We start from the raw sequence: 57,671 nt of genomic DNA on the forward strand, positions 1-57,671 counted from the left end.
GCTACGAGGAGTACGGCACCGGCGATCCTGTCGTCATGGTGACCGGCACCGGCGCGTCGGGACGGATGTGGCGCACCCACCAGGTGCCCGCCCTCACGGCGGCGGGCCACCGGGTGATCACCCTCGACAACCGGGGGATCCCGCCCAGCGACCCCTGCCCCGACGACTTCACCCTCGTCGACATGGCGGCGGACGTGGCCAGGCTCATCGAGCACGTGGGCGCGGGGCCCTGCCGGGTGGTCGGCTACTCGCTGGGGGCGCTGGCCGTCCAGGAACTCCTGGTGGCCCGCCCCGGTCTCGTACGCCAGGCCGTCCTGATGGCGACCAGCGGCCGTACCGACGCGCTGACCGCCGCGATGACGGCCGCCGACCTCGAACTCGGCCACGAGGGCGGCAAGTTGCCGCCGCGCTTCGCCGCCTATGTGAAGGCGCTGCAGAACCTCTCGCCGCGCACGCTGAACGACGAGGAGCGGCTGCGGGACTGGCTCGCCGTCTTCGAGATGTCCGCCGTGGACCTGGCGGGCATCCGCGGCCAGCTCGGCCTCCAGCTCATTCCCGACCGCCGCCCGGCCTACCGGCGCATCAGCACGCCGTGCCTCGTCATCGGATTCCAGGACGACCTGGTGGTGCGCCCGCACCTGTCCCGCGAGGTCGCCCGCGCCATTCCCGGCAGTTCCTATACCGAGATCCCGGGCTGCGGCCACTACGGATATCTGGAGAACCCGGCCGCGGTGAATGCCGCGATCGTCGAATTCTTCGGTGCCGCTGGACGGCCTTGTCGCCCTTGATGGGCCCCGGCTAGCGTGAAACACGCCCGGCCGAAGGGCAATTGAGCCGACGGAAATTGATCGGAGTTGTTATGCCGAACCCGTTCGACGACGAAAACGGCACCTTCCTGGTTCTCGTCAACGACGAGAACCAGCACTCGCTCTGGCCCTCCTTCGCCGAGGTGCCCGCCGGCTGGAAGGCCGTCTTCGGAGAGGACACCAGGAAGGCCTGCCTCGACTACATCGAGGAGAACTGGACGGACATGCGTCCCAAGAGCCTCATCGAGGAAATGGACAAGTACGAAGCCGCCAGCTAGGCGAACCCCCGACCTGAACGACAACGAAAACAGGAGGTTTTCGTGGCCATGATCGGCGGCCCGGGGCCGATGGTGATACGGGGGATGGGTCCGGACGAGTCGGTGACCAGGCAGAAGATCAAAGCCGGCACGGCGAAACGAATCCTCCCGTACGCAAAGCCGTACCGCGTCAACATAGTTCTACTCGTGATCGTCACCGCGCTGAACGCAGCCAACGTGGTGGCCATGCCCATTCTCTTCAAGTACCTCATCGACGACGGCATCTCCAAGGGCAACACCTCCCTCGTCGTATGGATCTCCGTGGCGGTCGCGGGCCTCGCACTCATCAGTGCGGCCGTGGGCTTCGCGGAGGCCTGGTACTCGGGCCGGATCAGCGAAGGACTCATCTACGACCTGCGCACCAAGATCTTCGACCATGTGCAGCGCCAGCCACTGGCGTTCTTCACCCGCGCCCAGACCGGGTCCCTCGTCAGCAGGCTCAACACCGACGTGGTCGGCGCCCAGCAGGCCGTCACCACCCTGCTGTCCACGGTGGTCTCGGCGGGACTGACCCTGATCCTCGTACTCGGCGCGATGTTCTACCTCTCCTGGGTCGTCACCCTGATCTCCCTGGTGGTCATCCCGCTGTTCATCCTGCCCGGCCGGATCGTCGGCCAGCGGCTCCAGCGCATCATGCGCGAGCACATGCAGGTCAACGCCGAGGTCGGCTCGTTCATGAACGAGCGGTTCAACGTCACGGGCGCGCTGCTCGCCAAGCTCTACGGACGGCCCTCCTCCGAGACGGGCCTGTTCTCCCGCCTCGCCGCCAAGGGACGCGACCTGGGCATCCTGACCTCCGTCTACGGCAGGATGCTCTTCCTGACGATGACGCTGGTCGGCTCGCTCGCCACCGCTCTCGTGTACGGCCTGGGCGGCAGCCTCGTCATCGACGGCACCTTCCAGATCGGCACGCTCGTGGCGCTCGCCGTGCTCCTCACCCGGCTGATGGCGCCGATCAACCAGCTCTCCGGCGCCCACACCAGCCTGGTGACCGCGCTCGTCAGCTTCGACCGGCTCTTCGAGGTCCTCGACCTCAAGCCGCTGATCTCCGAGAAGCCCGACGCGGTGCCGCTCCCCTCGTCCGCCGAGGGCGGCAGGACCGCGCCCGAGATCCAGTTCGACGGGGTCTCCTTCCGCTACCCGAAGGCGTCCGACGTCTCCCTCGCCTCACTGGAGTCGATCGCGCTGCCCTCGCAGGAACGCACCACGAACGCCTGGACCCTGCGCGACCTGAGCTTCACCGCACCGGCCGGCAAACTGACCGCGCTGGTGGGTCCGTCGGGCGCGGGCAAGACGACCATCACCCACCTGGTGCCGCGCCTGTACGACCCGGTCGAGGGCGTCATCCGCATCGGCGGGCACGACATCCGCGACGTCACCCTGAAGTCGCTCAACGACACCGTCGGCATGGTCACCCAGGACGCCCACCTCTTCCACGCGACCATCCGCGACAACCTCACCTACGCACGCCCCGACGCGACCGAGCAGGACCTGATCGACGCGTGCAGGGCCGCCCAGATCTGGCACCTGATCGAGGCGCTGCCCGACGGCTTCGACACGGTCGTCGGCGACCGCGGCTACCGCCTCTCGGGCGGCGAGAAGCAGCGCATCGCGATGGCCAGGCTGCTCCTGAAGGCGCCGCCCATCGTCGTCCTCGACGAGGCCACCGCCCACCTCGACTCGGAGTCCGAGGCCGCCCTCCAGCGCGCCCTGAAGACCGCGCTGCGCGGCCGGACCTCCCTGGTCATCGCCCACCGGCTCTCCACCATCAGGGACGCCGACCAGATCCTGGTCGTCGACAAGGGCCGGGTCCAGGAACGCGGCACCCACGAGGAACTGCTCGCGCTCGACGGGCTCTACGCGGAGCTGTACCGCACGCAGTTCGCCCGTCAGGGCTCGGCCAACGGCGTCGAACCGCGCCCGGAGCCGGTGCCCGAGCCGGTCGGCGGACCCATGCTGCACGGCGGCCCCGACGGGCCCATGCCGGGCGGCCCCGGCGGACCGGGACTCTTCCTGCTCCCGCTGGGCGAGGGCCCGGGACCCGACGGAGGGCCGGGCCCCGGTCCCGGCGGTCCAGGACCGCGGATCATCGGCGGGCCGCCCCCGCCACGGCAGGACTGACCTGTACGTATACGGAATCGCGGCATCCGCACCGTCCTCGGCGACGGCGCGGATGCCGCGCCGCCGTGCGGGGTACCTTGCTGCTGTATGTGCTCCGCACACGGCCGCGGCGGGCTGTGACCGGTACGTGACCCGGGCCCCGGCATCCTGGTCGCCAAGATCCGTGCCGTCGCCCGCTCAGCCCGGTCGCAACGCGCGCTTAGGTGGGGGTGAGCGGTGAGAGTGCTGGTGGTCGAGGACCATGCCGAACTGGCCGAGTCGGTGGCGCGGGTGCTGCGCAGGGAGGGCATGGCGGTCGACGTCGTGTACGACGGCGAGAGCGCCCTGGAACGCACCTCGGTGGTGGACTACGACGTGGTCGTGCTCGACCGCGACCTGCCCGGCATCCACGGCGACGAGGTCTGCGGGGTGCTGGTCGAGGAACCCGCCCGTACACGCGTGCTGATGCTGACGGCGTCGGGGACCATCGCGGACCGCGTGGAGGGCCTCACTCTCGGCGCGGACGACTACCTGCCCAAACCCTTCGCGTACGCCGAACTCGTCGCCCGCATCCGGGCGGTGGCCCGGCGCTCGGCGACGGCGGTCCCGCCGGTCCTGGTCCACGGCGACCTGCGGCTCGACCCCGCGCAGCGCATCGCGACGCGCTCCGAGGAGCGGCTCGCGCTCACCCCCAAGGAATTCGCGGTCCTGGAGTATCTGCTCACCGCCCAGGGGCGCGTGGTGTCGGCCGAGGAACTCCTGGAGCGGGTGTGGGACGAGGCGGCCGACCCGTTCACCACCACGGTCAAGGCCACGATCAACCGTCTGCGGTCGAAACTGGGCGCACCGCCCCTGGTCGAGACCGTGCCGCGCGGCGGGTACCGGATCTGAAGATGTGAGGTGAGATGCCGATGCGTCTGCCCAGCTCGCCCCGGGCCGCCCGGGTCCGCGCCGTGCTCGTCTCCCGGCTGCTGCCGCGCAGGGTCCGGATGCGGCTCACCCTGCTCTACGGGCTGATGTTCGTCCTCTCGGGCGCGGTCCTGCTCACCATCACCTATCTGCTGGCCAACAGGCCCAACGGCTTCTTCCTGTTCAGCCGCGCCAGCGTCCCCGGCGGGAGCACCGGATTCCCCGCGGACGGCGGGATCCACCTCTACCCGGACGGCATGGCGCCCAGCACGGTCGACGCCTTCGCCGAGGCACAGCGGCAGCAGGCGGTGCGCCAGCACGCGGCCGAGATGCACGACCTGCTCATCGAGTCCGGCATCGCGCTGGCCATCATGTCGGTGATCGCCATCGGCCTCGGCTGGCTGGTCGCGGGCCGGGTGCTGCGGCCGCTGCGCACCATGACCTCCAGCATCCAGCGGATCTCCGCGCGCAACGTCCACGAACGCCTCGCCGTCGAGGGCCCCGGCGACGAACTCAAGGACCTCGCGGACACCGTCGACGGGCTGCTCGGGCGCCTGGAGACCGCCCTCGACTCACACAAACGGTTCGTGGCCAACGCGGCACACGAACTACGCACACCACTGACGGTGGAACACGCGCTCCTGGAGGAGTCGCTGATCGACCGCGACGCCACCGTGGACTCGTTCCGGTCCAACTTCGAACGCCTGCTGGTCCTCAGCGAGCAGCAGGCCAGACTCCTGGAGTCCCTGCTGACCCTCTCCAGCAGCGAACGCGGCCCGGACCGCAGGGAAGCGCTCGACCTCGGCGAGGTCACGGACCAGGTGGTGCTCGGCTGGCGCGCGGAGGCGCAGCGACGGGGGCTGCGGGTGGAGGCGGTGACGGGGCGGGCCGACATCTGGGGCGACGGCGCGCTGGTCGAACGGCTGGTGGCCAACCTCGTGGACAACGCCCTCGGCTACAACGTGCCGGGCGGCTGGGTGCGCGTCTTCGCCGGCGTCGAGGGCGGCAACGCCGTCGTACGCGTCTCCAACACGGGCCCCACGATCCCGCGGGACCGGGTGGGCCGGCTCCTCGAACCCTTCCAGCGACTCGACCGCAGCTCCGGCGACGGCCACCACGGCCTGGGGCTTTCGATCGTGCGCTCCATCGCCGTCGCGCACGGCGCAGCGCTGCGCGCGGAGGCCAGGCCCGGGGGCGGCCTCGTCGTCGAGGCGGCCTTCCCGCCACGGGTGGCGGACCAGCCCGCCAGGCACCTCGGCCTGCACAGGCCGCCACCTCCGCCGGTCCCGCCGGCCGCGGTGACCCAGGGGCCGGGGGCGCGTCCGGGCGACCGTCCCGGCGAGCGCGAATTCGGCGCGACCGAAAGCCGATAACGGCGCGATCCGAGAGGCGTCCGTGCGGGTAATCCCGGACGCTCGCGTGGAATACACACCCGCCCTAACCTGGAATGCGCGCAGGCCCGTCCAGGTCTTCGTCCAGGTGTCCAAGTGCGCGGAATGAGCGGTTGGACAGAGCCGGACGTCGCTTGGACATCGCTTGGACGGGCTCGGACGGCCGGGTAATGGGCGGGGCTCCCGGCAATTCATCGCCTTCACGGCGGCCGATGAGTATCGTCCCCCTGCGTGTTCGTCCGAATGGAGTCGAGGAAACAGCCGACGCGGATAGCGCGGCTAGGGGGATATATGAACGGCACGGCTGGTCGCGCTCTGCCCCTGTTCGACTCCCAGGAAGGAATCTGGCTCGCGCAACGCGTGGCGGGCTCACGCCGCCTCTACAGCGTCGGCCAGTACGTCGAAATCCTCGGCCCTGTCGATGCGAAGACATTTCAGCGCGCACTGCGGCAGGTCGTCGCCGAGACGGAAATCCTGCATGTACGGGGCGTGGAATACGGCGACCAGGGGCAAGTGGCCCAGATCCTGGCCCCTTTCCGGGATTCCGGCGCGGTCGATCTCGGTGCCATCGGCCCCGGTGCCATCGACACCGAATCCGTTGACCTCGGCTTCACCGATCTCAGCGTCATCGACCTCAGCGCCGAGGACGAGCCGAAGGCGGCCGCCGAGGCGTGGATGCGGGCGGAACTCCGCATGGAGAAGGGCGCCGACGCCGACCGGCTCTTCTCCTACACCCTTTTCCGTCTCGCCCACGACCACTACCTCTGGTTCCAGCGCTACGACCACCTCCTGATGGACGCGTTCGGCTGCTCCCTGGTGGCCCGCCGCGTCGCGCACCTCTACACGGCACTGCTGACCGGGACCGACCCTGAGCCCGCGCAACAGGCCTCCCTGAGCGCCTTGTTGGGGCAGGAGGCCGCCTATCGCGACTCGGAGCGGGCCGAACGTGACCGCCGCTACTGGCTCGACCGCTTCGCGGACCGCCCCGAGTCGGCGGGGGTACCGGGACACGTCGCACCGGTCAGCGGCGCGGCGAGCCGGAGCGGTGCGAGCGGCGGGAGCGGCAGTGACACACCCGGTGGCGTCACGCTCGAAGTCCTGTGTCAGGCAGGAGAGTTACCGCTCTCCGCCGTGGCGGCCCTGCGTGCGGCGGCGGCCCGCGCCGGAGTCAGCTGGCCGAGGCTCGTCGTCGGGGCCTTCGCGGCCTTCACGGGCCGGATGGCCGGAGCGGACGAGACGGTCCTGAGCCTCCCGGTCGCCGGACGCACCACGCACGAGGCGCGGCGCACGCCCTGCACGATGGCGAACATCCTGCCCCTGCGCCTGCCCACGCCCCCCGCCCTGAGCCTGCTCGACCTGGCGCGGACGGCGGGCCGCGAGGTCGGCGACCTCCTGGACCACCAGGCGTTCCGCGGCGAGCGCCTGCGCCGCGAACTCACCTGGCCCACCGGCGACCGCTGGCACTTCGGCCCGTACGTGAACGTGATGCCGATGGCCGGCGAAACCCTCCGCTTCGGCGCGCACCGGGGCGTCGTACGCGATGTGTCGAGCCGCCGCGTCGAGGACTTCGGCGTACTGGTGAGCGGCTGGTCGGAGAACGAGGGCATGCGCGTCACCTTCGAGGCCAACCCCACGCTCCACGACGGCGACTGGCTCGGCGCGGCCCACCGCTCGTTCCTCGCGTTCCTCGAACACGCCGTGTCCGAACCGGCGTCGCCGGTGGGCCGCCTGGACACGGTGAACGGCGCGGAGCGGCTGCGCGTGGTGCGCGGCTGGAACGACACGGCCCGGCCGGTGGCGGCCGTCTCGGTGCTCGGGGCATTCGAGGGCTGGGCGGACCGGTCACCGGACGCGACCGCGGTGACGGCCGGTGAACACCGGCTCTCCTACGCCGAGTTGGAATCACGCTCGAACCGCCTTGCCCGGTATCTGCGGGGTCTGGGTGTGGGGTGTGAGTCGCGGGTGGGTCTGTGTCTGCCGCGTGGGGTGGACGTGGTGGTGGCGGAGTTGGCGGTGTGGAAGGCGGGCGGTGCGTTCGTCCCGTTGGATCCGGAGTACCCGACGGACCGCCTCGGGTTCATGGTGGCCGACAGTGGTGCGGAGGTCGTGGTCGGCCTTGCCGGGTCGCTGACCGGGGTGCCCGTTGGTTCGGCGCGGACAGTCCTCCTCGACGAGGCGCGGACCGCGCGGACGGTCGCTGCCGAGTCCGACGCTCGGCTGGGCATGGCCCCTCTGCCCGACCAACTCGCGTACGTCATCTACACGTCGGGGTCGACGGGTCGCCCGAAGGGCGTCGCGGTGGCGCATGGCGGTGTGGTGAACCTGGCCGAGGTGATGCGGCCGGTGCTCGGGGTTGCCGAGGGTGTGGTGGTGTTGCAGTTCGCGTCGTTCAGCTTCGACGCGGCGGTGCTCGATGTCGCGGTGACGCTGGCGGGTGGGGGGACGCTGGCGGTCGCGTCGGCGCAGGAGCGGGCGGAGCCGTCGGCGCTGGCGGCGATGTTGCGGCGCACGGGTGTGAGCACGGCGAGTGTGGTGCCCTCTCTCCTTGGCGTGCTGGATCCGGCGACGGTGGAGGGTGTCGGGAACTGGGTCCTGGGTGCGGAGTTGCTGACGGCTGATCTGGCGGGCCGGTGGACCGGCCAGGCCCGGGTGTGGAACACGTACGGCCCCACCGAGGCGACCGTGATCACCACGGCGGGACCGGTGGCGGGAGACATCCGCCCGCAGGACGCTCCGCCGCCGATCGGGCGCCCGCTGGGCAATGTCAAGACGTACGTCCTGGACGCGCACCTGCGGCCCGTGCCCGCGGGGGTGACCGGCGAGCTGTATGTGGCGGGTCCGGGTGTGGCGCGGGGATACGTGGGTCGGCCCGGTCTGACGTCGGAGCGCTTCGTGGCCTGCCCCTTCAGTGGTGACGGTGGCCGGATGTACCGGACGGGTGACCTGGCCCGGTGGACGGCGGACGGCGAGTTGGTGTTCGCGGGGCGGGCCGACGAGCAGGTCAAGATACGTGGCTTCCGCGTGGAGCCGGGTGAGGTGGAGGCCGTCCTCGCCGCGCATCCGGCCGTGCGGCAGGCCGCCGTGGTCGTACGCGAGGACCGGCCCGGCGACAAACGCCTGATCGGCTACGTGGTCTCCGAAGGCGCGGTCACCGCGACCCCGCACGAGCTGCGCGCGCACCTGGCCGGGGCCCTGCCGGAGTACATGGTGCCCGCCGCGGTCCTCGACCTGGACGCGCTCCCGCTCACCGCCAACGGAAAACTGGACCGCGTTGCCCTTCCCGCACCGGATTTCGCCGGTACGGGAAGCGGCCGAGGCCCCGCGACGTCCGTGGAAGAGGTGCTGTGCGGGCTGTTCGGCGAGGTGCTCGGGCTGGGGCGGGTCGGTGCGGACGTGTCGTTCTTCGACCTGGGCGGGGATTCGCTGTCGGGGATGCGGCTGGTCGGCCGCGTACGTGCGGTGCTCGATGTCGACCTGGGGATAGGGGAGTTGTTCGGCGCGCCGACGGTGGAGGGCCTGGCGCGGCTCGTCGGCGAGGGCATGAGCCCGGGGCGGGTGGCGTTGCGGCCGTATGTGCGTCCCGATGTGCTGCCGTTGTCGTTCGCGCAGCAGCGGATGTGGTTCCTGAACCGGCTTGAGGAGACGGTGCCGGGGGCGGCGGCCGCGTACAACTTGCCGCTCGTGCTGCGGATTTCGGGTGACCTTGACGTGGCGGCCCTGGAGGCGGCGCTCGGGGATGTCGCCGACCGGCACGAGAGCCTGCGCACGGTTTTCCCCGACCTCAACGGTGTACCCCGTCAGCGGGTGCTCGACGGCGAGGCGGGCCGGCCGCGCCTCGCGCTGGCGGAGCCCGGTGCGGACCAGGCGGACGAAATGCTGGCGGAACACGAGGCCAGGGGCTTCGACCTGCGAGTAGAACTGCCCTGGCGTGCAGCTCTGTTGAAACTCGGCGCCACGGATTCCGTGCTGTCGCTGGTGGCGCACCACGTGGCTGTGGACGGCTGGTCCATGGGGGTCATCGCGCGCGACCTCGAAACGGCGTACGCGGCGCGGTGCGACGAGGGCCGGGCGCCGGAGTGGACACCCTTGCCCGTGCAGTACGCCGACTACGCGCTCTGGCAGCGGGAGCTCCTGGGGGAACTGGACGACCCGGGCAGCGTGCTGAGCGGCCAACTGTCCTACTGGCGACAGACCTTGGCAGGTGTGCCGCAGGAGATCGCGCTCCCGGTGGACCGGGCGCGGCCCGCCGTGCCGTCCTTCCAAGGGCGCCGGGTGCCGGTCGACGCCGACGCGGAGACACATGCGCGGCTCGTGGACCTGGCGGGGGAGGGCCGGGCGACGATGTTCATGGTCGTGCACGCGGCGATGAGCGTGCTCCTGTCGCGCCTGGGTGCGGGCGACGACATCGTGCTCGGCACGCCGACCGCAGGACGCGGGGACGCCGCCCTTGAGGAGCTGGCCGGGTTCTTCGTCAACACCCTCGTACTGCGTACGGACTTGGGCGGCGACCCCACCTTCGTGGAAATCCTGGAGCGGGTGCGGGCCGCGGACCTGGCGGCGTACGCGCATCAGGACGTCCCCTTCGAGCGCCTGGTCGACGAGGTCAATCCCGCGCGTTCGGTGTCCCGAAATCCGCTGTTCCAGGTGATGCTGGCCCTGGAGAACGTGCCCGATCCCGAGTGGCGGCTGCGGGGTGCGCGGGTCACATCGGCGTCGATGGCGGCGCCCGCCGCACGGTTCGACCTGGCGGTGACGTTCACGGAGCGGCGTGACGTTGACGGCGAGCCCGGCGGTCTCGACGGCGACATCCTCTACGCCACGGACCTCTTCGACGAGGGCACGGCCCACACCTTGGCGGAGCGCCTCACACGCGTCCTCGAACAGGTCGCCGCCCACCCGGACATCCGCCTCAGCGAGGTGGACGTCCTGACCGAGGCCGAGCGGTCCCGGGTCGTGGAGCAGTGGAACGACACGGACCGGCCCGTGGTGTCGGGTTCCGTGCCGGCGGCGTTCGAGGCGCGGGCGGCTTCCTCGCCCCACGTGACGGCCGTCGTATCCGGTGAACGCACCCTCACCTACGGCCAGTTGAACACCGAGGCGAATCGTTTGGCTCGGCGCCTGGTGGGTCTGGGTGTGGGGTGTGAGTCGCGGGTGGGTCTGTGTCTGCCGCGTGGGGTGGACATGGTGGTGGCGGAGTTGGCGGTGTGGAAGGCGGGCGGTGCGTTCGTGCCGTTGGATCCGGAGTATCCGGTGGACCGGCTCGGGTTCATGGTCGCGGACAGTGGTGCGGAGGTCGTGGTCGGCCTTGCCGGGTCTCTGACCGGGGTACCGGTCGGGGCGGCGCGGGTGGTGCTCCTCGATGAGGAAGAGGAGGAACGCGAGGAACACGAGGCGGCAGACACGGCATACGTCGCAGCCGGGCCTCTGGCGACACGCACCACACCGGATCAACTCGCCTATGTCATCTACACGTCGGGGTCGACGGGTCGCCCGAAGGGCGTCGCGGTGGCGCACGGCGGCCTGGCGAACCTGGCCGAGGCGATGCGGCCGGTACTCGGGGTCGCCGAGGGTGTGGTCGTCCTGCAGTTCGCGTCGTTCAGCTTCGACGCGGCGGTGCTCGATGTCGCGGTGACGCTGGCGGGCGGCGGGACGCTGGCGGTCGCGTCGGCCGAGGAACGGGCGGAGCCGTCGGCGCTGGCGGCGATGTTGCGGCGTACGCGTGTGAGTACGGCGAGTGTGGTGCCTTCCCTCCTTGGCGTGCTGGATCCGGCGACGGTCGACGGGGTCGGGAACTGGGTCCTGGGCGCGGAGTTGCTGACCGCCGACCTGGCGGCTCGATGGTCCGGGCAGGCCCGGGTGTGGAACACGTATGGGCCCACGGAGGCGACCGTCATGGCGACGGCGGGTCCAGTGGATGCGGGGATCGGCCCGGGGGACGCCTCGCCGCCCATCGGGCGTCCGCTGGGCAACGTACGCACGTATGTCCTGGACGATTTCCTGAAGCCGGTTCCGGTCGGTGCGACGGGGGAGCTGTATGTCGCGGGTCCGGGTGTGGCGCGCGGATACGTGGGACGCCCTGGCCTGACCTCCGAGCGCTTCGTGGCCTGCCCCTTCGGCGGTGACGGTGGCCGGATGTACCGGACGGGTGACCTGGCCCGATGGGCCCCGGACGGGCAGTTGCTGTTCGCGGGGCGGGCCGACGGGCAGGTCAAGATACGTGGCTTCCGCGTGGAGCCGGGTGAGGTGGAGGCCGTCCTCGCCGCGCATCCGGCCGTGCGGCAGGCCGCCGTGGTCGTACGCGAGGACCGGCCCGGCGACAAACGCCTGATCGGCTACGTCGTGTCCGAAGACGCGGCCCCTGAGGACGTGCGGCGTCATGTGGCCGCCCATCTCCCGGAGTTCATGGTGCCCGCGGCGGTCCTCGTCCTGGACGCGCTGCCGCTCACGGTGAACGGGAAGCTCGACCGTGCCGCCCTGCCCGCGCCGGACTTCGCCGCCCGGGTTAGCGGCCGCGAGCCGCGTACGCAGTCCGAGGAGATCCTGTGCGGGCTCTTCGCCGAGGTGCTCGGGCTCGAATGGGTGGGGATCGACGACGGGTTCTTCGACCTCGGAGGTGACTCGCTCCTCGGGATGCGGCTGGTCGCCCGCGTACGTGCGGTGCTCGATGTCGACCTGGGGATAGGGGAGTTGTTCGGCGCGCCGACGGTGGAGGGCCTGGCGCGGCTCGTCGGCGAGGGCATGAGCCCGGGGCGGGTGGCGTTGCGGCCGTACGTGCGTCCCGATGTGCTGCCGTTGTCGTTCGCGCAGCAGCGGATGTGGTTCCTGAACCGGCTTGAGGAGACGGTGCCGGGGGCCGCTGCCGCGTACAACTTGCCGCTCGTGCTGCGGATTTCGGGTGACCTTGACGTGGCGGCGCTTGAGGCGGCGTTCGGGGATGTCGCCGACCGGCACGAGAGTCTGCGCACGGTCTTCCCCGACGTGGAGGGCGTGCCCCACCAGCGGGTGCTCGACGGCGACGCGGGACGGCCGCCGCTGACCCTCGTGCGTGCCGACGAGGACCAGGTCGCGGGGCTGCTCGCCGACCAGCTGGCCGGCGGCTTCGACCTGGGCGCGGACCTGCCGTGGCGGGCCTGGCTGCTCACCGTGGGGCCGGGGGAATTCGTGCTGTCGGTGGTGGCGCACCACGTGGCCGCCGACGGCTGGTCGATGGGGGTCCTCGCGCGCGATCTGGAAGCGGCGTACACGGCGCGGCGCACCGGTGGCCGGTCGTCGTCCCTGGCGCCCCTGGCGGTCCAGTACGCCGACTACGCCCTGTGGGAGCGGGAAGTCCTGGGAGACCCCGGCGACCCGGACAGCGTGATCAGTAGCCAACTCGCCTACTGGCGGGCCGCGTTGGCGGACGCACCGCAGGAGCTCGCCCTCCCCGTCGACCGGGCGCGGCCCGCCCTGCCCTCGTTCCTCGGACGGCTGGTGCCGGTCGGCGCCGACGCGGAGACCCACGCGCGGCTCGTGGACCTGGCGGGACAGGGCCGGGCGACGATGTTCATGGTCGTGCACGCGGCGATGAGCGTGCTCCTGTCGCGCCTGGGTGCGGGCGACGACATCGTGCTCGGCACGCCGACCGCGGGACGCGGGGACGCCGCGCTTGAGGAGCTGGCCGGGTTCTTCGTCAACACCCTCGTACTGCGTACGGACTTGGGCGGCGACCCCACCTTCGTGGAACTCCTGGAGCGGGTGCGGTCCGCCGACCTGGCGGCGTACGCGCACCAGGACGTCCCCTTCGAACGGCTCGTCGACGAGCTGAGCTCGTCGCGCTCGCTCTCCCGCAACCCGCTGTTCCAGGTGATGCTCGCCCTCCAGAACGTGCCGGAGTTCGAGTGGGGGCTGCCGGGCGTCGAGGTGCGGCCCGCGCCCCTGCCGCCCGAGCTCGCCGCCCGGTTCGACCTGGCGCTCTCGGTCGTCGAGCGGCGTGACGAGCGCGGGGCGCCTGCCGGGCTCGACGGCGAGATCCTGTACGCCACGGACCTCTTCGACGACGGCACGGCCCGCGCCCTCGCCGAGCGCCTCGCGCATGTGCTCCAGCAGGTGGCCGCCGACCCCGAGTTGCGGATCGGCGAGATCGACGTCCTGACGTCGGCCGAGCGCGCCCGGCTCCTGGGGCACTGGAACGACACGACGACCGCGGAGCCGGATGCCCTCGCGCCCGAGCTGTTCGGCCGCCAGGCGGAACGGACGCCGGGCGCCGCGGCGCTCATTTCCGGCGCGGACGGAGTGGGAACACGGCCCGAACAGGCGCTGTCGTACGCCGAGTTGGCTTCCGACGCGGGCCGCCTCGCGCGTCACCTCATCCGGGTCGGCGTCGGCCCCGAGTGCCGGGTGGCCGTGCTCGGCGAGCGGTCCGTGGAGCTGGTGGTGTCGCTCCTCGCGGTGTCGATGGCGGGCGGCGTGTACGTCCCGGTCGACGCGGGCTACCCGCCGGAGCGGATCGCCTACGTGCTGGGCGACGCCGCGCCCGACGTGGTGCTGTGCACCGGGGCGACCCGGGGCGTGGTGCCGACCGGGTTCACCGGACGTGTCGTCGTCATGGACGATCCGGAGGTGGCGGACGCGGTGGCGCGGTGCGCGGGAGGCCCCGTCGGCGACGCGGAGCGGCTGGCTCCGCTGCGGGCCGACCACGCGGCGTACGTCATCTACACCTCGGGCTCGACCGGGGCGCCCAAGGGCGTGGCGGTGTCGCACGGCGGGCTGCGCAACCTCGTCGCGGAGAACGTGCGACGGTACGAGGTCGGCGCGGACAGCAGCGTCCTGCAACTCGTGTCACCCAGCTTCGACGTCTCCATGGCGGACATCTGGCCGACGTTGTGCGCGGGCGGCCGCCTCGTCCTCGCCCCCGCGCGTCTCGACGTCACCGGGGCGGAGCTCGGCGGCCTGATCCGCGACCGCCGGGTCACGCACGCGGCGATCCCCCCGGCTTTCCTGTCGCAGATGCTCGCGGAGGAACTGCCGGAGCTGCGGGTGCTCATCACCGGAGGCGAGGCCATGCCCGCCGAGGTGCGCAGGCGCTGGTCGTCGGGGCGGTCCATGTTCAACCAGTACGGCGTCACGGAGTCGACGGTCATCTCCACGGTCAACCTCGTGGACGACGTCGAGGCCGTCCCGTCGATCGGCCGCCCCATCGCCAACACCCAGGTGTACGTCCTGGACGCGGCCCTGCGGCCGGTGCCGGTGGGCGTCGCGGGCGAGCTGTACGTCGCGGGGGCCGGGCTCGCCCGCGGGTACCTGCGGCGCGCGGGCCTGTCCGCCCAGCGGTTCGTGGCCTGCCCGTTCGGCCCCGGCGAGCGGATGTACCGGACCGGTGACGTGGTGCGGTGGACCGGGCGCGGGGAACTCGTCTTCGCCGGGCGGGCGGACGAACAGCTCAAGATCCACGGTCACCGGGTCGAACCCGGCGAGATCGAGGCGGCGCTCGCGGGCTGCCCCGGAGTGCGCCAGGCGGCCGTCGTCGTCAGGGAGGACAGGCCGGGCGAGCGGCGGCTCGTCGGCTACGCGGCCGCCGACGCGGGGGCGGTGGACGGCCGGACGGTGCGCGCCCACGCGGCCGGGGTGCTGCCCGAGTACATGGTGCCCGCGGCGGTCGTCGTCCTCGACGCACTGCCCCGTACGGCGAACGGCAAGGTGGACCGGGCCGCGCTGCCCGCGCCCGACTTCGCCGAACGCGTCGCGGGACGGGCGCCGCGCACACCGGCAGAGGAGATCCTGTGCACCCTCTTCGCCGAGATGCTCGGCCTGGAACGGGTCGGCGCCGACGACAGCTTCTTCGAACTGGGCGGCGACTCCATCAGCTCCATGCAACTGGTGTCGCGGGCCCGGCGGGCCGGCCTGGTCGTGACGCCCCGACAGGTGTTCGAGGAGAAGACCTCCGAACGGCTCGCCGAGGTGGCGGAGGTCGCCGCGGACACGGGCGTCATGTCGGGCGGCGGCGTCGGCGAGGTGCCGTGGACGCCGGTCATGCGGTCCTTCGGCGAACGGGTCGCCGACCCCGCATTCACCCAGTGGATGACGGTGGGAGCCCCGGCGGGGCTCGGCCTCGACGTGCTGAGCGCGGGCCTGGCGGCCGTGCTGGACGCGCACGACATGCTGCGGGCGCGGACCGTGCCGGGGGAGCCGAAGCTGATCGTCGGCGAGCGGGGGGTGGTGGATGCGGCGGGGCTCCTGTCGGCAGGGCTCGTGTCGCGGGTGGACGCGGCTGCGGCCGCCGATTCCACCGTGGCCGCCGATTCCGTAGCCGTCGCCGATTCCACCATGGCCGCCGGTTCCGCAGCCGTCGCCGGTTCCGCCGCGGTCGCCGCTTCCGCAGCGGAGCCCTTGACCGATGACGCACTCGACGAGATCGCCGGACGCGCCGCGCGCGAGGCGGCGGCAGGACTCGACCCCGCGGCCGGTGTGATGATGCGCGCCGTGTGGGTCGACGCGGGCCCCGGCCGCACCGGCCGTATCGTGCTGGTGGTCCACCACCTGGTGGTCGACGGAGTGTCCTGGCGGATCCTCGTACCCGATCTGCGCGCCGCCTGCGAGGCGGTGGCCGAAGGACGCACACCCGGCCTCGACCCGATCGGGACATCCTTCAGGCGCTGGGCGGAACTGCTCGCCGCGGAAGCCGCCGACGAGAGCCGCGTCGCGGAGCTCACGGAGTGGCTCGCCCTGCTCGGACAGCCCCAACGCCCGCTGGGGCGCCATCCGTTGGACCGGGACGTCGACACGGCGGACACGCTGCGCCGCCGCTCCTGGGTGGTGCCGCCGCACCAGGCGGCCACCCTGGTGGGCCGGACCCCGGCCGCGTTCCACTGCGGCGTGGACGACGTGCTGCTCGCCACCCTCGCGGGCGCCGTCGCGCACTGGCGGCCAGGGACCGGCACCGGACTCCTGGTCACCGTCGAGGGACACGGCCGCGAGCAGCTCGGGGACGTGGACCTGTCGCGCACGGTCGGCTGGTTCACCGGCGCGCACCCCGTACGCCTGGAGGTGACCGGCGCCGACCTGGACGCCGCTATGGTCGGGGGAGGGGCGGCCGGTACGTTGGTGAAGGCCGTCAAGGAGCAGGCCAGGGCGGTGCCCGGTGACGGACTCGGCTACGAACTCCTGCGCCACCTCAACCCCGGGACCGGCACCGTCCTGGACGCCGCACCGGCCGCGCAGATCGGCTTCAACTACCTGGGCCGGTTCGCCTCGGGAGCGGGAGCGGGAGCGGGAGCGGGTGCGGGCGCTGGATCCGGTGCCGGTATGGGTACCGGTACCGGTACTCGTGTCGGCAGCGCGAACCACGCCGACCGCACCGGCCCCTGGCAGCTCGCCGGCGCGGCGGGCACCGGCGGCTCGGCCGGCCGTGACCTGCCCGCGATGCACGTCCTGGAAGGCATCGCGGTCGTCCGGGACACCCCGGAGGGCCCCGAGCTCACCGTCACGCTCAGCTGGCCCGAACGCCTCCTGTCGCCCGACGACGTGGAGCACCTCGGCCACACGTGGGTGCGGCTGCTCGGCGGGCTCGCCGCGCACACCGACGAACCGGACGCGGGCGGTCACACCCCCTCCGACTTCCGTCTGCTCGACCTCGAACAGGACGAGATCGACCAATTCCAAGCCATCGCCGCGAAACTAGAGGGAGGCCTGTCCCGGTGAAGTCCTCAACCGCCGCCCACGGCTCGGCCCTGACCGAAGTGTGGCCGCTGTCGCCGTTGCAGGAAGGACTCCTGTTCCACTCCGACTTCGACGACCGGGGCCCCGACGTCTACGCCGTCCAGTTCATGCTGGCCGTCGAAGGACCCCTGGACGCGGCCCGGTTGCGGACCTCCTGGGAGCGGCTCCTCGACCGGCACGCGGCGCTGCGGGCGAGCTTCCACCGCCGTAGGACCGGCGAGGCCGTGCAGCTCATCACGCGGAACGTGACCCTGCCCTGGCGCGAGGTCGACCTGTCCGGACTCGCCGAACCCGACATCTCCGACCAGGCGGCGAAGCTGGCCGCGCAGGAACGGGACGAACGCCTCGACCTCGCGGTCCCGCCGCTGCTGCGCCTGCTGCTCGTCCGCCTCGGCACACACCGGCACCGCCTCGTCGTGACGTCCCATCACCTCCTGATGGACGGCTGGTCGATGCCGGTGCTCCTCGACGAACTCGCGGCCGTGTACGAGGCGGGCGGCGACGCCTCCGTGCTGCGCCGCGCGGCCTCGTACGGCGAGTACCTCGCGTGGCTGGGCCGGCAGGACAAGGAGGCGGCACGGGCCGCCTGGCGCACGGAACTCGCGGGCGCCGACCAGCCCACGCTCGTGGCACCGGCGGACCGCGGCACGGCCCCCGTGCTGCCCGACGAGAGCGTCGTGCAGCTCCCCGAGGAATCGACCCGCGCCCTGGTCGAACTGGCCCGCGCGCACGGACTGACGGTGAACACGCTGGTCCAGGGCGCGTGGGCGCTCGTGCTCGCGCGGCTCGCCGGTCGTACGGACGTGGTGTTCGGCGCCACCGTCGCGGGCAGGCCCACGGATCTGCCCGGCGCGGAGTCGATGGTCGGGCTGCTCATCAACACCCTGCCCGTACGGGTGCCGCTCGACGGCGCGCAGCCGGTCACCGAGATGCTCACGCGCCTCCAGGAACGCCAGTCCGCTCTCTTCGCCCACCAGCACCTGGGCCTCGCCGAGATCCAGCGGCTCGCGGGCCCCGGCGCCGTCTTCGACACGCTCATGGTGTTCGAGAACTACCCCCAGCCCCCGGCGGCACCGACCACCCCCGACCGCCCCACGTTCACCGCTTCGGCGGGCCACCAGGCCACCAACTACCCGCTCACTCTCGGCATCCTCGTGACCGACCGCGTCATGGTCCGCGTCACCTCCCGCCCCGACCTCATCGGCCGCAGGGAGTCGGCGGAGGCGGGGCAACGGCTGCTCCGCGTCCTGGAACAGTTCGTCGCCGACCCGACGGCGCCGGTCGCCCAGGTCGACGTGCTGACCGAGTCCGAGCGCCTGCGGGTCGTGGAGCGCTGGAACGACACGGGCCGGCCGGTGGCGGCGGGTTCGGTGGTGGAGGCGTTCGAGGAGCGGGTGGGGTTGTCGCCGGGTGCGGTGGCGGTGGTCTCGGGTGAACGGGCTTTGTCGTACGGGGAGGTGGAGGTTCGTGCGAATCGGCTTGCCCGGTATCTGCGGGGTCTGGGTGTGGGGTGTGAGTCGCGGGTGGGTCTGTGTCTGCCGCGTGGGGTGGACATGGTGGTGGCGGAGCTGGCGGTGTGGAAGGCGGGTGGCGCGTTCGTCCCGCTGGACCCGGAGTATCCGGCGGACCGCCTCGCGTTCGTGATCGCCGACAGCGGGGCCGAGGTGGTGCTCGGCTCGGACGGGACGCTGAGCGGGGTGCCTGTCGGCGTCGCGCGGAGCGTGCTGCTCGACGACGTGGCGACCGCGCGGGCCGTGTCGGCGGAATCCGCCGTAGCCCTGGGCACGCGGCCCGCCGGGGACCAACTCGCCTATGTCATCTACACGTCCGGTTCGACCGGGCGCCCCAAGGGTGTGGCGGTGGCGCATGGCGGCCTGGTGAATCTGGCGGAGGCGATGCGGCCGGTCCTGGGGATCGAGGAGGACGTCGTCGCGCTGCAATTCGCGTCGTTCAGCTTCGACGCGGCGGTGCTGGACGTGGCCGTGACACTCGCGGGCGGCGGCACCCTGGCGATCGCGACATCTGAACAGCGCGCCGACGGAGCTGAGTTGGCCTCCATGATTCGTGGAGCCGGAGTGCGTACGGCGAGTGTGGTGCCGTCGTTGCTGGGCGTGCTGGATCCGACGGCGGTGGAGGGTGTCGGGAACTGGGTCCTGGGCGCGGAGTTGCTGACCGCCGACCTGGCGGCTCGGTGGTCCGGGCAGGCCCGGGTGTGGAACACGTACGGGCCGACCGAGGCGACCGTCATGGCGACGGCGGGCCCCGTGGATGCGGGTCTCCGGTCGGGTGACGCTTCGCCGCCGATCGGGCGTCCGCTGGGCAACGTACGCACCTATGTCCTGGACGATTTCCTGAAACCGGTTCCGGTCGGCGCGACGGGTGAGCTGTACGTCGCGGGTCCGGGTGTGGCGCGCGGGTATGTCGGCCGCTCCGGTCTGACGTCCGAACGTTTCGTAGCTTGCCCCTTCGGTGGCCGGATGTACCGGACGGGTGACCTGGCTCGTTGGACCGACGACGGCGAGCTGGTGTTCGCGGGACGTGCCGACGAGCAGGTCAAGATACGTGGCTTCCGCGTGGAGCCCGGTGAGGTGGAAGCGGTGCTCGCCGCGCATCCGGACGTGCGGCAGGCCGCCGTGGTCGTACGCGAGGACCGGCCCGGCGACAAGCGGCTCGTCGGGTATGTGGTCGCAAACCACGGCACGGACGGAGAGGCGATCCGTACGTTCGCCGCGACCCGCCTGCCCGAGTTCATGGTCCCCGCGACCGTCCTCGTCCTGGACGCGCTGCCGCTCACCGTGAACGGGAAGGTGGACCGATCCGCGCTGCCCGCCCCCGACTTCGAGGCGCGGGTGTCGGGTCGGGCTCCTGCCACGCCTGCCGAAGAGACCTTGTGCGCGCTGTTCGCGGAGGTGCTGGGTCTGGATCGGGTCGGTGTCGAGGACGGCTTCTTCGAGCTGGGCGGCGACTCGATCAGTTCGATGCAGTTGGCCTCGCGGGCGCGCAGGGCGGGGCTCGTCCTGACGCCCCGGCAGGTCTTCGAGGAGAAGACGCCGGAACGGCTGGCGAGCGTCGCGGAGGCCGCGGGGCAGGAGCGCGCGGCCGACGTGGTGGGGGTCGGCGAGGTGCCGTGGACGCCCGTGATGCGGGTGCTGGGGGAGCGGGCCGCTCGCCCGGGGTTCGCGCAGTGGGTGACGGTGGGTGCTCCGGCCGGTCTAGGCCTGGACGTGCTGAGTGCCGGACTCGCCGCCGTGCTCGATGCCCACGACATGCTGCGGGCGCGTGCCGTGCCCGGTGAGCCGAAGCTGCTCGTCGGCGAGCGCGGCACGGTCGAAGCGGGTCGCCTCGTCACCCGGATCGAGGCCGCACCCGGCGACATCGGCGCGACGGCCGCGCGGGCCGCCCGGGAGGCCGTCGGGCGCCTCGACCCGGCCTCCGGGGTGATGGTGCAGGCGGCCTGGGTGGACGCGGGTCCCGACCGGACCGGCCAACTGGTCATCGCCGCGCACCACTTGGTGGTCGACGGCGTCTCCTGGCGGGTCCTCGTACCGGACCTGCGCGCGGCCTGCGAGGCGGTCGCCGCAGGACGGGATCCCGAACTGGACCCGGTGGGTGTGTCGTTCAGGCGCTGGGCGGAGCTCCTCTCCGCCGAGGCGGCAGGCGAACGGCGGATCGCGGAGCTCGCGGGCTGGCTTGAGCTGCTCGGCGCGACGCGGCCGCGGCTCGGGCTGCGGGAGGTCGACAAGGACGTCGACACCGTACGCATCCTGCGCCATCGCTCCTGGATGCTGCCGCGGGCGCAGGTCGGCACGTTGCTCGGCCGGACGACCGCCGCGTTCCACTGCGGGGTCGACGACGTGCTGCTCGCCGCCCTAGGCGGTGCCGTGGCGCACTGGCGGCCGGACGCCGCGGACCGCGTCCTGGTGGACGTGGAGGGGCACGGCCGTGAGCCGATCGGGGACGTCGATCTGTCACGCACGGTCGGCTGGTTCGCCAGTACGCACCCGGTGCGGCTCGACGTGAGCGGTGTCGACCTGCCGCAGGTCCTCGCCGGAGGGCCGGCCGCCGGTGTCCTCGTGAAGACGGTCAAGGAACAGGTGCGTGCGATACCCGGCGACGGGCTCGGCTACGAGCTGCTCCGGCACCTCAACCCGGAGACGGGGCGCGTCCTCGCGGCCGCGCCCGCCCCGGAGATCGGCTTCACCTACATGGGCCGGTTCGCCACCGGCAGCGGCGGCGCAGGCGCTGAAGGACCGGGGCCGGTGGCCCCCTGGCAGCTGACCGGCGACGCCGCGATCGGCGGAGCCGCCGACCCTGACACGCCGCTGCTCCACCTCCTCGACGCGGGCGCCATGGTCCGGGACACCCCGGCGGGCCCCGAACTGGAGATCACCCTGAGCTGGCCGGCGGCCCTCGTCGACGAGGCGGCGGCCGAGCGGCTCGGGCGCACCTGGCTGGAGATGCTCGGCGGGCTCGCCGACCACACCACCGACCCCGGCGCGGGCGGGCGGACGCCCTCCGACTTCCCCCTGCTCGACCTGGCACAGGACGAGGTCGACGCATTCGAGACCGGTCTCGACGGAGACCACTTCTGACCCGCACAAGACCGTCGCCGCTCTGAGGAGACCGAACGATGAACCGATCCCTTGTCGAGGACGTGTGGCCCCTGTCGCCCTTGCAGGAAGGGCTGCTGTTCCACGCCGCCTTCGACGACCGGGGCCCGGACGTCTACCAGGGGCAGCGGATGCTGGAGCTGGTGGGGCCGCTGGACGCGGAGCGGCTGCGGGCCACGTGGCAGGCGCTGACCGCGCGGCACGGCGCGCTGCGGGCGGGCTTCCGAGGCCGCAAGTCGGGTGAGGCCGTGCAGGTCGTCGCCCGTGCCGCTGAGCTGCCGTGGCGCGTGGAGGACCTTTCCGGACTGGCGGAGGACGACGCGCTCGCCGAGGTGGACCGGCTGGCAGCCCGTGAGCGGGCCGAGCGGTTCGATCCCGCCGTCCCGCCGCTGCTGCGGCTGCTCCTCGTCCGGCTGGCCGACGAACGGCACCGCCTCGTGGTCACCAGCCACCACCTCGTCATGGACGGCTGGTCGATGGCGGTGGTGTTCAGCGAGTTCACCGCCGTCTACGCGGCGGGCGGCGACACACGTGTGCTGCCCCGCACGACCTCCTACCGGGAGTACCTGGCGTGGCTGCACCGGCAGGACGGTGACGCGGCACGGACCGCCTGGCGTGCCGAGCTGGCCGGAACCGACGAGCCCACCCTCGTGGCACCGGCCGACCCGGACCGCACACCCGTCGCCCCCGAGAGCCTGATCCACCACATCTCTGAAGAACTGACCCTGGGGCTTGGCCAGTTGGCCCGCTCCCAGGGCCTGACGGTCAACACGCTCGTGCAGGGCGCGTGGGCGCTCGTGCTCGCCCGCCTCTCCGGGCGTACGGACGTGGTGTTCGGCGCCACCGCCGCGGGGCGGCCCACGGACCTGCCCGGCGCGGAGTCGATGGTCGGCCTGTTCATCAACACCCTGCCGGTGCGCGTACGGCTGAACGGCGCGGAGCCCGTCGCGGAGCTCCTCGCCGACCTCCAGCGGCGGCAGTCCGCACTCATGGCACACCAGCACCTCGGCCTTCCGGAGATCCAGCGGCTCGCGGGACCCGGCGCGGTCTTCGACACGATCGTGGTCTACGAGAACTACCCCCGGCCCCCGGAGGAGAGCCCCGCCCCCGGCACCTTCGCCGTCCGCTTCATCGGCGGCGAGGAGGCCGCGCACTATCCGCTGACGCTGGTCGTGGCGCCCGAGGGCGAGCGGATGGGCTTCAAGCTCGACCACCGCACCGACGTGTTCGGGGCCGCGGAGGCGCGTTCCGTCCTGGACCGCCTGGTGCGCGTGCTCGAACAGATCGTGGCGGACCCGCACGTGCCGGTCGGCCGTGTCGACGTACTGGACGACACCGAGCGCCGGCTCGTGGTGGAGGAGTGGAACGCGACGGCGGCACCCGTGCCGGGCGCGTCCGTCCCCGCGCTGTTCGCCGGGCAGGCGGCGCGGACACCGGAGGCGGTGGCCGTCGTCGACGGTGAACAGGCCCTCACGTACGCCGAGTTGGACGCCGCGTCCGGACGGCTCGCCGCCCATCTGGCGCACGTCGGAGTCGGCCGCGGCGACCGGGTCGCGGTGGCCACGGGCAGGTCGGCCGAGCTGATCGTGGCGCTGCTCGGGGTGTGGAAGGCGGGCGCCGTCCACGTGCCCGTCGACCCGGAGTACCCGGCGGAGCGGATCGCGTTCCTGCTGGCGGACTCCGCGCCGGTCGCACTGCTCTGCACCCGCGCGACGCGCGACGTCGTCCCCAAGGAGGCGACGGTCCCCACGCTGGTGCTCGACGACCCGGCCGTGGCGTCGGCGATCGCGGGCTGCCGCACGCGGGACACCGCCGCCCCGGTGGGCGCCGACGACCTGGCGTACGTGATGTACACCAGCGGGTCGACCGGTGTGCCCAAGGGTGTGGCGGTGCCGCACGGGAGCGTGGCGGGGCTCGCCGGGGATCCGGGCTGGTCGCTCGGCGACGGGGGCGCGGTGCTGATGCACGCGCCGCACGCCTTCGACGTGTCGCTGTTCGAGGTGTGGGTGCCGCTCGTCGCGGGCGGGCGCGTGGTGATCGCGGCACCCGGCGCGGTGGACGCCAGGCGGGTGCGCGACGCGGTCGCCGCGGGCGTCACGGCGGTCCATGTCACCGCCGGGCTCTTCCGGGTGTTCGCGGAGGAGTCCCCGGACTGCTTCACCGGCCTGCGCGAGGTCCTGACCGGCGGCGACGTGGTGCCCGCCGGGGCGGTGGCACGGGTGCGCGAAGCGTGCCCCGACGTCTCCGTACGGCACCTGTACGGGCCGACCGAGATCACGCTGTGCGCGACCTGGCACGTGCTCCCGGTGGGCACGGCGGCCGGTCCCGCGCTGCCGATCGGCCGGCCGCTCGGCAACCGGCGGGTGTACGTGCTCGACGCCTTCCTCCGCCCCGTGCCGCCCGGGTGCGTCGGTGAGGTGTACGTCGCGGGGACCGGCCTGGCCCGCGGCTACCTGCACCGCTCCGGGCCGACCGGCGAGCGGTTCGTGGCCTGCCCGTTCGGCGACGGCGGCCGGATGTACCGCACCGGCGACCTGGCGCGCAGGACCCCCGAGGGGCAGCTCCTCTTCGCGGGCCGCGCGGACGAACAGGTCAAGGTCCGCGGGTTCCGGGTCGAGCCGGGCGAGATCGAGGCGGTGCTCGCCGGGCACCCGGAGGTCGCCCAGGCGGTGGTCGTCGCACGCAGGGACGGTCCGGGCGAGACCCGGCTGATCGGGTACGTGGTGGCCGACGGCGACGGCCACGGAGATGGCGTGGAAGCGGCGGCCCAGGCCGAGGCCGTCCGTGCGTACGTGGCCGAGCGGTTGCCCGAGTTCATGGTCCCGGCGACGGTGCTCGTCCTGGACGCGCTGCCTCTGACGGTGAACGGGAAGGTGGACCGGGGCGCGCTGCCCGCCCCCGACTTCGCGGCACGGGTGACCGGCCGGGCGCCGAGCACGCCCACCGAGGAGACGCTGTGCGCGCTGTTCGCCGAGGTGCTGGGTCTGGACCGGGTCGGTGTCGAGGACGGCTTCTTCGAGCTGGGCGGCGACTCGATCAGCTCGATGCAGCTGGCCTCGCGGGCGCGCAGGGCGGGGCTCGTCCTGACGCCACGGCAGGTCTTCACGGAGCGGACGCCGGAACGGCTCGCGTCCGTCGTGGACGCGGCGGGCGCGGCCGAACGCGCCGCCGAGGTCGAGGACGTGGGGATCGGCGAGGTCCCGTGGACGCCCGTGATGCGGGCGCTCGGAGAGCGGGCAGCGTCGCCGGGCTTCGCCCAGTGGGTGACGGTGGGCGCTCCGGCCGGGCTCGGCATGGACGTGCTGACTGCCGGACTCGCCGCCGTGCTCGACGCGCACGACATGCTGCGGGCGCGTGCCGTGCCCGGTGAGCGGAAGCTGCTCGTCGGCGAGCGCGGCACGGTCGACGCGGCCCGCCTGGTCACCCGTGTCGAGGCCACCGACGGCGACCTCGACGAGGTCGCCGCACAGGCGGCCCAGAACGTGGCCCAGCACCTCGATCCGCTCTCCGGGGCGATGGTGCGGGCGGTCTGGGTGGACGCGGGGCCCGGCCGGACCGGCCGACTCGTCCTCGCGGCCCACCACTTGGTGGTCGACGGGGTGTCCTGGCGTGTCCTGGTGCCGGACCTGCGGGCGGCCTGCGAGGCGGTCGCAGCGGGCCGCGCACCCGAACTGGACCCCGTGGGCACGTCCTTCAGGTGCTGGTCCGAGCTGCTCGCCACCGAAGCGACCGCCGAGAGCCGCGTCGCCGAACTCGACGCTTGGAAGACGCTGCTCGGTGAAGCGGAACAGCCCCTGGGGTCAAGGGAATTGGACCCGTCCGTCGACACCGCGCACACCTTGCGCCAGCGGACCTGGACCGTCCCCGCCGCACACGGGGAACCCCTGCTGAACCGGATGACCACCGCGTTCCACTGCGGGGTCGACGACGTCCTGCTCGCCGCGCTCGCCGGTGCCGTCGCGCACTGGCGGGCCGACGGCGGAACCGGGGTCCTGATCGACATCGAGGGACACGGTCGCGAGCAGCTCGGGGACGTGGACCTGTCGCGCACGGTCGGCTGGTTCACCGGCTCCCGGCCGGTCCGGGCGGACGTCGCGGGGATCGATCTGCCCCGGGTCCTCGCGGGTGACGGTGCCGCGGGCGCGCTCCTGAAGACGGTCAAGGAACAGCTGCGCTCGGTGCCGGGCGACGGACTCGGCCACGAGTTGCTTCGCCACCTCAACCCCGGGACGGGACCGGTGCTCGCGGCCGCGCCGAGTCCGCAGATCGGCTTCAACTACATGGGCCGGTTCTCGGGCGCGGGCACGGGCGCGGGCTCGGACTCCGGCCCGGTGGGCCCCTGGCAGACGGCGGGCGCGGCGGCGATCGGCGGCTCGGTCGCCCCGGACCTGCCCCTGCCGCACGCCCTTGAGGCCAACGCCACCGTGCGCGAGACCCCCGACGGTCCCGAGCTGGAGCTCAGGCTCAACTGGCCCGCCGCGGTCCTGGACGAAGCGGACGCGGCACGGCTCGGCGACATCTGGGCGAAGATGCTCCGCGGTCTCGCCGCCCACGCCACCGACCCGGGAGCGGGCGGGCACACCCCTGCCGACTTCCCGCTCGTCGGCGACGCACTGACGCAACAAGGGGTCGAGCAACTGGAAGCGTCCGTCGCCGAGTTGGAGGACGTCTGGCCCCTGTCCCCGTTGCAGGAAGGCATGCTCTTCCACGCCACGTTCGACGAGAGCGGCCCCGACGTCTACCGGAGCCAGCGCATGCTCGCGCTCGACGGACCGCTCGACGCCGGCAGGCTGCGCGCGTCGTGGCAGGCGCTCGTGGCGCGGCACCCCGCGCTGCGGGCGAGCTTCCACCGCCTCAGCTCCGGCGAGGCCGTCCAGGTCGTGGCGCGCGAGGCCGTCCTTCCCTGGCGCGAGGCCGACCTGTCGGGGCGCACGGAGGCCGACGCGCACGCCGCACTCGACCGGCTCGCCGCGAGCGAGCGGGCGGCCCGCATGGACGTGACGACGGCCCCGCTGCTGCGCCTGCTGCTCGTCCGCCTCGGCGCCGAACGGCACCGCCTCGTCGTCACCAGCCACCACATCGTGGCGGACGGCTGGTCGACACCCGTCATGTTCAACGAGGTCTCCGAGTTGTACGCGGCAGGGGCCGACGCCTCCGTACTCAGGCGCGCGGCCTCCTACGGCGACTACCTGGCCTGGCTGGCCCGGCAGGACAAGGGCGCGGCCCTTGCCGCCTGGCGCGCCGAGCTGGCCGGGACCGACGAGTCGACGCTCGTGGCGCCCGCGGACCCGGCGGACCGCGCCCAGACGGTGTCGGAGGAGACCGCCCTACGGCTCTCCGGGGAGTCCACCGCCGCCTTGACCGAACTGGCCCGCACCCGGGGCCTGACCATGAACACGCTGGTCCAGGGCGCGTGGGCGCTCGTGCTCGCGCGGCTCGCCGGTCGTACGGATGTGGTGTTCGGCGCCACCGTCGCCGGGCGGCCCGCCGAACTGCCGGGCGTGGAGTCGATGGTCGGCCTGTTCATCAACACCGTGCCGGTACGGGTCCGGCTCGACGGCGCGCAGCCGGTCGCCGACCTGCTCACGGGGTTGCAGCAGCGCCAGTCCGACCTGATGGCCCACCAGCACGTGGGCCTCGCGGAGATCCAGGCCGCCGCCGGTCCCTGCGCGGTCTTCGACACCATGCTGATGTTCGAGAACTACCCGCGCGACGCGGCCGCCCCCACCGGACCCGGCGGCGCGGACGGCATCGCGATGGCCCAGGTCGGCACGGAGGCGGGCACCCACTACCCGCTCGCCGTGAGCGTCGTCCCCGACGACCGTCTCCAGGTACGTGTGACCTACCGCCCCGACCTCTTCGACCGCTCGGAGGCCCGGCGCGTGGGGGAGTGGCTCGTACGGGTCCTGGAGCGGATGGCCGCCGACCCGCTGACGCCCGTCGGGCGCATCGCCTTCCTCGACCCGGCGGAGCGGGCCGTCGTCGTGGAGCGCTGGAACGACACGGGCCGGCCGGTGGCGGCGGGTTCGGTGGTGGAGGCGTTCGAGGAGCGGGTGGGCTTGTCGCCGGGTGCGGTGGCGGTGGTCTCGGGTGAACGGGCTTTGTCGTACGGGGAGTTGGAGGTTCGTGCGAATCGGCTTGCCCGGTATCTGCGGGGTCTGGGTGTGGGGTGTGAGTCGCGGGTGGGTCTGTGTCTGCCGCGTGGGGTGGACATGGTGGTGGCGGAGCTGGCGGTGTGGAAGGCGGGTGGTGCGTTCGTCCCGCTGGACCCGGAGTATCCGGCGGACCGGCTCGCGTTCGTGATCGCCGACAGTGACCCGGTGGTCGTACTCGGCGGCGGGGGAACGCTGGCCGGGGTGCCGGTGGGGTCGGCGCGGGTGGTGCTGCTCGACGACGAGGAGACCGCGCGGGCGATCACCGTCCGATCCTCCCTGCCGCTCGGCGCACACGCCGGACCCGACCAACTCGCCTATGTCATCTACACGTCCGGCTCGACCGGGCGCCCCAAGGGTGTGACGGTGGCGCATGGCGGCCTGGTGAATCTGGCGGAGGCGATGCGGCCGGTCCTGGGGATCGAGGAGGACGTCGTCGCGCTGCAATTCGCGTCGTTCAGCTTCGACGCGGCGGTGCTGGACGTGGCCGTGACACTCGCGGGCGGCGGCACCCTGGCGATCGCGTCGCCCGAGGAGCGCGCACAGCCGGCCGCCCTTGCCGCGATGATCCAGGACCTCGGCGTGAGCACGGCGAGTGTGGTGCCGTCCTTGCTCGGTGTGCTGGATCCAGCGGCGGTGGAGGGTGTCGGGAACTGGGTCCTGGGCGCGGAGTTGCTGACGGCTGATCTGGCGGCTCGGTGGACCGGTCAGGCCCGGGTGTGGAACACGTACGGGCCCACGGAAGCGACCGTCATGGCGACGGCGGGGCCGGTGGATGCCCGTATCCGGCCGGGGGATGCCGCGCCCCCGATCGGTCGCCCCTTGGGCAACGTACGCACCTACGTCCTGGACGGGTTCTTGCAGCCGGTGCCGGAGGGTGTGACGGGCGAGCTGTACCTGGCGGGTCCGGGTGTGGCGCGGGGATATGTAGGGCGGCCGGATCTGACGGCGGAGCGCTTCGTGGCGTGCCCGTTCGGTGGTGCGGGTCGCCGGATGTACCGGACCGGGGACCTGGCGCGCTGGACCGCTGACGGTGAGCTGGTGTTCGCGGGGCGTGCGGACGAGCAGGTGAAGATCCGTGGGTTCCGGGTGGAGTTGGGCGAGGTCGAGTCGGTGCTCGCCGCGCATTCGGACGTGCGACAGGCCGCCGTGGTCGTACGCGAGGACCGGCCCGGCGACAAGCGGCTCGTCGGGTATGTGGTCGCGGACCACGGCACGGATGCGGAGGCGATCCGTACGTTCGCCGCTACCCGTGTGCCCGAGTTCATGGTCCCCGCGACCGTCCTCGTCCTGGACGCGCTGCCGCTCACGGTGAACGGGAAGGTGGACCGATCCGCTTTGCCCGCACCCGACTTCGCGGGGAAGGCCGGTTCGCGCGAGCCCCGGACGGGCACGGAGGAGACGCTGTGCGCGCTGTTCGCCGAGGTGCTGGGGCTGGACCGGGTCGGTGTCGAGGACGGCTTCTTCGAGCTCGGTGGCGATTCCATCAGCTCGATGCAGCTCGCCTCGCGGGCCCGCACGGCCGGGCTGATCCTCACCCCGCGCCAGGTCTTCGAGGAGAAGACACCGGAACGGCTGGCGGTGGTGGTGGACGCGGCGGGCGCCGATGACCAGGTCGTCGCCGAGGACGTGGGGGTCGGCGAGGTCCCCTGGACGCCGACCATGCTGGCCGCCGGGGAACGCGCGACGCGGCCGGGCTTCGCCCAGTGGGTGACCCTGGGCGCCCCGGCCGGTCTCGGCCTGGACGTGCTGAGCGCCGGTCTTGCCGTCGTCATCGACACGCACGACATGCTGCGGGCGATGACCGTGCCCGGCGAGCGGAAGCTGTTCGTCGGCGAGCGCGGGTCGGTCGACGCGGCGGGGCTCGTGACCCGGGTCGCCGCCCCCGCGGGTGAGCTCGACGAGGTCGCCGCACAGGCGGCCCGCGATGCCGTCGAGCGGCTCGACCCGGCTTCCGGGGTGATGGTCCAGGCGGTCTGGGTGGATGCCGGACCCGGCCGGATCGGCCGACTCGTCCTCGTGCTGCACCACTTGGTGGCAGACGGCGTCTCCTGGCGCGTCCTGACTCCGGACCTGCGAGCGGCCTGCGAGGCGGTCGCCGACGGGCGCACACCCGAACTCGCCCCCGTGGGAACGTCCTTCAGGCGCTGGTCCGAACTGCTCACAGCCGAAGCGACCGCCGAGAGCCGCGTCGCCGAAATGGACGACTGGACGACACTGCTCGGGGGCACGCAAAGCCCGCTGGGCGCGAGGCAGTTGGACCCCGCGATCGACACGGCGCGGACGCTGCGCCGCCGGTCCTGGGTGGTGCCGCCCCGGCAGGCCGCCGCGCTGGTGCGCAGGACCCCGGCCGCGTACCACTGCGGGATCGACGACGTGCTCCTCGCGACCCTGGCGGGCGCGATCGGCCACTGGAGGCCGGGTACCGCAGACCGGGTCCTGGTGGACGTGGAGGGGCACGGCCGCGACTCGCTCGGCGACGCCGACCTGTCGCGCACGGTCGGCTGGTTCACCGGCGCGCACCCCGTGCGGCTCGACGTGACCGGCGTCGACCTGCCGCAGGTCCTCGCCGGAGGCCCGGCCGCCGGTGCCCTCGTCAAGGCGGTCAAGGAGCAGGCGCGGGCCGTGCCCGGCGACGGGCGCGGCCATGAGCTGCTGCGCCACCTCAACCCCACGACCGGCCCGGTCCTCGCGGCCCGGCCCGCCCCGGAGGTCGGCTTCAACTACATGGGCCGGTTCACGGGCGCGGGTACGGCCGACGGCCCGGTGGGTCCCTGGCAACTGACCGGCGAGACCGCGATCGGCGGCTCGGTCGACCCGGAGACCCCCGTGCCGCACGCCCTGGACGTCGGGGCGACGGTGAGGGACACCCCGGCGGGCCCTGAGCTGGAGATCACCCTGAGCTGGCCGGGTGCCCTCGTCGAGGAAGCCGACGCCGAGCGGCTCGGGCGCACCTGGCTGGAGATGCTCGGCGGTCTCGCGCGCCACACCACCGACCCCGATGCGGGCGGCCGGACGCCCTCCGACTTCCCGCTGCTCGGCGTACTGACGCAGCGGGGCGTGGAGGAACTGGAGGCCGCGGTGCCCACGCTGGAGGACGTGTGGCCGCTGTCGCCGCTCCAGGAGGGCATGCTGTTCCACGCCACATACGACGAGGACGGCAGTAGCCCCGACCTCTACGAGAGCCAGCGCATGCTGGCCCTGGACGGGCCGCTCGACGCGGCACGGCTGCGCACCGCCTGCGCGGCGCTGCTGCGCCGGCACCCGATCCTGCGGGCGGGCTTCCACCGCGTCGCGTCCGGCGAGGCCGTCCAGGTCGTCGCGCGCGATGTGGCGCTGCCCTGGCGCGAGGCCGACCTGACCGGGCGTACGGAGGCCGACGCGCTCGCCGAGCTCGACCGGCTCGCCGAGCGCGAGCGGGCCGAGCGGATCGACGTGAGCGCGGCGCCGCTGCTGCGGCTGCTGCTCGTCAGGCTCGGTGCGCGCCGCCACCGGCTCGTCCTCACCAGCCACCACATCGTCATGGACGGCTGGTCCCTGCCGATCCTCATCGGCGACCTCTCGGCGGCGTACGAGGCGGACGGCGCCGACCACGAACTCCCGCCCGCCGCCTCCTACGGCGCGTACCTGGCCTGGCTGGCCCGCCAGGACGGCGCGGCCGCGCGGGACGCCTGGCGCGCCGAACTCGCCGGGCTCGACGCGCCGACGCTCGTGCTGCCCGCCGACGCGGCGGGCACGCCCGTGGTGCCCGAACGCGTCCGGTTCGAGTTCCCCGCCGAGCTGTCGCGGGGGCTCGCCGAGCTGGCCAGGGCCCGGGGGCTGACGCTGAACACCGTGGTGCAGGGCGCGTGGGCGCTGCTCCTCGCGCGTCTCGTGGGCCGTACGGACGTGGTGTTCGGCGCCACCGTCGCGGGCCGGCCCACCGACCTGCCGGGCGCGGACACGGCGATCGGCCTGTTCATCAACACGCTGCCGGTGCGCGTGCCCCTGGCGGCGGGACAGCCCGTCGGCGAGATGCTCACCTCGCTCCAGGAGCGCCAGGTCTCACTCCTCGGCCACCAGCACGTGGGCCTCGCCGAGATCCACCAACTCGCCGGCCCCGGCGCCGTGTTCGACACGCTGGTGGTCTACGAGAACTATCCGCGGCCGCCCGAGGGCGCGCCGGACCCCGACGCCTTGGCGGTCCGCCCGGTCGGCGTGCCGCGCGACATGGGCCACTACCCGCTGACGCTCGTCGTGTCGCCGGGCGAGCGGATGCGCGGCGACTTCGTCTTCCGCCCTGACGTCTTCACACGCGGCCGCGCCGAGGAGATGGTCGCCTCGCTGGTCCGGATCCTCGAAGGGTTCGTCGCCGATCCTGCCGTGCCCGTCGGCCGCGTCGACGTGGTCGGCGCGGACGGGCGGGACCTGGTCGTACGCGAGTGGAACCGGACGCGTGCGGCCGTCGACGCCGCACCGCTGCCCGACCTCTTCGCGGCCCAGGCGGCCCACACGCCGCACGCGGTGGCCTTGACCGACGGTGAACAGGAGCTGTCCTACGCGGAGTTGGCGACCGGCGTCGCGCGGCTCGCCCGCCATCTGGTCGGTGCGGGCGTGGGTCCCGAACGCCGGGTCGCGGTCCTCATGGAGCGGTCCGCGCCACTGGTGGTCGCGCTGCTCGCGGTCTCGACGGCGGGCGGGGCCTTCGTCCCGGTGGACCCGGCCTACCCCGCCGAACGGATCGCGTACGTACTCGCCGACGCCGATCCGGCGGTCCTGGTGTGCACACGGTCGACACGCGGCGCGGTGCCCGACGTCTTCACGGGACACGTCGTCGTGGTCGACGACCCCGAGACGGCGGAGCGGATCGCCGCCCGCGCCGAAGGCCCGGTCGGGGACGGTGAACGCCCCTCGCCGCTGGCCGCATCGCATGCCGCGTACGTCATCTACACCTCCGGCTCGACGGGCCGTCCCAAGGGCGTCGTGGTGACGCACGGAGGCCTCGGCAACCTGGCGCGCGCGCAGATCGAGCGGTTCGGGGTCGGCGCCGCGTCGCGGGTGCTCCAGTTCGCGTCGCCGAGCTTCGACGCGGCGGTCTCCGAGCTGTGCATGGCGCTCCTGTCCGGCGGCTCGGTGGTCCTCGCGCCGCCGGAGGCCCTGCCGCCCCGCGTCTCCCTCGGCGAGGCGCTGCACCGGACCCGCGCCACCCATGTGACCGTGCCGCCGAGCGTCCTCGCCGCGGAGGACGAACTGCCCGGCGCCCTAAGGACGTTGGTGGTCGCGGGCGAGGCCTGCCCGGTGGGTCTGGTGGACCGCTGGTCGTCGGGACGACGCATGGTGAACGCGTACGGGCCCACCGAGACGACCGTCTGCGCGGCGATGAGCGCGCCCCTGACCCCTGGCAGGGGTGAGGTGCCCATCGGCGGCCCGATGGCGAACGTGCGGGCGTTCGTGCTCGACGACTTCCTGCTGCCCGTCCCCGCCGGTGTGGCGGGCGAGCTGTACGTGGCGGGGGCCGGGCTCGCGCGCGGCTATCTGGGACGCGCGGGCCTGTCCGCCGAACGTTTCGTGGCCTGCCCGTTCGGCACGGACGAGCGCATGTACCGGACCGGCGACGTGGTGCGCTGGACCGACGGCGGCGAACTCGTCTTCGCGGGACGCGCCGACGACCAGGTCAAGGTCCGCGGCTACCGCATCGAGCCGGGCGAGATCGAGGCGGTGCTCGCCGCGCACCCGGACGTCACCCAGGCCGTGGTCGTGGCGCGCGCGGACGGCGCGGGTGAGGACCGAGCCGGTGGCGGGCGCCTGATCGCCTACGTCGTGACGGACGCGGCCGGGAGCGCGACGGACACACCGGGCGCCTCCGAACTATCCGGTGCCATAAGAGAGTTCGTGGCCGCGCGGCTCCCCGAGTACATGGTGCCCACGGCGGTGGTGCCGCTCGACCGGCTGCCGCTCACCCCGCACGGGAAGGTGGACAGGGCCGCGCTGCCCGCGCCCGACTTCGCGGGCCGCGCGGGTGGCCGTCCGCCGCGCACCGAACGCGAGGCCCTGGTGTGCGACCTCTTCGCCGAGGTGCTCGGCGTCGACCGGGTCGGCGTCGACGACAGCTTCTTCGAGCTGGGCGGCGACTCGATCATGTCGATGCAGCTGGCGTCGCGGGCCCGGCGCGCCGGACTCCTGCTGACCTCGCGCCAGGTCTTCGAGGAGAAGACACCGGAGCGCGTCGCGGCCGTGGTCGAGCTCGCGGGGGAGCGGTCGGGGCCCGCCGACGTCGGCGTAGGCGAGGTGCCGTGGACACCGGTGATGCGGGCGTTCGGCGAACGGGCCGCCCGCCCCGGCTTCGCGCAGTGGATGACCCTCGGCGCCCCCGCCGGGCTCGGCGTCGAGGTGCTCACGGCCGGTCTTGCCGCCGTCCTCGACACCCACGACATGCTGCGCGCGAGGAACGTGCCGGGCGAGCGGAAGCTGCTCGTCGGCGAGCCAGGGTCGGTCGACGCGGCGGGGCTCGTGGCCCGGGTCCCCGCCGCCGCGGGCGAGGTCGACGAGGTCGCGGCGCAGGCCGCCCGCGACGCCGTCGAACGCCTCGACCCCGACTCAGGGGTGATGGTCCAGGCGGTCTGGGTCGACGCCGGGCCCAGTCAGATCGGGCGACTCGTGCTCGTGGTACACCACTTGGTGGTCGACGGCGTCTCGTGGCGCGTACTCGCCCCCGACCTGCGAGCGGCCTGCGAGGCCGTCGCCGCCGGCGGCGAGCCCGCCCTCGACCCGGTCGGCACGTCCTTCCGGCGCTGGTCGGAGATCCTCTCCGCGCAGGCCGACGACGAGCGGCGGGTCGCCGAACTCGACGACTGGAAGGAACTGCTCGCCACCCCCGAACGGCCACTCGCCGAGCGGGCGTTGGACCCGGCCGTGGACGTCGCGAGCACCCTGCTCCACCAGACGTGGACGGTGCCGCCCGAGCAGTCGGCGATCCTGGTGGGCAGGACGCCCGCCGCGTACCACTGCGGGGTGCACGAGGTGCTGCTCGCCGCTCTCGCGGGCGCCGTCGCGCACTGGCGGCCGGGCGGCGGCACCGGCGTCCTGGTGGACATCGAGGGACACGGCCGCGAACCGCTCGAAGAGGCCGAACTGTCGCGCACCGTCGGCTGGTTCACCAGCGTGCGGCCGGTCCGTCTCGACGTGACGGGCGCCGACCTGGACAGCGCTATGGCGGGCGGCGGGGCTGCCGGTACGTTGGTCAAGGCCGTGAAGGAACAGGTGCGGTCGGTGCCCGGCGACGGGCTCGGCCACGAACTGCTGCGCCACCTCAACTCCCGCACGGGCCCGGTCCTGGAGGCCTCCCCGGCTCCGCAGATCGGCTTCAACTACCTCGGACGTTTCGCCACCGGCACGCGTACGGGCCCCGCGGGGCCCTGGCAGCCGGCCGGCGAGACGGCGGTCGGCGGCTCGGCCGCGCCCGACATGCCGGTGACCCATGTCGTGTCGGCGGGCGCCGTCGTCAGGGACACCCCGGAAGGACCCGCGCTCGACATCACCCTGAGCTGGCCCGGTCAGCTCCTGGCAGAGGTCGCGGCCGAGCGGCTCGGCCGGGCCTGGCTCACGGTGCTCGCCGGTCTCGCCGCCCACACCGCGGACCCGGGAGCGGGCGGGCACACCCCCTCCGACTTCCCCCTGCTCGACCTCGCACAGAACCAGATCGAGGAACTCGAAGCGGCACTCGCCGAGGGCAACCGTTCCCGATAGGCATCAACCGTAATGAGGAGAAGGAGCGATGACCCGATCCCTTGTCGAGGACGTGTGGCCGCTTTCACCGCTGCAGGAGGGGCTGCTGTTCCACGCCGGCCTCGCCGACCAGGGGCCCGACGTCTACACCGTGCAGTCCGCGCTCGACATCGAAGGCCCGCTCGACGCGGCCAGGCTGCGCGCGTCGTGGCAGGCCCTCGTGGCCCGGCACGCGGCGCTGCGCGCCTGCTTCCGCGCGGTGAGCGGGGCGCAGATGGTGCAGGTCGTGGTGCGCGACGTGACGCTGCCGTGGACCGAGGCGGACGTCTCGGGTCTCGCGGCGGCCGAGGCGCGGCAGGAGACACGGCGCCTCGCCGAGGGCGAACTCGCCCGGCGCTTCGACCTGGCGGCGGCACCCCTGCTGCGACTGCTCCTCGTCAAGGTCGGCGAGGACCGGCACCAGCTGGTCATGACGCTGCACCACATCCTGATGGACGGCTGGTCGATGCCGGTCCTGCTCGGCGAGCTCTCCGCCGTGTACGCGGCGGGCGGCGACGCCTCCGGGCTGAAGAGGGCCGCCTCGTACGGGGACTACGTCGCCTGGGTCGCCCGGCAGGACAAGGAGGCGGCGCGCACCGCCTGGCGCACCGAGCTGGCGGGCGCCGACGAGCCGACCCTCGTGGTGCCCGCGGACCCGACCCGGATCCCCGAGTTCCCCGAACACGTCATCGCCGATCTGCCCGAGGACCTCTCGCGGGGCGTGACCGCACTCGCCAGGCGTGAGGGGCTGACGGCGAACACCGTCATCCAGGGCGCGTGGGCGCTGGTCCTCGCGCGTCTTGCGGGCCGCACCGACGTGGTGTTCGGCAGCACCACGGCGGGCCGTCCCGCCGAACTGCCCGGCGTGGAGTCCATGGTGGGGCTCCTCATCAACACGCTCCCGGTGCGCGTACGCCTCGACGGCGCCGAGTCCGTGGCCGCCCTGCTCACCCGGCTCCAGGAGCGGCAGACCGCGCTGATCGGCCACCAGCACGTCGGGATCCTGGAGATCCAGAAGCTCGCGGGACCCGGCGCCGTCTTCGACACGCTGGTCCTCTACGAGTCCTTCCCGCACCCGCCCGGCGGCGCCCCCGGCGTCGACGCGCTCACCATGCGGCCCTCCGGGATGTCCCGTGACGCCTCGCACTACCCGCTCACCCTGGTCGTCACCCCGGGCGAGCGGATGCGCTTCAAACTGGACTACCGCCCCGACCTGTTCGACCGCGACACCGCACACGCGATCTTCGACCGGGTGGTGCGGGTCATCGGACAGATGGTGGCCGACCCGACGGCGCGGGTCGGCGACATCGACGTCCTGGCGCCGCACGAGCGCGCCACGATCGTCGACCGGTGGAACGACACCGCCCGCGCCCTGCCGCCCGGCACCTGGGTGGACGCCTTCGACGAGCGGGCCAGGTGGGCGCCGGACGCCGTCGCCGTGCGGTGCGGGCCGGACACGCTCTCGTACGCCGAACTCGACCGCCGCGCAAACCAGTTGGCCCACCACCTGACGGGCTCAGGGGTGCGCCGCGAGACCCGCGTGGGCCTGTGCCTGCCGCGCGGGACCGGCATGGTGGTCGCGCTGCTCGCCGTGTGGAAGGCCGGGGGAGCGTTCGTCCCGCTGGACCCGGGCCACCCGGCGGACCGGCTCGCCTACATGATCGACGACAGCGGCGCCGAGGTGGTGCTCGGCACCAAGAGCACCCTCGCCGCGGTGGAGGCGGGCGTGGAGGCGGGCAAGGCGTGCGTGATCGCCGTCGACGAGGCCGAGCAGGCGATCGCCGCCGAACCCGCGGGACCGCCGACCGTACTCACCGAGCCCGGCCAACTGGCGTACGTCATCTACACGTCGGGGTCGACGGGGCGCCCCAAGGGCGTGGCGGTCCCGCACCACGGCGTGGTCAACCTCGCCGAGGCGATGCGGCCCTTCCTCGCCATGGACGAAGGCGTCACCGCCCTTCAGTTCGCCTCCTTCAGCTTCGACGCGGCCGTCCTGGACGTCGCCACCACTCTCGCCGCCGGCGGCACCCTCGCCATCGCCACCGAGGACGAACGCACCGACCCCGCAGCCCTCGCGCGGATGATCGACACGGCCGGGGTCACCACCGCGAGCGTCGTCCCCTCGCTGCTCGCCCTTCTGGACCCGGCCGACGTGCCGGGCGTACGCAACTGGGTGCTCGGCGCCGAACGCCTCACCGCCGACCTGGCGAGCCGCTGGACCGGCCGGGCCCGCGTGTGCAACACCTACGGCCCCACCGAAGCCACCGTCATCTCTACCGCCATCCCTCTCGACGACAGCAACTCGCCCTCAGGACAAGCCCCTTCGATCGGCCGTCCCCTCGGGAACACCCGCGTCTACGTCCTGGACGGCTTCCTGAAGCCGGTGCCCGCGGGCGCCACCGGCGAGGTGTACCTGGCCGGGGCGGGCGTGGCCCGCGGCTACACGGGGCGGCCGGGGATGACCGCCGAACGCTTCGTGGCCTGCCCCTTCGCCGACGGCACCCGGATGTACCGGTCGGGGGACCTTGCGCGCTGGACGCCGGACGGCGAGCTGCTGTTCGCGGGCCGCGCCGACGCCCAGGTCAAGATCCGCGGCCTGCGGATCGAACCGGGCGAGGTCGAGGCCGTCCTCACCACCCACCCCGCGGTCGCCCAGGCCGCCGTCGTGGTCAGGGAGGACCGGCCGGGCGACCGGCGCCTGACCGCCTACGTCGTGCCCGACGAGCGGGACGGCGGGAAGGCGGACCTGGGGGAGATCCGCGAGCACGCGGCGGGACTCCTGCCCGAGTACATGGTGCCGTCCGCGGTGACGGTCCTCGACGCGCTGCCCCTCACCCGCAACGGCAAGGTCGACCACCGCGCGCTGCCCGCACCGGACTTCGCCGAGCGGGTCTCCGACCGGACGCCGCAGGGCGAGACCGAGACGGCCCTGTGCGCCCTGTTCGCCGAGATCCTCGGCCTCGAACGGGTCGGCGTCGACGACAACTTCTTCGACCTCGGCGGCGACTCCGGCCTCGCGATGCGCCTCGTCGCCCGGGTCCGCGAGGAGTTCGGCGTCGAACTCAGCATGCGGCGGCTCTTCGGCGAGTCGACGCCGATGGGCGTGGCCCGCATGCTGACCGCCAAGGCACGCCCGGTCCTCGAACCCGCCGACGACATGCCCGACGAAGTGCCCGTATCGGCCGGCCAGTTGCGCACCTGGCTGCTGGACCGGCTCAACGGCGACACCGCGGCGCACCAGAGCTCGGTGGCGCTGCGGCTGCGCGGCGAACTCGACCGGGAGGCGCTGCGGGCCGCGCTCGCGGACGTCGCCGCACGGCACGACATCCTGCGCACCACCTTCGGCGGCGACCGCGGCGACGCTCTGCACCAGCGCGTCCTGGACACCGAGGCCGCCCGCCCGGTGCCGACCGAACAGCACGTCACCGAGGCGGAGTTGCCCGACCTGGTCACCGCCCGTGCGGCCCACACCTTCGACCTGGCCCACCAACCGCCCTGGACGCAGCACCTGTTCACGCTCTCCGCCGACGAACACGTGCTGCTGCTCGTGGTGCACCGGATCGCCGCGGACGACCTGTCCCTGGACATCCTCGTACGCGACCTGGGAGCCGCCTACGGAGCACGCCGCGACGGACGCGCTCCGCAACGGGCCCCGCTTCCCCTCCAGTTCACCGACTACGCCCTGTGGGAGCGGGAACTCCTCAAGAGCGAGCAGGAGCCGGACGGCCTCATCGGCGAGGAACTCGCCTACTGGAAGAACGCGCTGGCCGACGCGGACCCGGAGACCGACCTGCCCTTCGACCGCGAGCGCCCCGCGCTCGCGTCCCACCGGGCCGACTCCGTGCCGCTGCGCCTGGACGCCGACACCCACCAGCGGCTGACCGAGGCCGCCGAACCCGCGGGCGCCCCCGCCTTCGCCGTGCTGCACGCCGCCCTCGCGCTGCTGCTCACCCGGCTCGGCGCGGGCGACGACATCCTGCTCGGCACCGTGCTGCCGCGCCGCGACAACGAGGGCGACCTGGAGGGCGTCGTCGGCCCCTTCGCCGGGCCGCTGGTCCTGCGGACGGACACCTCGGGCAACCCCACCTTCCGGGAACTGCTCGACCGGGTGACCGAGGTGGGGCGCGAGGCCCGACGGCACGAGGAAGTGCCCTTCGCCCGCCTGGTGGACGCCCTGGCGCCGCCGCCTTCGGCCGCCCGCCATCCCGTGTTCCAGGTGCTGCTCGACGTGCGCGACGACGGCACCGAGGAGTGGGACCCCTCCGAACTGCCCGGCCTCCAGACCACCCGCGTCGCCACGGGAGCGGAGGCCAGCGAACTCGACCTGACGTTCAGCTTCACCGAGCGCCACCTGGCCGACGGCACCCCGGCGGGCATCGAAGGGCGGCTGCGGTACGCCACCGAGCTCTTCGACCCGGAGACCGCCACCGCGCTCGCCCAGCGCCTCGTCCGCGTCCTCGAACAGGTCGCCGCGGAACCCGAGGCCCGCGTCGGCGACATCGACGTACTCCTCGGCGACGACGAACTGCGCGCGATCCTCGCCGCGGCGGGCGACACCACGGCCGCGCGGCTCCCGGAGCGCACCGTGGTCGACCTCATCGCCGAGCGCGCCGCCGTCACCCCCGACGCCGTGGCCGTGGCCGATCCGCACACCACCCTCACCTACGCCCAACTTGCCGCAACAGCAGGGGCGTTCCAGCGCAGGCTGACCGCGGTCGGCGCGGGACCCGAGGACGTCGTCGTGGTGGCCCTCGCGCCCTCCACCGGGCTCGCCGCCGCACTGCTCGGCGTGCTCGCCTGCGGCGCCGCCTGCCTGCCCGCCGCCCCCGAAGGGCCGCTGGACGCCATCGGCGTCCTCGGCCGCGAGGGCAGGGCCGCCGCGCTGATCTGCGCCTCGGACACCGCGGCCCGCCTGCCCGTCGACGCGGGCGCCCCGGTGCTCCGCGCCGACGCGCCCGCACCGGCCGGGCAGCCCACCGGGCCCCTGGGCGCCGGCACGGCGCCACGCCCCGGCCACGCCGCGCTCGTCCTGCCCCTGAACGACCGGAGCGGCGCCGCGGTGATCGAACACCGGGCGCTGGCCCACCACACCGCGCACCGGACACCCGCCACCGAGGCCGGGGACGACGTGTTCCTGGACGTCCGCGCGCCCGCAGTCACGCTGGCCACGCCGCTGCTCTCCGCGCTCCGCGCGGGCGGCACGGTCCGGCTCGGCACCGGGCAGCACGCCGTGCCGGTCGACGCCGACGCCCCCGTCGAGACCGTGGGCGCCTGGCTCGACCGGCGCACCCCCGCGGGCGAGCCCACACCGGCGGTGCCCGTCTCGGGGACGCCGATCGCCGGTACCCGCGTCTTCGTCCTGGACGACTTCCTGCGCCCGGTCCCGCCCGGCGTGGTCGGTGACGTGTACCTCGCGGGGACCGCCCTGGCCCGGGGCTACGCCGACGGGGCCGCGCCGACCGGCGAACGGTTCGTCGCCTGCCCCTTCGGCAGCGGCGGGGAACGGATGCTGCGCACCGGCGAACGCGCCAGGCGCACCGCCACCGGCCTGCTCACCCTGCGGGACGCGGCCGCCGACCGGGACCGGAAGACCACCGGCACGCCGCGCCGCACCGGCGGCGGACACGGCGACCTCGCGGTGCTGCTTCCGCTGCGCGAGGAGGGCGAACGTCCGCCGCTGTTCTGCGTGCACCCGGCCATGGGACTCAGCTGGAGCTACGGCAACCTGCTGCGCCACCTGCCGTCCGACCAGCCCGTCTACGGACTCCAGGCCCGCGGGCTCGGGGCGCCCGAGCCGATGCCGGGCAGCGTCGAGGACATGGTGGTGGACTACCTGGAGCAGATCAGGTCCGTCCAGCCCACCGGCCCCTACCACCTGCTCGGTTCCTCGCTCGGCGGTCTGATCGCCCAGGCCATCGCCGCCCGCCTGGAGGAACAGGGCGAAGAGGTCGGCCTGCTCGCGGTGCTCGACGCCTACCCCGGGAACGTCGGCAGGGTCGTCTCCTCGGACGGCCGGCCTCCCGAGGACGGTGCCGGAGGCCGCCCCGCCGCCGGCGGGGCGGACGAGACCGACCGCGCGATGCCCGGCGACATCGACGCCGTCCGGATGGGCGTGGGCGGCGCACTCCTGAAGAAGATGCAGAAGGTCATCCGCAACGCGGCGGCGTTCGCACCGGACCACACACCGCCCCGCTACGGCGGCGACCTGCTCCTCTTCATCGCCACCGGGGACCGGCCCGCCGAGCTCCCGACCGACGCGGCCGCCGCCACCTGGGTGCCCTACATCGGGGGCGCCGTCGAGACCCACGACGTCGACGCGGGCCACTACGACCTGTTCCAGCCCGCCGCCGCCGCGCACATCGGGCGCGTCGTCGCCGACAAGCTCCGCGCCGCGGCCGCCGCGGGCACCAGGGGGAAGTGAGACCACCATGCCCAAGCTGTCCCAAGTACCGCTGCACGAACAACGCGACGGGATCGACCCCATCCCCGAACTGGCCCTGATGAGCAGGGACACCCCGCTCGTCGAGTTCGACGTCCCCGGCACCTCGGAGCGCACCTGGCTCGCCGTCGGCCACGACGTCGTACGGGCGGTCCTCGGCGACGCGGACCGGTTCAGCTCCCTGCCGCCCGCGGACACCGACGCCGACTCCCGGCGGCTCGTCCAGCCGGGCAACCTGCTCCAGTACGACCCGCCCGACCACACCAGGCTCCGCAAGATGCAGACGCCGGAGTTCACCAACCGGCGGATGCGCAGGCTGGAACCGATGATCACGGAGATCGTGGCGGACCACCTGGACGCCCTGGCACGGGCCGGGCAGCCCGCCGACCTCATCAGGCACTTCGCGGCGCCCATCCCGAGCCTGGTCGGCTGCCTCCTCTTCGACATCCCCCGCGACGACCACGCCGAACTCGCCCGCAACCTCGACATCAGCCGCACCGAGGTGCACTCCAGGGAACGGCGGATGGCGGCGGGCAAGGCCTACATGGCGTACATGGGCACGTTCATCAAGCGAAAGCGCCGCCGCCCCGGCGACGACCTGATCAGCGCGCTGATCAAGGAGCACGGCGCGGAGCTGACCGACGACGAACTGGCCGGCACGGTGGCCACGCTGCTCGCGCCCTCCGTCCTGAACGTCGGCGGCACCCTCGGCCTCGCGATCCTCGCGCTGCTGCGCCACCCCGACCAGCTCGCCCTGTTCACCGAGCGGCCGGAGCTGACCGACGCGGCGGTGGAGGAGCTGACCCGGTACACCTCGGTCACCGCCGCCTCACCGCGCACCGCCCTGGAGGACGTGTCCCTCGCCGGGCAGCAGATCAAGGCGGGTGACGTCGTGATCTGTTCGCTGTTCGCGGCCAACCGCGCCCGCTGCCCCGGCGGCCCGACGGACGACCTCGACATCACCCGCGAGGACACCAGCCACGTCGCCTACGGGCACGGCATCCACCACTGCCTCGGCGCGCCGCTGGCCAGGCTGACGCTGCGGATCGCGCTGCCCGCGCTGCTGCGCCGCTTCCCCGGACTGCGCCTCGCCGTACCCCCGGAGGAACTCCGCTACAAGGCGCCGACCGGCATCTACGGCGTCGAGACGCTGCCCGTGGCCTGGTAGGAGACGACATGGCACAGGACCGCGCGGCCATCCCCGTGCACACCCGCAGGACGGGCTTCGACCCGGCGGACGAGCTGCGCACGCTCACCGCGGGGCAGCCCGTCATCAGGATCGAGGACGACCCGCGCGGCGAGGGCGGCACCGTCTGGCTGGTGACGGGCTATCACGAGGTGCGCCAGGTCCTCGGCGACCACGTCCGCTTCTCCACCCGCCGCCGCGTCGGCTCGCGGGCCCCCGGCACCGACGACCACCGGCCCGACGAGGCCGTCGGGCAGCTCATGGACTACGACCCGCCCGACCACACCCGGCTGCGCAAGATGCTCACCCCGGAGTTCACCCACCGGCGGATGCGCAGGCTCGAACCGCGCATCGAGGCGCTGGTCGCCGAGCGCCTCGATCTCGTCGAGCGCGCGGGGCCGCCCGCCGACCTGGTGGCGCAGTTCGCCGCGCCGATCGCGGGCGCCGTCCTGTGCGAGCTGATCGGGGTGCCCCGCGACGACCGCAACGACTTCCTGCGCCGCTGCCACACCCACCTCGCCGAAGGACAGCGGCAGCGGCGCGCGGCGGCGGGCAGCGCGTTCACCCGCTATCTCGCGGCCCTGGTGGCACGCCAGCGCACGGACCCCGACGAGGGCTTCATCGGCATGCTCGTGCGCGACCACGGCGAGGAGTTCACCGACAAGGAACTGCGCGGCGTCTGCGTCCTGTTGATGCTCGCGGGACTCGACAACATCTCGGGGATGATCGGCCTGGGCACGCTGGCCCTGCTCGACCACCCCGACCAGCTCGCGGCCCTGCGCCGCGACCCGGCGGAACTGGACCGGGCGGTCGACGAACTGCTCCGCTACCTGTCCGTGCCGCACGCCCCCACGCCCCGTACCGCCCTGGAGGACGTCACCGTCGCGGGCCGGCACGTCAAGGCGGGGGACACCGTCGTCTGTTCGATCCCGATGGCCAATCGCGACCCGGCGCTCACCGCGCTGCCCGACCGACTCGACCTCACGCGCGAGCCGGTCGCCCACGTCGCCTTCGGCCACGGCATCCACCACTGCCTGGGCGCCGCCCTCGCCCGGCAGGAACTGCGGATCGCCTTCGCGGCGCTGCTGCGCCGCTTCCCCGCGCTCCGCCTCGCGGAACCCGCGCGGGAGGTGGCGTTCCGGATCAGGTCCACCGCGTACGGCGTGGAGAGCCTGCCGGTGGCCTGGTGACAGAAGAGGGCGCGCACCACCGAGGAGATCGTCGTGCTCAACAGGGAGACAGGGGTGGGGACATCATGAACGGCTCAGCGACCAACGGCACACGGACACAGGACCCGGCGTCCGCCGTGCGCGACGTCGTCATCGTCGGCGGCGGCACGGCGGGCTGGATGACCGCCGCGTATCTGACGGCGGCGTTCGGCAACCGCGTCAAGATCACGCTGGTGGAGTCGGCGGACGTCGGCACCATCGGCGTCGGCGAGGCCACCTTCAGCGACATCAGGCACTTCTTCGAGTTCCTCGGCCTGGCCGAACAGGACTGGATGCCCGCCTGCAACGCGACGTACAAGCTCGCGGTCCGCTTCGAGAACTGGCGCGAACCGGGGCACCACTTCTACCACCCCTTCGAACAGCTGCGGTCGGTCAAGGGATTCCCGCTGACCGACTGGTGGCTGCGCTACCCGACCAGCAAGCGGTTCGACACCGACTGCTTCGTGATGGCCTCGCTGATCGACGCCAACCGCAGCCCGCGCTACCTCGACAACCGGCTCCTGGAGCAGGAGTTCGTCGAGTCCGACGACCTGCCGAACACCATCGCCGAGTACCAGGGCGCCCAATTCCCCTACGCCTACCACTTCGAGGCGCATCTGCTCGCCAAGTACCTGACCAAGTACGCCACGGAGCGCGGCGTGCGGCACGTGGTCGACAACGTCGTGGACGTCGGCCAGGACGAGCGCGGCTGGCTCACCCACGTGACCACCGCCGAACACGGCCGCCTCGGCGGTGACCTCTTCGTCGACTGCACGGGATTCCGCGGACTGCTCCTCAACAAGGCGCTCGCCGAGCCCTTCGTGTCCTACCAGGACACGCTGCCCAACGACAGCGCGGTCGCCCTCCAGGTGCCCATGGACATGGACAAGGACCCGCTGCGGCCGTGCACCACCGCCACCGCCCAGGACGCGGGCTGGATCTGGACCATCCCGCTGATCAGCAGGCTCGGCACCGGCTACGTCTACGCACGGGACTACATCGACCCCGAGGAGGCCGAACGCACCCTGCGCGAGTTCGTCGGACCCGCCGCGGCCGACGTGCCCGCCAACCACATCAGGATGCGCATCGGCCGCAGCCGCCGCTCCTGGGTCAACAACTGCGTCGCCATCGGCCTGTCCAGCGGCTTCGTCGAGCCGCTGGAGTCCACCGGGATCTTCTTCATCCACTACGCGATCGAGCAGCTGGTCAAGTACTACCCGGCGGCCGACTGGGACCGATCCCTGCGCGAGCAGTACAACGGCGCCCTGATGAACGTCATGGACGGCGTACGGGAGTTCCTGTGCCTGCACTACCGGGGCGCCAAGCGGGCCGACAACAAGTACTGGCGGGACACCAAGACCCGCGCCGTGCCCGACGCGCTGGCCGAGCGCCTGGAGCAGTGGGAGAGCAAGGTCCCCGACGCGGGCACCGTGTACCCGCGCTACCACGGCCTGCCGCCCTACTCGTACAACTGCATCCTGCTCGGCACCGGCGCCATCGACGTACGTCCCTCGCCCGCCCTCGACCTCATCGACGAGAAGGACGCGCTCGCCGAGTTCCAGGCGGTGCGGGACAAGGCGCGGCACCTGGTGCGGACGCTGCCCACCCAGAACGAGTACTTCCGCCGGATGCGCGACGGGGTGTGACCGAGGGGCATGACCGGTCCGGTGGTCGAGGGGAAGGAACGGGAACGGATGGACACCGAGTTCCGCGAGATGATGGCATCGTTCCCCACCGGCGTCTCGGTGGTGACCGCGAGGGACGGCAGCGCCGCGCCCCGGGGCATGACGTGCTCGTCGCTGTGCAGCCTCAGCGTGGACCCGCCGACGCTCCTGACGTGTCTGCGCACGGAGAGCCCCACGCTGCGCGCGGTGCTCGCCAGCGGGGCGTTCGCGGTGAACCTGCTGCACGGCGAGGCCGACTGGGTCGCCGCGCTGTTCGCATCGGGCGCGCCCGACCGCTTCGAGAAGGTCGCCTGGCGGCCCGTGGGACACACCCGCAGCCCCGCCCTGATCGAGGCCGCGCACGCCGTCGCCGAGTGCACCGTGGCCCGCACCCATCCTTCGGGCGACCACGTGATCGTCGTGGGGACGGTGCGCGCCGTCGAGCGCTTCCGCGGCTTCGGGCGCGAGAGCGCCCTGCTCTACGGCTTCCGTAGGTACGGCGAGTGGCCACCAGGGGTCCCCGCGGCCGTCGGTGACTCCCGGGCGGGCCGGGAAAGGGAGCGGTGAGGGTGGTACCGGACTCCGCAGGGGCGACGGGCCACCCGGCGACGGCGGGCGACGTGCTCGCCGCCGCCCCCGTCGCGCCGATCGCCGCGCACCCGCTGCTCGTCTTCCTGCTCCAGGTCGGCGTCCTGCTGCTGCTCGCCATCCTGCTGGGCAGACTGGCCGCCCGCTGCGGGCTCCCCGCGATCGTCGGCGAGCTGGGCGCGGGCGTGCTGCTCGGGCCCTCGCTCTTCGGCTGGCTCGCGCCCGGCGCCAGCGCCTGGCTGCTGCCCGCTGACCCCGCCCAGGTCCACCTCCTGGACGCCGTCGGGCAGATCGCGGTGCTGCTCCTGGTCGGGCTCACCGGCATCGAGATGGACCTGCGGATGATCCGCCGCAGGGGCGCCACCGCGCTGCGCGTCAGCCTCGCCGGTCTCCTCGTGCCCCTGGCGCTCGGCATAGGCCTCGGCTATCCACTGGCCCGGATGCTGGACATCGGCTCGTCCGACCGGCAGCTGTTCGCGCTCTACATGGGCGTGGCCATGTGCGTCAGTGCCATCCCGGTCATCGCCAAGACGCTGATGGACATGAACCTCATGCACCGCGACGTCGGCCAGCTCACCCTGGCCGCCGGGATGATCGACGACACCTTCGGCTGGCTCATGCTCTCCGTCGTCTCCGCGATGACCGTGGGCGGCCTGACCGCGGGGGTGTTCGGGCACGCCATCGGCTCCCTCGCGCTCGTCCTGGTCGTCGCGGTGCTGCTTGGCCGGCCGCTAGTACGGCGTGCCCTGCGGCTCTGCAAGGGCTCCGAGGAGCGGACGGTCTCCACGGCCGCGGCGATGATCGTCCTCGCGGCAGCGGGCACCCAGGCACTCGGCCTCGAAGCGGTGTTCGGCGCGTACCTCTGCGGGATGCTCATCGGCTCCAGCGGGGAGTTCGACCGGTCCCGTACGGCGTCGCTGCGCATGGTCGTCCTCGCCGTCCTCGCCCCCGTCTTCTTCGCCACGGCGGGGCTGCGGATCGACCTGCGGGCCCTGGCGGAGCCCGCGGTGCTCGGGGCCGCCCTGATCGTGCTCACCGTCGCGATCGTCGGGAAGTTCGTGGGCGCCTACATCGGCGCGCGGCTGAGCAGGCTGAGCCGCTGGGAGGCGCTCGCGCTCGGCGCGGGGATGAACGCCCGGGGCGTCATCGAGGTCATCGTGGCCATGGTCGGGCTGCGGCTCGGCATCCTCGACACCAGGACGTACACGATCGTCGTCCTGGTCGCGGTGGTCACCTCCGTGATGGCACCACCGCTCCTGAAGGCCGCGATGCGGCGCATCGACTGCACGCGCGAGGAGGAGCTGCGGCTCGTCGAGTGGCGCGGGACGCCGGCGCGCGGGAGCCCGGAGCGGGCCAGGCCCTGACGGGGCGGGTGCCCGGCGCCGCGCCGCCGGGCACCGGGAAACGGAACTGCCGCGCTGCCGTCGGCACGCGGCAGTTCGGTCTGCCCGGGACTGGCCGGGGACCCCTTGGGAGCACTGTGTGGACGCCCGGTTCTGTGCCCGCCGTGTGACCGCCCGATGCGTAGAACTTGGGCTCATGTTCACCACACACAAGCGAGCCGTCGCACAGTCGCTCCTGGCGGTATCGGCTCTGTTCGCAGGATCACTGCTCACGGCGTGCTCGGGCGATTCGTCGGCCGCGTCGTCCAGCAAGAGCTCGACCCCCGCCGACCCGGCACTGGCGTACTCCAAGTGCATGCGCGCCAACGGGGTCCCCAAGTTCCCCGACCCGCAGCCCAACGGCGGCGGCCTCCGGCTGAGCCCGGACGACGGGGTCGACCCGAACTCCCAGGCGTTCAAGGAAGCGGCCAAGGCTTGCCAGGACAAGGCCCCGCAGGGCAACGGTCCCGGCGGCGGTGGCGGTGGAGGGGGCGGCGCCGCCCTCGACTCGGCCAAGGTCGCGTCCTGGGCGAAGTGCATCCGCTCGAACGGGGTGCCGAAGTTCCCGGACCCGGAGGTCAACGGCTCCAGCATGGTCATCGACATCATGGGCGCTGGCGTCGACCCCGGTGACCCGAAGTTCCGCGAGGCCATGCAGAAGTGCCAGAGCAAGTACCCGGGCGGCGCCGTGCAGTTCGGTGGCGGAGGAGGCCCGCAGTGACGACTCCGGACGGGACCGAGTCCCCGCAGCGCCACGGCGATCCGGCGGGCTCTCTGGAACGGCACGGCTCGGGCGAGGCGGCGAACGCGCGCACCGGCGTGCTCACCACCACGTCGAGCAACGGCGAACGGCCCGAAGCCGCGCTCGCCAAGCGCTCCGAGGCGAACGTCGCCGAACGCCAGGAAGGGACGGCGGCCGAACGCCCCGAAGAGGCCGTGCCCGAACTCGCCGCGGGCGGTGCGGGCGACGACGGGGACAGCGGAGAAGAGACGTCCGACGGCGGCCGCAGGCGCCGCCCGCTGCGCACCTCGCTGATCGTGCTCGCCGCGATAGCCGTCGCCGCGGCGGCCGGCATCGCGGCCACCGGATCGCTCGGCGGCGACAGCGGCGGCGCGAGCGCCGCGCCCTCCGGGCCGCCCGCCACGGCCAAGGTGCAGCGCACCACGCTGACCGACTCCGAGACCGTGGACGGCAACCTCGGCTTCGGCGACGCCACGACCGTGCAGGCCCCCGCCGCCTCCGGCGACACGGGGGGCGGCGGCCAGAACGGGCAGGGCGGCGCGACGGGCGCCGGCACGAGCGCGGGCACGATCACCTGGCTGCCCGAGGACGGCAAGGTCATCCGGCGCGGCGACCCCGTCTACCGCGTCGACCAGCGTCAAGTCGCGCTGCTGTACGGCTCGTTCCCGCTCTACCGCACCCTCAAGGACGGCAGTGAGGGCGCCGACGTCAGGATGCTGGAGAAGAACCTCCGCGCCCTCGGCTACACCGGCTTCACGGTCGACGACACCTACACCTCCGACACGGCCGACGCCGTCAAGAAGTGGCAGGACGACCTGAACCGCGACGAGACGGGCACGGTGGCGCCCGGCGACGCCCTGGTGGCCGACGGCGCCCGGCGCGTCGCCGACGTCAAGACCACCGCGGGCGCCGCCCTCAGCGGCAGCCTCCTCACCTGGACCGGCACCGAACGGATCGTCGGCGTCGACCTGGACGTGCAGTTCGAGGACCTGGTGCAGAAGGGCACCAAGGCCACCGTGAAGCTGCCGGACAACACCACCGTCGAGGCCGAGGTCACCGACATCGGGACGCCCACCAACGGGCAGCAGGACTCCAGCGGCAACGGGGACTCCGGCAGCGGCTCGGGCTCGGGCTCGAACAACAACGACCAGGTCACCCTGCCCGTCGAGCTGACCGTGAAGGACCAGAAGGGCCTCGGCCGCTACCAGGCCGCAGCCGTCGACGTCACGCTCAAGGCCGAGTCCCACAAGGACGTCCTCGCGGTCCCCGTCAACGCCCTGGTCGCCAAGCGCGGCGGCGGCTACGCGGTGGAGGTCGTCACGGCGGACGGCACGAAGCTCGTCCCCGTCAAGCTCGGCATGTTCGCGGACAGCAAGGTCGAGGTGTCGGGCACCGGCATCAAGGAAGGCACCGTCGTGGGGGTCCCCAAGTGACCTCGCAGACACCGGAAACACCCCGGAACCGGCCGGTGGTCGAGCTGGCCGGGGTGTCCAAGACCTACGGGGACGTGGCCGCGCTGCGCGGCGCCGACCTGGTCATCCGGCGCGGTGAACTCCTCGCCATCGTCGGCCCCTCGGGGTCCGGCAAGTCCACGATGCTCAACATCATGGGCACCCTGGACCGCCCGTCGGCCGGCCTGGTGCGCATCGACGGGCACGACGTCGCCGACCTGAGCGACCGCGAGCTGTCCGCGCTGCGGGCGGGCACCATCGGCTTCGTCTTCCAGCAGTTCCATCTGGCCTTCGGCGTACCGGCGTTGGACAGCGTCGCGGACGGGCTCCTGTACAGCGGCCGCCCGCGCGCCGAGCGGCGGCGCCTGGCCGAGCGCGCACTGCGCAGGGTGGGCCTGGGGCACCGGCTCTACCACGAGCCGCACCAGCTCTCCGGTGGCGAGAAGCAGCGCGTCGCCATCGCCCGCGCGGTCCTCGGCGACCCGCCGCTGCTGCTCGCCGACGAACCGACGGGCGCGCTCGACTCGCGCTCGGGCGCCGTCGTGATCGAGCTGCTGCACGAACTCCACGAGGCGGGCACGACGGTGGTCGTCATCACCCACGACCGGGACATCGCCGCGACCCTGCCCCGCGAGGTGCGGGTCAAGGACGGCCGGATCGAACATGACTCCGACAGCGGGGCCGAGGCGGCCGCGGCGCGCGGCACGGACCTGGTCCCCGAGGGGGCACTGCGATGAGCACGGCGAACGCGACCAAGGAACTGGAGCCCGCGGCGGGTTCGGCGCCACCACCCCGGCGGCCGAGGCCCGCCCGGATGAACCCGGCCGACGTCCTGCGCGTCGGCGGCTCGGGGCTGCGCTCGCGCCCCATGCGGGTCTTCCTCTCGGCGCTCGGCATCGCGATCGGCATCGCCGCCATGGTCGGCGTGGTCGGCATCTCCACCTCGTCGTCCGAGGACCTCAGCCGCCGGCTCGCCTCGCTCGGCACCAACCTGCTGACCGTGACCCCCGGCACCTCCTTCAGCGGCGACGACGCCCATCTGCCCGCGGAATCCGTGCAGATGATCGGCAACGTCGACCACGTCCAGTCGGTCTCCGCCATCGGCAGGACGGACGCCAAGGTCTACCGCAACAACTACACGCCCAAGCAGGAGACCGGCGGGCTCACCGTCGCCGCCGCCCGCACCGACCTGCCCAAGTCGGTCGGCGCCGAAGTCGTCGACGGCCGCTGGCTGAACACCGCCAACAGCCGCTATCCGGCCGTGGTGCTCGGCCCCAAGGCCGCCGAACAGCTAGGCGTGCACCGGGCGGGCGCCGACGTCAAGGTGTGGCTCGACGGGCAGTGGTTCACCGTCGTCGGACTGCTCGCGCCCAACGAGCTGATCCCCACGCTCGACTCCACGGCCCTGGTCGGCTGGAACGTCGCGGAGCGCGAACTGAGCTTCGACGGCTACCCGACCACGATCTACACCCGCGCCGAGGAGTCCTCCGTCGGCGACGTGCAGTCCGTGCTCGGCGCCACCGCCAACCCCGAGACGCCCAGCGAGGTCGAGGTCTCCAGGCCGTCGGACGCGCTGGCCGCCAAGGAGGCCACCGACGACACCCTCAGCGGACTGCTGCTCGGCCTCGGCGGAGTGGCCCTGCTCGTGGGCGGCGTCGGCGTCGCCAACACGATGGTGATCTCCGTCCTGGAACGCCGCTCGGAGATCGGCCTGCGCCGCTCGCTCGGCGCCACCCGGGGCCAGATCCGCACCCAGTTCCTGGCCGAGGCGCTGCTCCTGTCCGCACTCGGCGGGCTCGGCGGCGTCCTCCTCGGCATCGGCGTCACCGGCGGCTACGCCGCCTACCAGGGCTGGCCGTCCGTCGTGCCGGTCTGGGCGATGGCGGGCGGCGTCGGCGCCACCCTGGTCATCGGCGGCCTCGCCGGCTTCTACCCGGCCGTGCGGGCGGCGCGGCTGCCCCCGACCGAGGCCCTTGCCACCACCTGAGACCGCGGTGCTCCTGCTGGATTCGTCCCCCGTGCCACGGGGGCGCCGCGCCCGCCCGCGCCACCTCCGGGCCGATCCCGGGGGACGTCGCGGGCGGGACCTCGGGGTGCGTGGCGCCCGGCCGGTGTCAGGAAGGGCGCACAGGGCTCTGTACGGGGCTCGGCAGGGCGCTCCGGGCGGTGCTCGGTACGGCGCTCCGGGCGGGCGAGAGACCGGCCACGCGGGCCAGGCGGCCGAAGGAGTCCAGGAGGCCCGCACGGTCGTACGTGCTGGTCGTCACGAGCACCTCTTGTGCGCCGCTCTCCTTGATCACCCGCGTCAGCTCGTCGGCCACCTGCTCCTCCGTGCCGTACACATGGCCGCGCAGCCCCGACTCGTAGAACCCGCGCTCCTTCTCCGTCATGGTCAGCTCCGCGACCCGCTCGGCGGGCGGCAGCGGCGGGAAGGTGCCGTGGGTGCGGGAGTACACCATCGACCAGGCCTCGGGCACGAGCAGACGACGGGCCGCCTCCTCGGTCTCCGCGACGGCGACGTTCCCCGCGATCACGACGTACGGCTCCGACGACCAGGACGACGGCCGGAAGGACGCCCGGTACTCGTCGATGCCGCGCAGCATCTTCTCGCGGCCCCTGATGTCCCCGATGACCAGCGGAAGCCCCGCCTCCGCGGCGATCCGCGCGCCCTCGCCGACGGCCAGCACGAACGGCGGCACGGTGAGGCCCTCGGCGGGCCTGGCCCGCACCCCGGTCTCCGAGGTGCCGCGGAACCAGCCGAGCAGCTCGGTGAGCCGCGCCGCGAAGTCGTCCGCGTCGTGCTTGTCCCTGCCCAGCGCCTTGCGCACGCCGTCGGTGAAGCCGACGGACCGTCCCAGGCCCATGTCGATCCGGCCGGGGAAGAGCGCTTCGAGGACCCCGAACTGCTCGGCCACCACGAGCGACTGATGATTGGGCAGCATCACGCCGCCGGTGCCGACCCGGATAGTGCTCGTCGCCCCCGCGACCGCCGCCGCCAGGACCGTGGGCGCGGAGCCCGCGACGCCCGGCACGCCGTGGTGCTCGGAGACCCAGAACCTCGCGTAGCCGAGCGCTTCGAGCTGCTGCGCGAGGCGCACGGTGTCGCGCAGCGCGGCGGGCCCGTCGTGCCCCTCCCGGGTGCGCGAACGGTCGAGTACGGAGAAGCGGGTTTCCGCGATCACTGAGCTCACGTCGGTTACAACGCGTGGGCGCCGCCCGCATTCCTTACGCTGGCGACGTGACACAGGACAACAGGCCACTGGCCGTCTTCGACCTCGACGGAACCCTCGCGGACACCGCGCACCGCCAGCGCTTCCTGGAGCGCAAGCCGCGCGACTGGGACGCGTTCTTCGCGGCGGCCCCCCATGACCCGCCCTTGGCGCGGGGCGTCGAGCTGGCCCTGGGGAGCACGGCGGAGTGCGAGGTCGTCTACCTGACGGGCCGCCCCGAACGCTGCCGCAGGGACACCGAGGAGTGGCTGACCCGCCAGGGCCTCCCGGCGGGCCGCATCTGGATGCGCCGCGACGACGACCGGCGCCCGGCCCGGCGCACCAAGCTGGAGATCCTCCGCGACCTCGCCCGTGAGCGGGAGATCCGCATGCTCGTGGACGACGACGAACTGGTCTGCGACGAGGCGGAACGAGCGGGCTTCACGGTCGTACGGGCCCGCTGGGCGATCCCGTCGGAATCCCTGAAGACGGCCCAGGAGCAGGAGGGCAGGACCTGAGGAGGCCGCGCGGACCGTACTCGTCGCCGCGCGGACGCTACTCGTCGTCGAGGCGGAATCCGACCTTGAGCCCCACCTGGTAGTGCTGGATCTCCCCGTCCTCGATGTGCCCCCTCACCTGGGTGACCTCGAACCAGTCAAGGGACCGGAGTGTCTGCGAGGCCCGCGCGATGCCGTTGCGGATGGCCTGGTCGACGCCCTCCTGCGAGGTGCCGACGATCTCGGTGACGCGGTACGTGTGATCCGACATGAGGGGATTCCTCCCGGCAGTGGAATGACGTCATGGAATGCCGCCACTCCACCGTGCCCCAGCCCGCGCCGACGCGCGAGATGGCACACACCCCTTGACCGACTCATTGGTACAGACCAAAATCCAGCCATACCCGTTCGAGTTTCGTGCTCACCCCCCGCGTCGGGCCAGCCCTTCCCTGTCCGCAGGCAGAAAGTGACCCACGTGAAGCCCCGCCGCCGTCCCGTCGCGCCCCTCGTCGTCGTCCTCGCCTCCTCTACCCTGCTCGCCGGATGCGGGGTGCTGCCCGGGGGAGACGGGCGCAAGACCGTGACCCTCTGGCTGATGAAGGGCAGCGCGTCACCGGAGTTCGTCGAGCGGTTCACCGAGGACTTCGAGAAGCAGCACGACGACATCGACCTGGACGTGCGCATCCAGGAATGGACCGGCATCGGCGCCAAGGTGAAGAAGGCGCTCAAGGACGACAGCGGCGAAGGACCCGACGTGATCGAGGTCGGCAACACCCAGGTCGCCCAGTACGTCGACGAGGGCGGCCTGTACGACCTGACCCTGGAGTCGGCGCGCGACCTCGGCATGGACGACTGGCTGCCGGGCCTCGCCGAGCCCGGCCGCTTCGACAACGCCCAGTACGGCATCCCCTGGTACGCGGCGAACCGCGTGGTGATCTACCACAAGGACCTGTTCGACGCGGCGGGGATCAAGCGCCCGCCGCGCACCCGCGCCGAGTGGCTCGCCGACACCGAGAAGCTCAACACGGGCGGCAAGCAGGGCATCTACCTCGCGGGCCAGGACTGGTACACCCTCTCCGGGTTCATCTGGGACGAGGGCGGCGACCTCGCGAAGGAGCACCGCGGCACCTGGAAGGGCAGCCTGCACGCGCCCGCCGCGCTGCGCGGCATGGAGTTCTACCGGCAGTTGCAGGCGCTCGGCCAGGGGCCGCGCGACGCCGACGAGGAGCACCCGGCGCAGACCGGCGTGTTCGCGGAGGGCGACGTGGCGCAGATCATCGCCGTGCCGGGCGCGGCCCGCGCCATCGAGGAGAAGAACCCCGGGCTGAAGGGCAAGCTCGGCTACTTCCCCATCCCCGGCAAGACGGCGGGCAAGCCCGGCTCGGTCTTCACCGGCGGCTCCGACCTCGTGGTGCCCGAACGCAGCGACGACCACAAGGGAGCGGTCCAGCTGATCGAGGCCCTCGCGGGCAAGAAGTGGCAGACCGAACTGGCCCGGACGATGAACTACGTGCCGAACAAGGCGAAGCTGGCCCCCGCGGTCGCGGGCGAGGAGGGCGTCGCGGCGATGGCGGTCGGCGCGGCCAACGGCCGGGCGACCCCGAACTCGCCCCGCTGGGCCGGGGTCGAGGCGAAGAACCCCATCAAGGGCTATATGACCAAGGTCCTCAACGGCGGCGATCCGGCGGCCGAGGCGCGCAAGGCATCGGGCCGGATCACCGACACGCTGAACGTGGTGGCGGGCCCGTGAGCTGACGGCGGTGGCCGGGTGCGCACGTCCGCACCCGGCCACCGCCCCGCGCCGGAGCGCGAACGCCCCGGCCCCGCCCTACGCCGCCGTGCTGAGCGACAGCGCGAAGCGCCCTCTCTCGTCCGTCCACCAGTGGCTCAGCTTCAGGTCGGCGGCGGCGAGTTCGGACCGTACGCCGACCTCCCTGAACTTCGCGGAGACCTCCGTGCGCAGCTCCTCGCCCTCGGCGAAGTCGACCGTCATGTCGAGCGCGGGGATCTTCACCGTCTGGCCGGTCAGCGAGCGCAGCCGCATCTCGATCCACTCGTGCGCGGGGTCCCAGACGGCCACGTGCGCGAAGGCGGCGGGGTCGAAGTCGGCGCCCAGTTCGCGGTTCATCACGGTCAGGACGTTCTTGTTGAAGGCGCCGGTCACGCCGGACCTGTCGTCGTACGCGGAGACGAGCACCGACTCGTCCTTCACCAGGTCGGTGCCGAGCAGCAGCATGTCGCCGGGGGACAGGAGCGTGCGCACGGAGGAGAGGAACGCCGCGCGTTCGGCGGGCAGCAGATTGCCGATCGTGCCGCCGAGGAAGGCGACCAGGCGCGGCCCCGGGGTGCCGGGCAGCGCCAGACCACGGGTGAAGTCGGCGATCAGGGCGTGCACGGAGAGCGCGGGACGCTGGGCGAGCAGCGCGTTCGCGGCGCCGGTCAGCGCGCTCTCGCTGACGTCCACGGGGACGTAGGTGTCCAGGGTGGCCATCGCGTCGATGAGGTGGCGGGTCTTCTCCGAGGAGCCCGAGCCCAGTTCGATCAGCGTCCGGGCGCCGCTCACCCCGGCGATCTCGGCGGCGCGCGCGACGAGGATCTCGCGTTCGGCGCGGGTCGGGTAGTACTCGGGCAGGGTGGTGATCTCCTCGAAGAGGGCGCTGCCGCGCGCGTCGTAGAACCACTTGGGCGGCAGCGTCTTGGGGCTGTGGGTCAGGCCGTGCAGGACGTCGGCGCGCAGCGCGGCGTCGGTGGCGTCCTCGGGCAGGGTCCTGGTCAGCAGGAACGGGCTCACGCGGTGGGCTCCTTGAGCGGGGTCAGCAGTACGTCGGTGCGGCTGGCGGCGAGCAGGGTGCGGTCGGGCACCTCGCGCCAGTGCGGATCGTCGTCGTAGGGCTCGGAGGCGACGACGGTGCGGCGGTCGGGCTCCGCGAGGTACCAGAGGGTGTCGCCCCAGGCGGTCGCGGCGATCGTGTCGCCGTTGGTGAGCAGGAGGTTGAGGCGCGATCCGGGGGCCACGGCGGCGATCTCGGCGACGGTGTCGGCGAGGGCCTGGCCCTCCTCGTCGCCGGCCCGCAGCCGGTGCAGGACGAGCGCCCACACCAGCGCGGAGTCGCAGCGCGCCTCCATCGAGAGCAGCTCGGCGGCGGGCAGCCGGGCGGCGAGCGGTGCCAGGGAGCGCGGCCAGCCGGCGATCGCGCCGTTGTGGCTGAACAGCCAGGGCCCGGCGGTGAACGGGGCCGCCGCTGCCTCCCCGTCCGCGCCCCCGAGGGTGGCGTCGCGCACCGCGCCGAGCAGCGCCCCGGTGCGTACGACCCTGGCCAGGTCGGCGAACGACTGGTCGCCCCAGACCGGCCCCGCGCGCCGGTAGCGGGCGGGCACCGGATCGTCCTCGGCGTACCAGCCCACGCCGAAGCCGTCGGCGTTGACGGTGCCGTGCCGCTGGTGCCGGGGCGCCCAGGACTGGCGGTACAGGCTGTGCGCGGGCTCCACGAGGAGGCTCCCCAGCGGTTCGGGCGGGCCGAGGAACGCGAGATGACGGCACATCAGGCGGCCCCGCAGGGACCGGCGTCGCGTGCCGTGCGGA

General features: G+C 73.1%; 25 protein-coding genes (2 of these 25 cut by a window edge). 20 read left to right on the forward strand and 5 right to left on the reverse strand.

What is annotated here, in order from left to right; all coding sequences use genetic code 11:
- The 18 genes from ACIO9J_RS21150 to ACIO9J_RS21235 form a co-directional block, all read left to right on the forward strand.
- Positions 1-788, forward strand: the 3' portion of a protein-coding gene (locus ACIO9J_RS21150) for an alpha/beta fold hydrolase (RefSeq protein ID WP_402001535.1). 34 nt of this gene lie to the left of the window's left edge; only the last 788 of its 822 coding nucleotides appear in the window; its start codon lies beyond the left edge, outside the window; the stop codon is at positions 786-788.
- A 71-nt stretch (positions 789-859) separates the two neighbouring features.
- Positions 860-1,084 (forward strand): MbtH family protein, encoded by a 225-nt coding sequence (locus ACIO9J_RS21155; protein ID WP_402001538.1) that lies wholly within the window; start codon positions 860-862, stop codon positions 1,082-1,084.
- A 48-nt stretch (positions 1,085-1,132) separates the two neighbouring features.
- Positions 1,133-3,244, forward strand: coding sequence for an ABC transporter ATP-binding protein (locus tag ACIO9J_RS21160; protein ID WP_402003533.1), 2,112 nt, complete (start codon positions 1,133-1,135; stop codon positions 3,242-3,244).
- 216 nt (positions 3,245-3,460) lie between these two features.
- The gene (locus tag ACIO9J_RS21165) at positions 3,461-4,114 is read left to right on the forward strand and encodes a response regulator transcription factor (RefSeq protein WP_402001541.1); all 654 of its coding nucleotides are present in this window, start codon (positions 3,461-3,463) and stop codon (positions 4,112-4,114) included.
- Positions 4,115-4,134: 20 nt separating this feature from the next.
- Positions 4,135-5,505 carry a sensor histidine kinase gene (locus ACIO9J_RS21170; RefSeq protein WP_402001544.1) on the forward strand — a complete coding sequence of 457 codons (1,371 nt, stop codon included), beginning with the start codon at positions 4,135-4,137 and terminating at the stop codon, positions 5,503-5,505.
- A 309-nt stretch (positions 5,506-5,814) separates the two neighbouring features.
- Positions 5,815-17,199 carry an amino acid adenylation domain-containing protein gene (locus ACIO9J_RS21175; RefSeq protein WP_402001547.1) on the forward strand — a complete coding sequence of 3,795 codons (11,385 nt, stop codon included), beginning with the start codon at positions 5,815-5,817 and terminating at the stop codon, positions 17,197-17,199.
- Positions 17,196-21,809: an amino acid adenylation domain-containing protein gene (locus ACIO9J_RS21180; protein ID WP_402001550.1), complete on the forward strand. Its 4,614-nt coding sequence runs from the start codon at positions 17,196-17,198 to the stop codon at positions 21,807-21,809. Before ACIO9J_RS21175 ends, ACIO9J_RS21180 begins: the two co-directional genes overlap by 4 nt.
- Positions 21,810-21,847: 38 nt before the next feature.
- Positions 21,848-35,704, forward strand: coding sequence for an amino acid adenylation domain-containing protein (locus tag ACIO9J_RS21185; protein ID WP_402001553.1), 13,857 nt, complete (start codon positions 21,848-21,850; stop codon positions 35,702-35,704).
- Positions 35,705-35,732: 28 nt separating this feature from the next.
- Entirely contained in the window at positions 35,733-42,143 is a 6,411-nt protein-coding gene (locus tag ACIO9J_RS21190) for an amino acid adenylation domain-containing protein (protein ID WP_402001556.1), read from the forward strand.
- A 7-nt stretch (positions 42,144-42,150) separates the two neighbouring features.
- The gene (locus ACIO9J_RS21195) at positions 42,151-43,329 is read left to right on the forward strand and encodes a cytochrome P450 (protein ID WP_402001559.1); all 1,179 of its coding nucleotides are present in this window, start codon (positions 42,151-42,153) and stop codon (positions 43,327-43,329) included.
- An 8-nt stretch (positions 43,330-43,337) separates the two neighbouring features.
- Positions 43,338-44,537 carry a cytochrome P450 gene (locus tag ACIO9J_RS21200; RefSeq protein ID WP_402001562.1) on the forward strand — a complete coding sequence of 400 codons (1,200 nt, stop codon included), beginning with the start codon at positions 43,338-43,340 and terminating at the stop codon, positions 44,535-44,537.
- Positions 44,538-44,602: 65 nt separating this feature from the next.
- Positions 44,603-46,201, forward strand: coding sequence for a tryptophan halogenase family protein (locus tag ACIO9J_RS21205; protein ID WP_402001565.1), 1,599 nt, complete (start codon positions 44,603-44,605; stop codon positions 46,199-46,201).
- Positions 46,202-46,249: 48 nt separating this feature from the next.
- The gene (locus tag ACIO9J_RS21210; protein WP_402001568.1) at positions 46,250-46,786 is read left to right on the forward strand and encodes a flavin reductase family protein; all 537 of its coding nucleotides are present in this window, start codon (positions 46,250-46,252) and stop codon (positions 46,784-46,786) included.
- On the forward strand, positions 46,783-48,171 hold the full coding sequence (locus tag ACIO9J_RS21215; protein ID WP_402001571.1) for a cation:proton antiporter: 1,389 nt from the start codon (positions 46,783-46,785) through the stop codon (positions 48,169-48,171). The genes ACIO9J_RS21210 and ACIO9J_RS21215 overlap by 4 nt, the downstream gene beginning before the upstream one ends.
- A gap of 175 nt (positions 48,172-48,346) precedes the next feature.
- Positions 48,347-48,910 carry a hypothetical protein gene (locus ACIO9J_RS21220; RefSeq protein WP_402001574.1) on the forward strand — a complete coding sequence of 188 codons (564 nt, stop codon included), beginning with the start codon at positions 48,347-48,349 and terminating at the stop codon, positions 48,908-48,910.
- Positions 48,907-50,364, forward strand: a complete 1,458-nt coding sequence (locus ACIO9J_RS21225; protein ID WP_402001577.1) for a peptidoglycan-binding protein — start codon at positions 48,907-48,909, stop codon at positions 50,362-50,364. The genes ACIO9J_RS21220 and ACIO9J_RS21225 overlap by 4 nt, the downstream gene beginning before the upstream one ends.
- Positions 50,361-51,119 (forward strand): ABC transporter ATP-binding protein, encoded by a 759-nt coding sequence (locus ACIO9J_RS21230; protein WP_402001580.1) that lies wholly within the window; start codon positions 50,361-50,363, stop codon positions 51,117-51,119. The genes ACIO9J_RS21225 and ACIO9J_RS21230 overlap by 4 nt, the downstream gene beginning before the upstream one ends.
- Positions 51,116-52,369: an ABC transporter permease gene (locus ACIO9J_RS21235; RefSeq protein WP_402001582.1), complete on the forward strand. Its 1,254-nt coding sequence runs from the start codon at positions 51,116-51,118 to the stop codon at positions 52,367-52,369. The genes ACIO9J_RS21230 and ACIO9J_RS21235 overlap by 4 nt, the downstream gene beginning before the upstream one ends.
- A gap of 127 nt (positions 52,370-52,496) precedes the next feature.
- Here the strand turns inward: ACIO9J_RS21235 and ACIO9J_RS21240 are convergent, their stop codons facing one another.
- Positions 52,497-53,573: an LLM class flavin-dependent oxidoreductase gene (locus ACIO9J_RS21240; protein ID WP_402001585.1), complete on the reverse strand. Its 1,077-nt coding sequence runs from the start codon at positions 53,571-53,573 to the stop codon at positions 52,497-52,499.
- A gap of 47 nt (positions 53,574-53,620) precedes the next feature.
- On the opposite strand from ACIO9J_RS21240, the gene ACIO9J_RS21245 reads away from it, so the two are divergent.
- On the forward strand, positions 53,621-54,109 hold the full coding sequence (locus tag ACIO9J_RS21245) for a hypothetical protein (protein WP_402001588.1): 489 nt from the start codon (positions 53,621-53,623) through the stop codon (positions 54,107-54,109).
- Positions 54,110-54,146: 37 nt separating this feature from the next.
- On the opposite strand, the gene ACIO9J_RS21250 is transcribed toward ACIO9J_RS21245, so the two are convergent.
- Positions 54,147-54,359, reverse strand: coding sequence for a dodecin (locus tag ACIO9J_RS21250; protein WP_402001591.1), 213 nt, complete (start codon positions 54,357-54,359; stop codon positions 54,147-54,149).
- A gap of 195 nt (positions 54,360-54,554) precedes the next feature.
- On the opposite strand from ACIO9J_RS21250, the gene ACIO9J_RS21255 reads away from it, so the two are divergent.
- A complete protein-coding gene (locus ACIO9J_RS21255) occupies positions 54,555-55,838 on the forward strand; it encodes an extracellular solute-binding protein (protein ID WP_402001594.1) in 1,284 nt (427 codons plus the stop codon).
- A gap of 78 nt (positions 55,839-55,916) precedes the next feature.
- Here the strand turns inward: ACIO9J_RS21255 and egtD are convergent, their stop codons facing one another.
- The 3 genes in view from egtD to egtB are tightly spaced (each overlapping or abutting the next) and all read right to left on the reverse strand, a layout consistent with a single transcriptional unit that may run on beyond the window.
- The gene (gene egtD, locus ACIO9J_RS21260) at positions 55,917-56,879 is read right to left on the reverse strand and encodes an L-histidine N(alpha)-methyltransferase (protein ID WP_402001597.1); all 963 of its coding nucleotides are present in this window, start codon (positions 56,877-56,879) and stop codon (positions 55,917-55,919) included.
- Positions 56,876-57,631: an ergothioneine biosynthesis protein EgtC gene (gene egtC, locus ACIO9J_RS21265; protein ID WP_402001600.1), complete on the reverse strand. Its 756-nt coding sequence runs from the start codon at positions 57,629-57,631 to the stop codon at positions 56,876-56,878. Before egtC ends, egtD begins: the two co-directional genes overlap by 4 nt.
- On the reverse strand, positions 57,631-57,671 hold the end of the coding sequence (gene egtB / locus ACIO9J_RS21270; RefSeq protein ID WP_402001603.1) for an ergothioneine biosynthesis protein EgtB. Its footprint extends 1,291 nt past the window's final position; the window shows 41 of its 1,332 coding nt (coding positions 1,292-1,332); its start codon lies beyond the right edge, outside the window — the gene reads right to left on this strand; its stop codon occupies positions 57,631-57,633. The genes egtC and egtB overlap by 1 nt, the downstream gene beginning before the upstream one ends.

This window comes from Streptomyces sp. NPDC087300, from assembly GCF_044744425.1.
Lineage (GTDB): Bacteria > Actinomycetota > Actinomycetes > Streptomycetales > Streptomycetaceae > Streptomyces.

Bases quoted from the DNA above. Each gene is read 5' to 3' on its own strand.
- ACIO9J_RS21155 (WP_402001538.1), top strand. From the start codon at position 860: ATGCCGAACCCGTTCGACGACGAAAACGGCACCTTCCTGGTTCTCGTC.
- ACIO9J_RS21160 (WP_402003533.1), top strand. From the start codon at position 1,133: ATGATCGGCGGCCCGGGGCCGATGGTGATACGGGGGATGGGTCCGGAC.
- ACIO9J_RS21170 (WP_402001544.1), top strand. From the start codon at position 4,135: ATGCGTCTGCCCAGCTCGCCCCGGGCCGCCCGGGTCCGCGCCGTGCTC.
- ACIO9J_RS21175 (WP_402001547.1), top strand. From the start codon at position 5,815: ATGAACGGCACGGCTGGTCGCGCTCTGCCCCTGTTCGACTCCCAGGAA.
- ACIO9J_RS21185 (WP_402001553.1), top strand. From the start codon at position 21,848: ATGAACCGATCCCTTGTCGAGGACGTGTGGCCCCTGTCGCCCTTGCAG.
- ACIO9J_RS21190 (WP_402001556.1), top strand. From the start codon at position 35,733: ATGACCCGATCCCTTGTCGAGGACGTGTGGCCGCTTTCACCGCTGCAG.
- ACIO9J_RS21195 (WP_402001559.1), top strand. From the start codon at position 42,151: ATGCCCAAGCTGTCCCAAGTACCGCTGCACGAACAACGCGACGGGATC.
- ACIO9J_RS21200 (WP_402001562.1), top strand. From the start codon at position 43,338: ATGGCACAGGACCGCGCGGCCATCCCCGTGCACACCCGCAGGACGGGC.
- ACIO9J_RS21205 (WP_402001565.1), top strand. From the start codon at position 44,603: ATGAACGGCTCAGCGACCAACGGCACACGGACACAGGACCCGGCGTCC.
- ACIO9J_RS21210 (WP_402001568.1), top strand. From the start codon at position 46,250: ATGGACACCGAGTTCCGCGAGATGATGGCATCGTTCCCCACCGGCGTC.
- ACIO9J_RS21220 (WP_402001574.1), top strand. From the start codon at position 48,347: ATGTTCACCACACACAAGCGAGCCGTCGCACAGTCGCTCCTGGCGGTA.
- ACIO9J_RS21235 (WP_402001582.1), top strand. From the start codon at position 51,116: ATGAGCACGGCGAACGCGACCAAGGAACTGGAGCCCGCGGCGGGTTCG.
- ACIO9J_RS21250 (WP_402001591.1), bottom strand. From the start codon at position 54,359: ATGTCGGATCACACGTACCGCGTCACCGAGATCGTCGGCACCTCGCAG.
- egtC (WP_402001600.1), bottom strand. From the start codon at position 57,631: ATGTGCCGTCATCTCGCGTTCCTCGGCCCGCCCGAACCGCTGGGGAGC.